Annotated in this window: 53 protein-coding genes and 2 tRNA genes (2 of these 55 running past the window's edge); 13 read left to right on the plus strand and 42 right to left on the minus strand. The window is 65.7% G+C overall.

Features of this window, described 5'->3' with window-relative positions; genetic code table 11:
• The 5 genes from U1E26_01550 to purD all read right to left on the minus strand — a co-directional run.
• Positions 1-1,212: the 5' portion of a TIGR00300 family protein gene (locus U1E26_01550; GenBank protein MDZ4168328.1), read on the minus strand. The gene continues 18 nt to the left of window position 1, outside the view; only the first 1,212 of its 1,230 coding nucleotides appear in the window; its start codon is at positions 1,210-1,212; its stop codon lies beyond the left edge, outside the window.
• 107 nt (positions 1,213-1,319) lie between these two features.
• Complete coding sequence (locus U1E26_01555; protein MDZ4168329.1) at positions 1,320-1,742, minus strand: prepilin-type N-terminal cleavage/methylation domain-containing protein; 423 nt, start codon at positions 1,740-1,742, stop codon at positions 1,320-1,322.
• Positions 1,743-1,846: 104 nt separating this feature from the next.
• The gene (gene purE, locus U1E26_01560) at positions 1,847-2,308 is read right to left on the minus strand and encodes a 5-(carboxyamino)imidazole ribonucleotide mutase (GenBank protein ID MDZ4168330.1); all 462 of its coding nucleotides are present in this window, start codon (positions 2,306-2,308) and stop codon (positions 1,847-1,849) included.
• 65 nt (positions 2,309-2,373) lie between these two features.
• Positions 2,374-3,741, minus strand: a complete 1,368-nt coding sequence (locus tag U1E26_01565; protein ID MDZ4168331.1) for a coproporphyrinogen III oxidase family protein — start codon at positions 3,739-3,741, stop codon at positions 2,374-2,376.
• Positions 3,742-3,749: 8 nt separating this feature from the next.
• A complete protein-coding gene (gene purD / locus U1E26_01570; protein ID MDZ4168332.1) occupies positions 3,750-5,036 on the minus strand; it encodes a phosphoribosylamine--glycine ligase in 1,287 nt (428 codons plus the stop codon).
• Positions 5,037-5,154: 118 nt separating this feature from the next.
• Here purD and U1E26_01575 point away from each other — a divergent pair, with 118 nt between their 5' ends.
• The gene (locus U1E26_01575) at positions 5,155-6,534 is read left to right on the plus strand and encodes an HD domain-containing protein (protein MDZ4168333.1); all 1,380 of its coding nucleotides are present in this window, start codon (positions 5,155-5,157) and stop codon (positions 6,532-6,534) included.
• Here U1E26_01575 and U1E26_01580 read toward each other — a convergent pair.
• The 6 genes from U1E26_01580 to U1E26_01605 form a co-directional block, all read right to left on the minus strand.
• Complete coding sequence (locus U1E26_01580) at positions 6,531-6,797, minus strand: type II toxin-antitoxin system RelE/ParE family toxin (protein ID MDZ4168334.1); 267 nt, start codon at positions 6,795-6,797, stop codon at positions 6,531-6,533. The genes U1E26_01575 and U1E26_01580 overlap by 4 nt on opposite strands.
• 3 nt (positions 6,798-6,800) lie before the next feature.
• A complete protein-coding gene (locus U1E26_01585) occupies positions 6,801-7,076 on the minus strand; it encodes a type II toxin-antitoxin system Phd/YefM family antitoxin (GenBank protein MDZ4168335.1) in 276 nt (91 codons plus the stop codon).
• An 81-nt stretch (positions 7,077-7,157) separates the two neighbouring features.
• Positions 7,158-7,388, minus strand: coding sequence for a hypothetical protein (locus tag U1E26_01590; protein ID MDZ4168336.1), 231 nt, complete (start codon positions 7,386-7,388; stop codon positions 7,158-7,160).
• Between the two features lie 13 nt (positions 7,389-7,401).
• Complete coding sequence (locus U1E26_01595; protein ID MDZ4168337.1) at positions 7,402-8,199, minus strand: hypothetical protein; 798 nt, start codon at positions 8,197-8,199, stop codon at positions 7,402-7,404.
• Positions 8,200-8,340: 141 nt separating this feature from the next.
• On the minus strand, positions 8,341-8,925 hold the full coding sequence (locus U1E26_01600) for a hypothetical protein (GenBank protein MDZ4168338.1): 585 nt from the start codon (positions 8,923-8,925) through the stop codon (positions 8,341-8,343).
• 30 nt (positions 8,926-8,955) lie between these two features.
• Entirely contained in the window at positions 8,956-10,245 is a 1,290-nt protein-coding gene (locus U1E26_01605; GenBank protein ID MDZ4168339.1) for an adenylosuccinate synthase, read from the minus strand.
• A 203-nt stretch (positions 10,246-10,448) separates the two neighbouring features.
• On the opposite strand from U1E26_01605, the gene U1E26_01610 reads away from it, so the two are divergent.
• Together U1E26_01610 and U1E26_01615 are read left to right on the plus strand one after the other, a co-directional pair.
• Complete coding sequence (locus U1E26_01610; GenBank protein MDZ4168340.1) at positions 10,449-10,856, plus strand: bacteriohemerythrin; 408 nt, start codon at positions 10,449-10,451, stop codon at positions 10,854-10,856.
• The gene (locus tag U1E26_01615; GenBank protein MDZ4168341.1) at positions 10,843-12,096 is read left to right on the plus strand and encodes a CapA family protein; all 1,254 of its coding nucleotides are present in this window, start codon (positions 10,843-10,845) and stop codon (positions 12,094-12,096) included. Before U1E26_01610 ends, U1E26_01615 begins: the two co-directional genes overlap by 14 nt.
• A gap of 48 nt (positions 12,097-12,144) precedes the next feature.
• Here U1E26_01615 and U1E26_01620 read toward each other — a convergent pair whose 3' ends face one another.
• The 16 genes from U1E26_01620 to U1E26_01695 form a co-directional block, all read right to left on the minus strand.
• Positions 12,145-13,161: an arsenic resistance protein gene (locus tag U1E26_01620; protein MDZ4168342.1), complete on the minus strand. Its 1,017-nt coding sequence runs from the start codon at positions 13,159-13,161 to the stop codon at positions 12,145-12,147.
• 115 nt (positions 13,162-13,276) lie between these two features.
• Positions 13,277-14,656 carry an FAD-binding protein gene (locus U1E26_01625; GenBank protein MDZ4168343.1) on the minus strand — a complete coding sequence of 460 codons (1,380 nt, stop codon included), beginning with the start codon at positions 14,654-14,656 and terminating at the stop codon, positions 13,277-13,279.
• Positions 14,657-14,691: 35 nt separating this feature from the next.
• Positions 14,692-16,062: a replicative DNA helicase gene (gene dnaB / locus U1E26_01630; GenBank protein ID MDZ4168344.1), complete on the minus strand. Its 1,371-nt coding sequence runs from the start codon at positions 16,060-16,062 to the stop codon at positions 14,692-14,694.
• Positions 16,063-16,306: 244 nt separating this feature from the next.
• A complete protein-coding gene (rplI, locus tag U1E26_01635; protein ID MDZ4168345.1) occupies positions 16,307-16,930 on the minus strand; it encodes a 50S ribosomal protein L9 in 624 nt (207 codons plus the stop codon).
• Positions 16,931-16,956: 26 nt separating this feature from the next.
• Positions 16,957-17,214 carry a 30S ribosomal protein S18 gene (gene rpsR / locus U1E26_01640; protein ID MDZ4168346.1) on the minus strand — a complete coding sequence of 86 codons (258 nt, stop codon included), beginning with the start codon at positions 17,212-17,214 and terminating at the stop codon, positions 16,957-16,959.
• A 71-nt stretch (positions 17,215-17,285) separates the two neighbouring features.
• Complete coding sequence (gene ssb, locus U1E26_01645; GenBank protein MDZ4168347.1) at positions 17,286-17,705, minus strand: single-stranded DNA-binding protein; 420 nt, start codon at positions 17,703-17,705, stop codon at positions 17,286-17,288.
• 68 nt (positions 17,706-17,773) lie between these two features.
• Positions 17,774-18,067 carry a 30S ribosomal protein S6 gene (rpsF, locus tag U1E26_01650; protein ID MDZ4168348.1) on the minus strand — a complete coding sequence of 98 codons (294 nt, stop codon included), beginning with the start codon at positions 18,065-18,067 and terminating at the stop codon, positions 17,774-17,776.
• 4 nt (positions 18,068-18,071) lie between these two features.
• Positions 18,072-19,316, minus strand: coding sequence for a M23 family metallopeptidase (locus tag U1E26_01655; protein ID MDZ4168349.1), 1,245 nt, complete (start codon positions 19,314-19,316; stop codon positions 18,072-18,074).
• A 144-nt stretch (positions 19,317-19,460) separates the two neighbouring features.
• Positions 19,461-19,535 (minus strand) — tRNA-Gly (locus tag U1E26_01660).
• A gap of 76 nt (positions 19,536-19,611) precedes the next feature.
• Positions 19,612-20,115 carry a hypothetical protein gene (locus U1E26_01665; protein ID MDZ4168350.1) on the minus strand — a complete coding sequence of 168 codons (504 nt, stop codon included), beginning with the start codon at positions 20,113-20,115 and terminating at the stop codon, positions 19,612-19,614.
• Positions 20,112-20,363, minus strand: a complete 252-nt coding sequence (locus U1E26_01670) for a hypothetical protein (GenBank protein MDZ4168351.1) — start codon at positions 20,361-20,363, stop codon at positions 20,112-20,114. The genes U1E26_01665 and U1E26_01670 overlap by 4 nt, the downstream gene beginning before the upstream one ends.
• Positions 20,360-20,749: a hypothetical protein gene (locus U1E26_01675; GenBank protein MDZ4168352.1), complete on the minus strand. Its 390-nt coding sequence runs from the start codon at positions 20,747-20,749 to the stop codon at positions 20,360-20,362. The genes U1E26_01670 and U1E26_01675 overlap by 4 nt, the downstream gene beginning before the upstream one ends.
• Positions 20,750-20,882: 133 nt before the next feature.
• Positions 20,883-21,497: a septal ring lytic transglycosylase RlpA family protein gene (locus U1E26_01680; GenBank protein ID MDZ4168353.1), complete on the minus strand. Its 615-nt coding sequence runs from the start codon at positions 21,495-21,497 to the stop codon at positions 20,883-20,885.
• 438 nt (positions 21,498-21,935) lie between these two features.
• The gene (locus U1E26_01685; GenBank protein ID MDZ4168354.1) at positions 21,936-24,692 is read right to left on the minus strand and encodes a UPF0182 family protein; all 2,757 of its coding nucleotides are present in this window, start codon (positions 24,690-24,692) and stop codon (positions 21,936-21,938) included.
• Between the two features lie 22 nt (positions 24,693-24,714).
• Positions 24,715-26,244 carry an HD-GYP domain-containing protein gene (locus U1E26_01690; GenBank protein MDZ4168355.1) on the minus strand — a complete coding sequence of 510 codons (1,530 nt, stop codon included), beginning with the start codon at positions 26,242-26,244 and terminating at the stop codon, positions 24,715-24,717.
• Positions 26,237-28,393, minus strand: a complete 2,157-nt coding sequence (locus U1E26_01695) for a HEAT repeat domain-containing protein (GenBank protein ID MDZ4168356.1) — start codon at positions 28,391-28,393, stop codon at positions 26,237-26,239. Before U1E26_01695 ends, U1E26_01690 begins: the two co-directional genes overlap by 8 nt.
• Before the next feature lie 145 nt (positions 28,394-28,538).
• Here U1E26_01695 and U1E26_01700 point away from each other — a divergent pair, with 145 nt between their 5' ends.
• Positions 28,539-29,234, plus strand: a complete 696-nt coding sequence (locus U1E26_01700; protein MDZ4168357.1) for a Maf family protein — start codon at positions 28,539-28,541, stop codon at positions 29,232-29,234.
• Positions 29,235-29,246: 12 nt separating this feature from the next.
• Here the strand turns inward: U1E26_01700 and U1E26_01705 are convergent, their stop codons facing one another.
• Genes U1E26_01705 through U1E26_01725 form a run of 5 tightly spaced genes read right to left on the minus strand, consistent with a single transcriptional unit; the run spans position 29,247 to position 34,072 of the window.
• Positions 29,247-30,035, minus strand: coding sequence for a class I SAM-dependent methyltransferase (locus U1E26_01705; protein MDZ4168358.1), 789 nt, complete (start codon positions 30,033-30,035; stop codon positions 29,247-29,249).
• A 4-nt stretch (positions 30,036-30,039) separates the two neighbouring features.
• Positions 30,040-31,002, minus strand: coding sequence for an amidohydrolase family protein (locus U1E26_01710; protein ID MDZ4168359.1), 963 nt, complete (start codon positions 31,000-31,002; stop codon positions 30,040-30,042).
• Positions 30,999-31,556, minus strand: coding sequence for a PspC domain-containing protein (locus tag U1E26_01715; protein ID MDZ4168360.1), 558 nt, complete (start codon positions 31,554-31,556; stop codon positions 30,999-31,001). Before U1E26_01715 ends, U1E26_01710 begins: the two co-directional genes overlap by 4 nt.
• 12 nt (positions 31,557-31,568) lie before the next feature.
• Positions 31,569-32,762 carry a DUF5668 domain-containing protein gene (locus U1E26_01720; protein ID MDZ4168361.1) on the minus strand — a complete coding sequence of 398 codons (1,194 nt, stop codon included), beginning with the start codon at positions 32,760-32,762 and terminating at the stop codon, positions 31,569-31,571.
• The gene (locus tag U1E26_01725; GenBank protein MDZ4168362.1) at positions 32,759-34,072 is read right to left on the minus strand and encodes a hemolysin family protein; all 1,314 of its coding nucleotides are present in this window, start codon (positions 34,070-34,072) and stop codon (positions 32,759-32,761) included. The genes U1E26_01720 and U1E26_01725 overlap by 4 nt, the downstream gene beginning before the upstream one ends.
• Before the next feature lie 143 nt (positions 34,073-34,215).
• Between U1E26_01725 and U1E26_01730 the strand changes: the two genes are divergently transcribed.
• Positions 34,216-36,195, plus strand: coding sequence for a hypothetical protein (locus U1E26_01730; GenBank protein ID MDZ4168363.1), 1,980 nt, complete (start codon positions 34,216-34,218; stop codon positions 36,193-36,195).
• Positions 36,192-37,505, plus strand: coding sequence for an HD domain-containing protein (locus U1E26_01735; protein MDZ4168364.1), 1,314 nt, complete (start codon positions 36,192-36,194; stop codon positions 37,503-37,505). The genes U1E26_01730 and U1E26_01735 overlap by 4 nt, the downstream gene beginning before the upstream one ends.
• Before the next feature lie 19 nt (positions 37,506-37,524).
• Here U1E26_01735 and U1E26_01740 read toward each other — a convergent pair whose 3' ends face one another.
• From U1E26_01740 to U1E26_01750, 3 genes are all read right to left on the minus strand, one after another.
• A complete protein-coding gene (locus U1E26_01740) occupies positions 37,525-37,899 on the minus strand; it encodes a hypothetical protein (GenBank protein ID MDZ4168365.1) in 375 nt (124 codons plus the stop codon).
• A gap of 260 nt (positions 37,900-38,159) precedes the next feature.
• Positions 38,160-38,489: a hypothetical protein gene (locus tag U1E26_01745; protein ID MDZ4168366.1), complete on the minus strand. Its 330-nt coding sequence runs from the start codon at positions 38,487-38,489 to the stop codon at positions 38,160-38,162.
• Positions 38,490-38,633: 144 nt separating this feature from the next.
• The gene (locus U1E26_01750; protein ID MDZ4168367.1) at positions 38,634-39,344 is read right to left on the minus strand and encodes an FAD-dependent oxidoreductase; all 711 of its coding nucleotides are present in this window, start codon (positions 39,342-39,344) and stop codon (positions 38,634-38,636) included.
• A 53-nt stretch (positions 39,345-39,397) separates the two neighbouring features.
• Here U1E26_01750 and U1E26_01755 point away from each other — a divergent pair, with 53 nt between their 5' ends.
• The gene (locus U1E26_01755; protein MDZ4168368.1) at positions 39,398-40,093 is read left to right on the plus strand and encodes a molybdopterin-dependent oxidoreductase; all 696 of its coding nucleotides are present in this window, start codon (positions 39,398-39,400) and stop codon (positions 40,091-40,093) included.
• Here U1E26_01755 and U1E26_01760 read toward each other — a convergent pair.
• Positions 40,090-40,758, minus strand: coding sequence for a hemolysin III family protein (locus U1E26_01760; protein ID MDZ4168369.1), 669 nt, complete (start codon positions 40,756-40,758; stop codon positions 40,090-40,092). The two genes, U1E26_01755 and U1E26_01760, sit on opposite strands and share 4 nt — an antisense overlap.
• A gap of 114 nt (positions 40,759-40,872) precedes the next feature.
• On the opposite strand from U1E26_01760, the gene U1E26_01765 reads away from it, so the two are divergent.
• Both U1E26_01765 and U1E26_01770 read left to right on the plus strand, forming a co-directional pair.
• The gene (locus U1E26_01765; GenBank protein MDZ4168370.1) at positions 40,873-41,016 is read left to right on the plus strand and encodes an acylphosphatase; all 144 of its coding nucleotides are present in this window, start codon (positions 40,873-40,875) and stop codon (positions 41,014-41,016) included.
• Between the two features lie 83 nt (positions 41,017-41,099).
• The gene (locus tag U1E26_01770; GenBank protein MDZ4168371.1) at positions 41,100-41,945 is read left to right on the plus strand and encodes an alpha/beta hydrolase; all 846 of its coding nucleotides are present in this window, start codon (positions 41,100-41,102) and stop codon (positions 41,943-41,945) included.
• Here the strand turns inward: U1E26_01770 and U1E26_01775 are convergent.
• The 3 genes from U1E26_01775 to U1E26_01785 form a co-directional block, all read right to left on the minus strand.
• Positions 41,942-42,841, minus strand: a complete 900-nt coding sequence (locus U1E26_01775) for a DMT family transporter (protein MDZ4168372.1) — start codon at positions 42,839-42,841, stop codon at positions 41,942-41,944. The two genes, U1E26_01770 and U1E26_01775, sit on opposite strands and share 4 nt — an antisense overlap.
• A 59-nt stretch (positions 42,842-42,900) precedes the next feature.
• On the minus strand, positions 42,901-43,791 hold the full coding sequence (locus U1E26_01780) for a hypothetical protein (protein ID MDZ4168373.1): 891 nt from the start codon (positions 43,789-43,791) through the stop codon (positions 42,901-42,903).
• 163 nt (positions 43,792-43,954) lie between these two features.
• A tRNA-Ala gene (locus tag U1E26_01785) sits at positions 43,955-44,030 on the minus strand.
• Positions 44,031-44,263: 233 nt separating this feature from the next.
• Between U1E26_01785 and U1E26_01790 the strand changes: the two genes are divergently transcribed.
• Entirely contained in the window at positions 44,264-44,602 is a 339-nt protein-coding gene (locus tag U1E26_01790) for a P-II family nitrogen regulator (protein ID MDZ4168374.1), read from the plus strand.
• Positions 44,603-45,181: 579 nt separating this feature from the next.
• Here the strand turns inward: U1E26_01790 and U1E26_01795 are convergent.
• A complete protein-coding gene (locus tag U1E26_01795) occupies positions 45,182-45,406 on the minus strand; it encodes a thioredoxin family protein (GenBank protein MDZ4168375.1) in 225 nt (74 codons plus the stop codon).
• A gap of 15 nt (positions 45,407-45,421) precedes the next feature.
• Entirely contained in the window at positions 45,422-45,889 is a 468-nt protein-coding gene (locus U1E26_01800; protein MDZ4168376.1) for a rhodanese-like domain-containing protein, read from the minus strand.
• A 162-nt stretch (positions 45,890-46,051) separates the two neighbouring features.
• Here U1E26_01800 and U1E26_01805 point away from each other — a divergent pair, with 162 nt between their 5' ends.
• Positions 46,052-54,877, plus strand: coding sequence for a glucoamylase family protein (locus U1E26_01805; protein MDZ4168377.1), 8,826 nt, complete (start codon positions 46,052-46,054; stop codon positions 54,875-54,877).
• A gap of 4 nt (positions 54,878-54,881) precedes the next feature.
• Here the strand turns inward: U1E26_01805 and U1E26_01810 are convergent, their stop codons facing one another.
• Positions 54,882-55,709, minus strand: a complete 828-nt coding sequence (locus U1E26_01810; protein ID MDZ4168378.1) for an SDR family oxidoreductase — start codon at positions 55,707-55,709, stop codon at positions 54,882-54,884.
• A 93-nt stretch (positions 55,710-55,802) separates the two neighbouring features.
• Here U1E26_01810 and U1E26_01815 point away from each other — a divergent pair, with 93 nt between their 5' ends.
• A complete protein-coding gene (locus U1E26_01815; protein ID MDZ4168379.1) occupies positions 55,803-57,221 on the plus strand; it encodes an FAD-dependent oxidoreductase in 1,419 nt (472 codons plus the stop codon).
• Positions 57,218-57,671, plus strand: the 5' portion of a protein-coding gene (locus U1E26_01820; protein ID MDZ4168380.1) for a DUF1365 domain-containing protein. 311 nt of this gene lie beyond the right edge of the window; 454 of the gene's 765 nt are visible here — the first part of the coding sequence; its start codon is at positions 57,218-57,220; its stop codon lies beyond the right edge, outside the window. The genes U1E26_01815 and U1E26_01820 overlap by 4 nt, the downstream gene beginning before the upstream one ends.

The following is a 57,671-nucleotide window of genomic DNA, read 5'->3' on the forward strand; positions in this document are numbered from 1 at the left end:
CTCGAGCACCAGCTGCTCGAGAAAGAGTCCGACGTCGGTCACGACCCCTATGGTCTGCCACGAGCCGCGGTCGGCAAGCTTGGTCACCACCGCCGGGTTGATGTCGACGCACACCGTGGTCACAGCCGCAGGCAGCATGTTGCCGGTGGCGATGGAGTGCAGCATCGTCGAGAGCATGAGGCATGATCCGGCCCGCTGCGCGTAGCGACGCATCTCGCGCTGCGCCGTCATGGCGTCGGTGATGACATCGGGAAGCGGCCCATCGTCGCGAATGGAGCCCGCAAGCACAAACGGCGTTCCGGTCTTCACGAGCGTGTACATCAACCCACTTGTGATGTCGCCTGCCTCCACGGCAGCAGCAATCGAGCCGCGACCGCGGACCGTGTTGATGGCGCGCAGGTGGTGCTGGTGACCGCCGTGCAGGGGCGTGCCCTCCGTGAGCGACACTCCGAGCGAGGTGCCGAACATCGCAGACTCGATATCGTGCACGGCTATCGCGTTCCCGCCGAACAGCACGCTCACGTACCCCAGCTCAACGAGGCGCGCCAGATGCTCGGCTGCTCCCGTGTGAACGACGGCCGGGCCGACCACGGCGATCGTCTCGAGCCCCGCCTCACGCGTGTCGCGAAGCATTCGGGCGACCTCGGCCACGACCTGCGCCTTCGGCTTCTCAGACGAGACCGCGCTCGCCATGAACTCGAAGGCCTGGCTCGAACGAGGCCGCTCCTGCGGATGCACGCGGATGCCGTTGTGGCCGATCACGTAGAGCTCACCCGCGCACACGTCCGCCATGGGGATGGCGTCGGCTACTGCGGACTCGACGTCGATGCGCACGCCCAAGTCCATCTCGGGGTTGGACACGTGCACCCACGCGCCAGCCACGCGCACGTTCGTGTCGAGGTTGGTTGTGGAGTAGAACCCCTCGGGAAAGACGCCATCATAGGGCGCCGCCGCGAACTCCGCATCGCGCGGCTCGCAGGCGACCGCACCGTGCTCGGAGATCGCCACCAGAATCTCGTCGAGCAACACGCGTGTCTCGGCCCGCACGCGAAGCGTGGCCACCGAGGCGTCCTCGTTGGTGCGACCCACCTCAAACGAGAGGGTCTCGAACTCGCCGCCCATCGCGATGATGTGGTCCATCACCTCCGACACGATGCCGGAATCGATGAGGTGGCCCTCGACGCGCACGTCCTCAAACGGGTTGTGATGCATGGAATCCTCCGAAGAATCGATACCGCAAGCGCGGACGCGCCACGAGACAGTATCACCGAGGAGGGGTATGAGCGAAAGCCCGCGGCGAGGCTCCCGTTCGGTCACCGTCAGTTCAAGAACGATCCGTGCGGTCCGACAGTCCCCTGCGTGCACGGCTCGATGGTACCGTTGGCGTCGAACGAGTAGGCGCCCTCGCCTATCGTGGGGTTACCCGAATCGGCAGGGTCGTCACCGGATGGACAACGCGGCGTCGTCCCGATGATGTTCTCTACTCTGATCGGGTGGTTATCGTCGACGATGCCCTCGAGTTCGCTCAATTCAGCACCCGCGTGCACGCCGGGGTAGAGCTGCGCTGCGCGCGTGAGGAGGCTCTGGTTGTGGAAGCAGGTACGTTGCTCCGCCGTCGCGCGCGCTGAGACATATACCGGGAGCGCCAGCAGAAGCAGCACCGCGAGGAGTCCGAGCACGACGAGAATCTCGACCATGGTGAAACCCCGGTCGGCCTTTGATGCGCGGTGCAGTCGGTCCACTCGGGTACCCCCGCCGAAGCGTTTGCTGTCTGGCCAGAAGGATAGGGACGTTAATGCTTGCTGTCCACGCGCTCAGCTGTCCCAGCCCCCCGAGGGACAGGTGCCTACCCCTCGGCCATCGTCCGCTTCAGCTCGATGATGCGATCTCGATACGCGGGCATGGACGTACCGAGCATCTGACAGGCGAGAATAGCCGCGTTCTCGGCACCATTGATGGCCACGCACGCAACCGGCACCCCGGTGGGCATCTGAACCATGGAAAGCAACGAATCGAGCCCTCCCAGATCGCTCGTCTTCATCGGCACCGTGATCACGGGCAACGGAGTGAACGCTGCGACGACTCCCCCAAGGTGGGCGGACTTACCGGCGGCGGCGATGATGACCTTCATCCCGCGATCCGCCGCAGTCGATGCCCAACCGTGGACCTGCTCAGGGTTACGGTGGGCGCTCGCCACGAGCATCTCGAACGGCACGCCCAGTGAATCCAACCGGTCCGCGCACTTCTGCATCACGTCGAGGTCGGACTTCGACCCCATGACTATCCCAACGAGCGGAGTATCGGACATGGCTGCCTCCAACTGTTCTCTGACGTCGTGCGAGCGATGGTTTCAGGCAGGGTAGCAGACCACCGTCACCGCGGCGAGAACTCCGCATCCTCGGTTTGCGCAGCAGCCTGTGCGAGTGGGTGTTGCTCGCCATCCGAACCACACGCCGCCGCACCGTCACCGAACAACAGCTTGCGCTCCTCGCCGCTGAGAGCGGAGCGTGCCTGGTCGCGCACGCTGTTCACCCCGATGAAGAACTCCCGCATCATCGCCACGAGCAGGTAGCGGCCCGTCTGGGTCAGTTCAAGGCGCTCCGCGTTGTCCACGCTGAACGCACCTGCGCCGCGCAGGAAGGCGATCTCGATGGGCAGACCGCGCTCGATGTCGACGCCGAAGTCCGCGACGAACGCCCGTCGGTCCAGGATGAGTCCGAACAGCCCCATCAGCATGCGATACCGCATGAGATCGCGCCGCGCGAAGGTCTTCTTGCGAACAGCAGCGGTGACGCCGGAGCTGATGCGCTCCGCGTACTCCTCCAAGGAGAAGGTGTTCACGTAGAGCGCGCCGTCAAGGAAGCTGAAGGCGCCGGAACCGATGCCGACGTAGTCCTCGTAGTCGACGATGTATTCGTCGATCATCCCGCCCCCGGTGCGAGAGAACGTCCACGCGCTCGCCGGCTCGAAGCGCTCCGCCAGGCCCTCGGCGATCGTGTGGTAGTAACGTCCTTCGCGCGCGTAGTCGACCTTGCCCACCGTACGCCTCAGGGACTCCTCCACCACCGGCGAAGCCATCAGTGGGTAGAACGTGGTCTGGTTGCAGCCCGTGTTCTTGAGGACCTCGAGATCGTTGGCGAGCATCTCCGGCGTCTGGCTCGGGAAGTTGAAGATCATGTCGACGTTCATCGAGTGGAACGTGCCCTCGATCGACTTGAGCCGCTCCACGATCTGCTCGGCCGAGCCGTACTTGTCGTAGCGGTCCATCTGCTTGAGCAGGCCGTCGTCGAAGGACTGCACGCCGACGCTCAGGCGGTCCACCCGGTCAAGGAGCGGGTCCATCCACTGCGGGTAGAGGTGGTTAGGGTTCGTCTCGCTCGACACCTCACGAATCGTGAAGAGCTCCTTGGCGAGGTCGATCGTCTTGGCCAGTTCGCCGACGTCGACCGTCGGGGTGCCGCCGCCCACGTACATCGCACCGAAGTCGTAGCCCAGATCGGCGACCATGCGCATCTCGTCGCGCAGGTGGGCGAAGTAGGCCGTGGCCCGCTCGGCGTGATACGGGAAGCGGTTGAACGAACAGTACGGGCAGAGCCGCTCGCAGAACGGGACGTGCACGTACAAGAGGCATTCACGCCCTGCAATCGGTGCAGGCAGGGAGGTCAGCGCCGTCTCTTCGAGCCGCAGGTAACTCCCGCTTGCGCGGCGCATGACGTTGGTGAGGAGACGCTCAGACAGCACAGCGTCGCCTAGTCTCGCTCGCGCAACGCGCGCAGCCCGATGTCGCTTCGGCAAAACGCGCCCGGGAAGGAGATTCGTCGGGCGGCCTCGTAGGCCCGCTCGCGCGCCAGCGAGAAGTCGGAGGCGACGGCGGTGACATTGAGCACGCGCCCACCGGCCGATAGGAGCTGCATATCGTCGTCGATCTTCGTCCCGGCGTGGTAGACCAAGACACCCTCGACCTGCTCCGCCTGCTCGATGCCGGTGATCGGCTTGTCGGTCTCGTAGAAGTCCGGATACCCCTGGCTCGCGAGCACGACCGAGACCGCCACTTCATCGCGCCACTTCAGTGTGACCTCGTCGAGCCGGCCCTCGGCACACGCCAGTAGAACCTCGGCAAGGTCGGTTCTGAGCCGCGGCAGCACCACTTGCGTCTCGGGGTCCCCGAACCGTGCGTTGAACTCGAGCAGCTTCGGTCCCTCGTCGGTCAGGATGAAGCCGCCGTACAGGACGCCTCGGTAGTCGATGCCCTCGTCAGCGAGCGCGTCGGCTGAGGCCTGCATGATGTCGATCATCGCCTCGTACTCAGTGTCCGTCACCAACGGTACCGGCGAGTAGACACCCATGCCGCCCGTGTTGGGGCCCGTGTCCCCATCGCCCACGCGCTTGTGGTCCTGCGCCGGAGCCATCGGCAGCATCGTGCGGCCGCTGACGAATGCGAGCAGCGAACACTCGGGACCGGACAGGAACTCCTCCACGAGTACCTGGTGGCCGGCGTCGCCGAAGCGCCCTTCAAGACACTCCTCCACGGCGGTGAGCGCCGACTGAAGATCGGTCGCCACCGTGACGCCCTTGCCTGCGGCCAGTCCGTCGGCCTTGATGACGATAGGAACACCCCACTCGCGAACTGCGTCGAGTGCGGCCGCGCGGTCGAGGGCGTCGAAGGTGCGGGAGCGGCCGGTAGGCAGCCCGTGGCGCTCCATGAGTTCCTTCGCGAAGGTCTTGCTGCCCTCGAGGCGCGCACCGGACGCTCCGGGACCAAAGACGGGGATGCCCACCGAGCGCACTTCATCGGCGACCCCTGCCACGAGCGGCGCTTCAGGCCCGATCACAACGAGATCCACGGCGTTCTCTATGGCGAACGAGGCGACAGCAGCCGGATCGTCCACCGAAAGCGGCGTGTTGATGGCGTCAGGCTCGAGTGCGGTGCCGCCGTTGCCGGGCGCGACGAGGATGCGCTCGACGAGCGGGGATGCGGCCAGCGAACGCACGATGGCGTGCTCGCGACCGCCGGAACCGATGACGAGGATGCGCATGCCCATTGCAGGAGCCCTTCACGTGGGACGCTGTCGGCAATCCGGAAACGGCGCTCGCCGTTCACCTTCGGATTGTAGCGAAGCGACGCGGCAAGCGCGCGGCGGGTACCATCGCATCATGAGCCGCGTCGTCGACATCGCACTACCTACTGACGCTGAGGCGCTCCTCGATGCGCTCGTGAGCCGGGGTCATTTCGCCGCCGTCGTGGGCGGCGCGGTTCGAGACGCGCTGCTCGAGCGGATCGTCGGCGACCTGGACGTCGTGACGGCGGCGACCCCCGATGGGGTGCGTGAGTCCTGCGAGGGCACCACCTGGTGCCAACGCACGTACGCCGTCGGCGAGCGCTACGGCACGATCGGCGTCGTGCTTGCCGACGGAACGGTCGTCGAGGTCTCGCAGCTTCGGGGCGCGGATTTCGCCGAGGACGCGAGCCGGCGCGATTTCACCATCAACGCGCTGGGTGCCGCGTGGCCGGGGCTCGCACTGCTCGACGCCGTGGGTGGCCTCGCGGATCTCGACGCCGGAATCCTGAGAGCGCCCGGGGAGCCATCGGAGCGGTTCGCCGAAGACCCGCTGCGCGTCTTGCGAGCGGCGCGCTTCGTCGCCGACCTCGGGTTCGTGCTGGACCCCGCGACTGAGGCGGCGGCGGCCGCTACGGCCCCGCTGCTAGCCGACGTATCGGCGGAGCGCGTTCGCGACGAGCTTACGGCGCTGCTCCTTGGCGAGCAGGTCGGCGAAGGGCTCAGCGTGGCGCTGCGCACGGGCGCGCTGGCCGAGGTGCTGCCGGAGGTCGCTGCCCTCGACGGTGTGACACAGCCGACCTTCCACGACCTCGACGTCTTCGCGCACACCGTGCAGACGGTCGACAGCACCCCCGCGATCTTCCGGCTGCGCTGGGCCGCGCTGCTCCACGACGTCGGCAAGGGGCCGTGTCGCACGGTAGAGCCCGATGGGCGGATCCGCTTCTTCCGCCATGCGAAGATCGGCGCCGAGATGACGGCGCGCATCTGCGAGCGCCTGCGCTTCTCGAAGGCGCAGTCGCGTGCCGTGACACACCTTGTCGCCGAGCACATGCGCCTCGGAGACCTCGTGATCGACAACCCCCGCGCAGTTGACCGCGCGGTGCGGCGCTTGGACCTGTGGGCTTCGAGCAGCGCCGACGCGGTACGGCTCGCGAGTGCCGAGGACGCGGTCGATCTCACGATGGCCGACTTCGCGGCGACCGCCCACCGAGCCGACGCCCCCGCCGTGCGCACACGCCTAGACGCGGCGGTCCGTGCCTCACGCGGACGCGGAACGCGCACCCGACCCGGCTCCGTGCTTGGCGGCACAGAACTCATGCGCGAGCTTGGGCTGCCCGAGGGCCCGTGCGTCGGCGACGCGCAGCGCGCGATCGAGGAGGCGGTGGCACACGGCGAGCTGCGAGCCGACGACCGACCCGGAGCCCTGCGCGTGGCGCGCTCCGCGGTGGCTCGCGGACGCGAGGGGCGCACCTAGCGAGTCCGATAGACGTCCGCACGGTGGTCGATGCGCGTCACACGGATGATCGCGTCGTGCTCGATGCGGAAGACCACTCGGTACGGTCCGCGCTTGGCCACACGGTATCCCGCAAGGTCCTGCTCGAGCTCCTTGCTCAGGCGCAGGGGATTCTCCAGCAACGGCCCCGTGATGAGCTCAACAATCGCTGCGGCAGCGAACTCCGGAATCCGGGCGAGCACCCGATCGGCCGCGGCAGCGACCTTGAGCTCGTAGGCGGCCACCGGCTAGCCCTTCGGCAAGTACTTGGCGCGCAACTCGGCAGCGGTGAAGTACTCGCCCCGGTCGATTTCGGCGTCCGCTGCCCGAATCTCCTCAAGCGCGCCGGGCGTGGACAGGATGTCGAGAGTCTCCTCGAGGCTCTCGAGATCGTCCGGGCTCATGATGATCGCGGCGGGCTTGCCGTGACGCGTGATGATGACACGCTGCTGCTGACTCTCGACAAGATCGACGATCTCGGAGAGGTGGGCTTTGACGTCGGCGAGCGAGCGTGTCTCAGACATGACCAGAATTCTAGTCATATCGAGTGAGGTGGTCAACCGCCGTCACCGTATCGGCGGCCACCACCGCCTCGACTCCTGGTACTACAACCCGCTACGCGTGCGTATCTCGAGCAACGCGCCATCGATCAGTGCGCTCGAAGCGAACGCCGACAACGAGGACTTGATCTCACCCGCCACGGTGTCGTAGTCGTCGTTGCTGAAGTCCTCAGCGCGCTTGCCGAGCTTCATCGCCGTCGAGCGCATGCATATCTCCGCTGCCGGTTTGCCCACCAGCGGCGCGAGAACGTCGACGCTGTTGCTGTAGATGCTCATCTCGCTCGCCCCCTTAGGCCTTCGGCTTCTGGATATCAACGGCCAACGAAGCACCGGTCGCCACGATCGTGAATCCGAACCACCAACCTGCGTCGATGATGCTTCCGCTTTGGTAGGTACCGTTCCAGACAGTCACGTTGTAGGCGACGTCGGAGATTGCCACCAGAACGTACCCACCCACCGCGCACCACCACGGCCAGGCGATTCGCCCGCCCGCCAGCTTGCCTGCCGTGATCGCCAGCGCCACGCCGGGAAGCAGAATCAACCAGATGTCGCCGAGCGGATAGAACATGGAGATAGCCTTGGCGAGCTGGTCCATCGACGTGTCGGCGAGGATTGGTGAGAACACCGTGAAGTAGAGTCCGATCGTTGCCAGAACGCACAGCGCCCCCGATATCAGCAGTGCCGGTTTCAGGTCGAACAGCGCCTTGAACGAGAGGAGGGCCGTCAGCACTCCGACGGCAGCAAACGGATACATGGACAGGTAGAAGACGTCGGCGAGACTCGGGAACGGAACCTCGACAGCGAGAACCGCTTCGTAGTAGGTCCAGACGATTTGGCCCAGCTGGAACGATGCCACGCCCGCCGCAAGCCAGGCCCACTGTTTGCCGACGGGCTCGTTGAGTCCGAGCTGGAGCACGGCCCACACCATCACGAGCACGGCGAACACTCCCGTGATCACACTCGGAGCGTTGCTAAGCCACGCGCTCGCGCCTTCCCCCGCGGCGACGATCGCAGCGTACAAGGCGACCGAGATGGCCACCCCGACACCGAACACGAGCCACGTGCGCACCGAGACTACCTTGCCCATGTGCCCTCCCCCCACGTTGAAGCCGCCGAAGTGCGACTCCCCTTCCTTTATCGGGCTCGTACCCGAAACCATGAGCACGAATGCGGGGCGCCGCAGGCGTGCCGCGCCGGGCGCTGCAGAGTCGCGTGCGACGCGCTGTACCTACCCGGCCACCGCCGCGAACAGCATCCACGCCCCCACGAGGCCGACGATCGCGCCTGCGATCACGCAGGCCCAATACGTCGCCCGGTAGCCGGCATCGTGGTACGGACGCCATCCCGTGGTCACCGGAACGGGTCGCAGCACCGCCTCTCCGCGAAGTGCCAGCAGAATCGGAGCGAGCCCCATCGGCACGAACACGACCGCGCATATGATCCAGCCCCAGGCGACACCCCCGTCCCCCGGCGGGCTCAGTCCCATCACCGCGAACTGGTAGCCCAGTGAGACGAAGAGCCCCACCCAGACCGGAAGCAACAGGTTGAATCCGCCGGCGCGCAGCGAGAACAGCAACGACAGCCCGCCGAACAGGAACCCGCCCAGAATGGACACCGGGACGAGTCCCGCCCAGAGCGGGGCGGGGAACGCGATGACGTACGGACCGCCGGCCGCGACGAAGCCGCCAATGCTCATGATCGCCCGCGCAGCGAAGTTCAGAAACGTCACGGCGAAGGCCAGGGCCGCCGAACAGACCGCCAGGCCGACCAGCAAGCCTACGGTACGAGCCGTCCATGCACCCCGTTCGGTCACTGGCGCCCCTTCGGGTCTCAGAGCACCTCGCTACGCCCGCGGCTCCCAGCGGCGCATGATCGTCTGCTCGCGGCTCGGACCGACCGCGATCATCGAGACCGGAACGTCCGCCAGCTCCTCGAGGTAGAGAACGTAGTCGCGCGCCTCCTTGGGCAGCTCCTCGAAGGTGCGACAGTGCGTGATATCGCTCTTCCAGCCGGGCAGCTCCTCGTAGATGGGCTTGGCGTGGTGGAAGACCGTCTGGTGGCACGGCAGGTTGTTGTACCGATGCCCTTCGTACTCGTAAGCGACGCACACCTTGATGGTGTCGAGCTGCGAGAGCACGTCGAGCTTCGTGATGATGAGGTCGGTGAGACCCGAGATCTGCACCGTGTAGCGCACGATCACCGCGTCGTACCAGCCGGCGCGGCGCTCGCGGCCCGTCGTGGTGCCGAATTCGTGGCCCACATCGATAAGGTGGCGGCCGGTCTCGTCGTCGAGTTCTGTCGGGAACGGGCCTGAACCGACGCGCGTGATGTAGGCCTTCGCGATGCCGAGGACGCGATCGATGCGGCGGGGCCCCACGCCGGCGCCCGTGCACGCGCCACCCGCCGTCGGCGACGACGAGGTCACAAACGGGTACGTGCCGTGATCGAGGTCGAGCAGTGTGCCCTGCGCTCCCTCGAACAGCACCCACTGATCGGCGTCGAGGGCCTTGTTGACCACGAACGACGTGTCGGCGATGTGCGGCTTGATGCGCTCGGCGTAGGGCAGGTACTCCTCGGCGATCTGCTCGACCGTGTAGGTGGGCAGGCCATGGAGCTTCTCGAGAAGGTCGTTCTTCTCGTGCAGCGCCGCCTCGACCTTCTTGCGGAAGATGTGCTCGTCCTGCAGGTCTTGGACGCGCAGTCCCATCCTGCTCGCCTTGTCCATGTACGCCGGTCCGATGCCTCGACGCGTCGTGCCGATCTCCAGCTTGCCCAGCCGGCGCTCGGACGCTCCATCCAGGTCCTTGTGGTACGGCATGATGATGTGAGCGTTGCAGCTGATGAGCAGCCGGTGCGTGGAGAGATCGTCGGCCTCGAGCCGGTCCATCTCCTCGAGCAGGACCTTCGGGTCGATGACGCACCCGTTGCCGATGACCGGCGTGATGTGCGGGTACATGATCCCGCTGGGAATGAGGTGCAGCTTCAGGGTGCGCCCGCCGTGAATGACGGTGTGCCCCGCGTTGTTCCCGCCCTGGAAGCGGACGACGTAGTCGAAGTCGTCTGCGATGAGGTCGGTGATCTTGCCCTTACCTTCGTCGCCCCACTGGGCGCCGACGAGGACGATTCCGGCCATATGATGACTCCCGTGCTCTCTGAATCGGCTCCGCGGACACTGATAGCCGCTCCCGAGCCGTGCGCTGCCTGCTCCCGAAGGCGCGCGTGCGCTCCACTAGGGTGAAGCGAACCGGAGCGTAGTATGCTCTACGCGCGCACGGAGCGCCAGCGCACAGAAGGCAAATCACGACGGCGAGCACGACAGAGGGGGCGTTGAAGGCTATGGGGCGATGGACTCCGGCGCTTCTGACCGGCAACTCGGTGGTCGACGCCGAGCACCGGGAACTCATCGCACTGGTCGACCGACTGGAGCTGACGGGTAACGGGCCCGACGGAACCGGCATAGCCGAGGCGCTCGACGAGCTCACGGACTACGTCCACGTCCACTTCCAGATGGAAGAGAAGCTCATGCGGCGCGAGGGGTACCCTGCCGACGCGTTTGAGGCGCACATCGCCGAGCATGAGACGCTTCGCCGCAAGACCGAGGAGTTCGCGCGGGAGTACGAGGATGGGAAGCTCGATTCAGTGGACCCGGTCGTGGAGTTCCTCTACGAGTGGTTCTCGCACCACATAGCCCAGGTCGATACCGCCATGGCTGAGCACGTACGCGCGAACCATGCGCGATCGTAGGGGTCGGACCAACGGCAGGTCGCAGATCGGGGCGTATCGACGAGCGCGCCGTCGGCGGCTCACCGTGCTCAGCGTGGTCGCCCTCGTCGTCATCGCCGCGCTGGGCGCAGGGGTCGTACTCGGCTCCGACTACGTGCGCGGCCTCGGGGACGCACAGCCGCTCCCGCCGTCTTCGGCTAACGCCACATCCGCGCCAGCCACCCAGCCCGTCGGCAGCTCACAGGCTGCAACGGCTTCGGCCGAGGCCTCGGTCGCCTCGGCGTCTGCCCCCTCGCCAGACACCACACGCATCATCGAGATCGGCTGGGTCGGCGACCTCACCCCCGGCTCGAAGTACGGCAACCCGCCTGAGGACGGTCGCGCGCTGTTCGAGTACACGCGTGAGTACCTGACCGAGCCCGACATCATGATGGCGAATCTCGAGGGCACCTTCGGTACGGGTGGACCCTCGAAGTGCGACGGCCGAGACTCCTCTGTGTGCTACGCCTTCCAGGCTCCTCCGAAGAACGCAGAGTCCCTGGCGTGGGCAGGCATCGACGTGGTCAACCTCGCGAACAACCACACGCGCGACTACCTTGCCGAAGGTCTCGCCTCGACGCGCGAGGCGCTCAAGGCCCATGAGATCGCGTACACGGGACTTGTCGACACCGTTGCGATCGAAGAGGTCGACGGCGTGCGAGTCGCGATCCTCGGGTTCTCGCCGTACTCGTGGAGTCCTGATATCGGCAACCTCACGGCCGCAAAAGAGCTGGTCCGCGCGGCCGGGAAGGACGCCGACATCGTGGTCGTGCTGATGCACGCCGGTGCCGAAGGCGCAGACAAGACGCGCACACCGAAGGGGGCCGAGACCGCCTACGGCGAGTTCCGCGGTGACTCGCGGGCCTTCTCGCATGCGGTCATCGACGCCGGTGCCGACCTCGTGCTGGGCTCGGGTCCACACGTGGTGCGCGGCATGGAGGAGTACAAGGGCCGGCTGGTGGCGTACTCGCTGGGCAACTTCGCAGGCTGGAAGAACTTCTCGCGCGCCGGGCGGCTTGCGCTTTCCGGCCTGCTGACCGTGCGTCTGGATGAGGACGGGCGGGTCGTTGACGGAAGATGGCGCTCACTTCGGATCGCCGAGCCCGGGGTACCGAAGCCGGATTCCGACCACACTTCGGCCAAGCTCGTGCAGAGCCTGTCCGAGCAGGACTTCGAGACGCCGGTACAACTCGAGAAGGACGGCACCTTCACCTTCGAGTAGTGGCCGGAAGAGTACGCACACAGCGCCGTGCACCCGCGAACTCCGCGCCTACCGCGCCGCGCTCGCCACGCCCTCGACGATGGGCGCTGGGGCAGGACCGAAGAGTCGCACGGTGGCCTTCACATACCAGGCGGCCGCCTGCACCTGCACCACATAGGCGATCGCCAGAACGAGCGCCGCTTCAGGACCGAAGCTGGCGATGGCGATACCCAGTGCGATGGAGAGGTTTCGCATCACGGTGCCGTAGACGAGTGCGATCGCGTCACCGCGCGGCAGCAACGCCCGTCCCACCACCGTCGACAAGGCAAAATTGACCGCGTAGAACAGCGACAGCGGCACGGCGATGACCAGTAGCAGTTCGGGGCGGCTGACGATCATCTGCGCCTTGAGCCCGATGGCCAGAAACACGATGGCAAGCACGCCGATCGTCGAGATACCGGGCAGCACCGGCAGGACGGCGCTCTTGAATCGCTCGGCTCCCATGCGCCGCATGAGCACGAAGCGTGTGATCTGCCCCGCCAGCATCGGCACGCCGACGACAAGCAGCACCGTTCGGATCACCGCGAACAGGTGGACCGGCACGATGGCACCGGCCATCACCTTCAAGTAGAACGGCGCCAGCAGCGATGCGGCCACCAACCCGATCACCGTCATCTTCACGGCTGCGCCGACGTTGCCCTTGGCAAACCCGGTCCAACTGATCGTCATTCCGCTTGTGGGGAAGAGCCCCGCGAGCACCATGCCGACGTAGAGCGCCGGCTCCTCAGCGAAGAAGACGTGCGCGAGGCCCCACGCGATGAGCGGCAGGACGATGAAGTCGAGCCCCATCGCAAGCCCGACCGCCTTCGCATCCTTGCCCGCCGCGAGTTCGCTCAGCCGGAAGTTCACGAGCATCGGGAAGACCATGAGCATGGTCAGCGGAAGCACCAGTACCGACAGCGGCGTCAGGTCGAAGACCAGCCCGGCGACCAAGCCGAGCACCAGGGCGACGGGGATCAACACCACGAGATGCTTGGAGAGATTCGCGAGGACCGCCGTGGGACCGGTGGATGGAGACTCGGGCATGGGTCACACTCCAGAAACGACGTGCGGGGACTCCGGAAACGGAGCATGGGCGGGCAGTCCGTATACCCGTAGGGGTATTCTAGGCGGGGAGGCGATTCCGTGCAACCCTCTGCCGCTAGGCTGCTCCCGAGGCGATCGCTCGTGCCGCTATGACGCCGCTTGCCCCTGCCTGGACCAATCCGCGCGTGATGCCGGCTCCGTCACCCACCGCGTACAGCCCCTCGATGCGTGTGCGCAGCGTGCTGTCGACTTCAAGCCGCGACGAGTAGAACTTGACCTCGACGCCGTACATGAGCGTGCTCGGACCGGCAATACCGGGAACGAGTGCATCGAGCGCCTCCAGGAACTCGATGATGTCTGTCAGATGCCGGTAGGGCAGCACCGCAGACAGGTCCCCCGGTGTCGCGCCGTGCAAGGTGGGCTCAGCGAGTCCCTGGGCGATGCGCTCGGGCGTCGAGCGTCTGCCGGCCTTCAGGTCGCTGTAACGCTGAACAAGGATGCCGTCGCCGAGCAGGTTGGCAAGACGCGCAATCGAGCGCCCGTACGCGAGCGGATCGTTGAAGGGCTCGGTGAAGCGCTGGCTGACAAGGACGGCGAAGTTGGTGTAGCCGGTCTTGGACTCGGCGAAGCTGTGGCCGTTGACCGTCACGACGTCGCCATAGCTCTCGGTCGTGACCTCCCCGTAGGGGTTCATGCAAAACGTGCGCACCGTGTCGCCGAACGTCTTCGTGTGGTAGATGAGTTTCGCCTCGTAGAGGGGCGTGGTGAGGCGCTCCATCACCGGCGCCGGGCACTCGACACGCACACCGATATCGACCGCATTGTTCGCGAGCGGAATCCTCAGCGCCTGGGCCTGCTGAGCGAGCCAATCGGCGCCCTCACGCCCCGGTGCGGCGATGACAGCGTCAGCTCGCACGGTGCTGCCATCGGAAAGCTCGACGCCGATGACGCGCCCTTCCTCGGCAAGAATCCGGACCGCCGCCACCTCCGTCCGGATCTCTACGCCCACCTGCTCGAGGTGCTCCCTCATGGCGTCGAGCACCTTGGGGGATCGCTCGGTACCCAAGTGCCGGATTCGCATGGGGATGAGCTTCATGCCGGCAAGCGTCGCCTCGTGCTGGAGCGCGGTCGCGGTCTCGGCATCCGGCCCGTGGACCTCTTCAACGGCGCCGAACTCGAGCCACAGCCCATCCGCGTAGGACAGCAACTCCTCGAGCGCCGGCTTCTCAACGTAGTCCGGCAGCCAGCCGCCGACCTCCGTGGTCAAGGTGAGTTTGCCATCGGAGAACGCGCCGGCCCCTCCCCACCCGGTCATGATGTCGCACGTCCTGCAGCCCACGCACGCCGTCTCGCGCGCCGGGCACCGCCGCTTGGAGATCGCATGACCCTTCTCGACGATGAGCACCCGGTCGACTCCTCTGCGGGTGAGCTCCAGAGCCGCGAAGATGCCGGCCGGGCCAGCTCCAACGATGATGACTTGAGTGGCGTCTGACACGCGTGATCTCCTTGCGCTGCGACGCGCGCTGCGCCCTACAGCTCGCGCGCGGGATTCGTGAACTTGGTGTACTGCTCGATGAAGACCAGGTCGGCGGTGCCGAGCGGGCCGTTGCGGTGCTTCGCCACGATGATCTCGGCTGTGCCCAGATCGGGTCGGCCTTCTTCCGGCTCTGCACCTTGCTGGGTCACTCGATCGATGAACATGACGACGTCGGCGTCCTGCTCGATAGCTCCGGACTCACGCAGGTCGGACAGCTGCGGACGCTTGCCTGCCCGCTTCTCGACCTCACGAGAGAGCTGCGAGAGCGCAAGCACGGGGACCTTGAGCTCTTTGGCGAGGATCTTGAGTCCCCGCGATATCTCCGCGATCTCCACTTGCCGGTTCTCGGAGCGCCGGCCCTGCGGCTGCATCAGCTGCAAGTAGTCGACGATGATGAAGCCGTCGGGTCGGTCGCGCAGCTGCCTGCGGGCCTTTGCCCTCACCTCAAGAATCGAGATTGCCGGGGTGTCGTCCACCCAGATGTTGAGCTCGTGCAGGCGAGACATGGAGTGGTGCAGCTTCGGCCAATCCTCGTCTCGCACACGCCCGGTGCGGATATCTTGCAGGCTCACGCGCGCCTCCGAGCCCACGACGCGCTGCACCAGCTGCTCCGCCGACATCTCGAGGGAGAAGACCGCGACCGACGCGCCGCCCTTTGCGGCCTCGACCGCTAAGTTGAGGGCGAAAGCGGTCTTGCCGACCGAGGGGCGTGCGGCGAGGATGATCAGGTCCCCGGGATGGAAGCCGGACAGGATGTCATCGAGACGCGTGTAGCCGGTCCGCACGCCCGTGACGTGGACGTCCTTCTTGGAAAGCTCCTCGATCGTGTGCATCGAGCTCAGTAGCAGCTTCTGGATGTCCTGGAAGTTGCTCGAGACCCGCTTGTTCGTCACCTCAAAGATCAGCTGCTCGGCCTTCTCAACCACGCTCGCCTCTTCATCAGGCGCGTCGTAACCGAGCGCGACCACCCTGGTGCCGGCATCGATGAGCTGCCGCAGCATGGAGTTCCTGCGAACGATCTCGGCGTAGCGGTGCCAGTTGGCCGTCGTCGGCACTGCGTCGGACAGATCGAGCAGGTACGGCTTGCCGCCCGAGGGCTCAAGTTCACCCTTCACGTCGAGCCGGTCGGCCACTGAGACGTGGTCGACGGGGGACGAGCGTGCGTACAGCTCGTACATCGCCTCGAAGATACGCCCGTGAGCAAGCCGGTGGAAATCCTCACGCTTGAGCATCCCCAGGGCGCCTTCAAGCGCCTCCGAGGACAGGAGCATCGAGCCAAGCACCGCCTGTTCGGCCTCTACGTTGTGGGGCGGGATGCGCTCGGCACGGCGCACACCGTCATCGGCTCTGTCGCCGTCAGCCATACTCCCCGTCCCTCCCTTTCGGCCTCGTGAGCGATGCGATGATAGCGCGCCGGCCTGACACTGCAGGGAGGCCTGAGGATCTTCCACAGGCCCTGGTGGATAGTTCGCCCCTGCTCACCAGCGAGAATCTGACTTGTCCCCCGAATCCACAGAATCATGGAGCAAGCCTCAGGCACGCCCACGCGACGGGGGCCGCCTCGTGATCATCACGACGACGGCCCCCGAACCACTGGTGCTTGGACTACTACTTGACCGAGTCGACCTCGGAGTCGGCGTCCTGCGCCTCGTCCTCAGCTTCGGCCTCCTCGAACTCAGCCGGGGCCTCGACGGCCTCGCCCATGTCGGCGTCAGCCTCGTCGCCCTCAGTTGCGTCCGTCATCTCGACAGACTTGACCTCGGGTGCGACGGCCTCGGCGACGGCGCCCTCGGCGACCACGTCAACCGTGACCTGCGCCTTGACCTCGCGATAGATCGAGATGTCGACGACGTGCGGACCCATGTCCTTGATGTGACCATGAGTCTCGATCTTGCGACGGTCGATATCGACGCCGAGCTGCTCGAGGATGGCCTCATGCACCATCGGAGCCGTCACGGAGCCGAACAGTCGACCTTCCTCGCCCACCTTCGCGGCGATGGTCACGGTCTTGCCGTCGAGCGCGGCTGCGAGTGAACCAGCGTCGCCGAGACGCTGATCCTCACGCTTGCCGATGTTGTGCAAACGCTGCTGAAGCTGCTTCACGTTGCCCGGCGTCGCCTCGATGGCGATCTTGCGGGGAAGCAGGTAGTTGACCGCGAATCCGCGAGCGACATCGATGACGTCGCCCTCTCCTCCACGGCCCTTCAGCTCCTGCATCAGGATGACCTTCATGACTTCTCCTTCAGGCGACCGCTGGTTTAACGGCCCTTGCCGATGCGACCACTGACGACGGGAACGGTGTAGGGCAGCAGGGCCATCTCACGGGCACGCTTGATGGCCGTCGACAGCCTGTGCTGGTGCTGAGCGCAGTTGCCCGATACGCGGCGGGGCTTGATCTTGCCGCGGTCGGTCACGAACTTGCGCAGCATCTGCGAATCTTTGTAGTCGATGTACTCCGAGTGATCTTTGCAGAACTGGCAGTACTTACGACGGGGCTTGCGACCGTAATCGGTCATGTTCACTGACCTCCTTCCGCGATTCTCTTCGCGGGACTCGTGATGGTGCCCTCACGGGCAGGGTGGTTCGTCTAGAACGGAATATCGTCTTCGAGGGTCTCGGACGGGCCGGCCGTGGGGGCCGCCGGGGGCGTGTAGCCACCAGCTGCTCCGCCTTCACTGCGCGACGACATGAACTCGATATCATCAGCGATGATCTCGACCTTGCTGCGCTTGTCGCCTTCCTTGGTTTCCCACTGACTCCAGCGCAGCTTGCCCTCGACGGCGACCTTCGAGCCCTTTGAGAGGAACCGCGAGAGCGACTCTCCGCGCGAGCCGAATACGGTCACGTCGAAGAAGTTGGGAACGTCCTCCCACTCGCCCGACTGCGCGTTCTTGCGACGATCGTTGACGGCGATGCCCATCTTCAACACGGACATGCCGCTGGGCGTCGCACGCAGCTCGGGATCGCGTGTGAGGTTGCCTGATATGACGACTCGGTTGATGCTCATCTTGAAACCACCTTCGTACGTACACGGATACGGACACCTGTCCGGGCCGTGCTTCGGGCCAGCGGGGACTATTCCTTGTCCTCGCGACGCACGAGCATATAACGGACCACGGAATCGGTGATGTGCAGCACGCGGTCCAGCTCGGCGATAGCGGCCGGCGCGGTGTGGAAGTCGATGAGGGTGTAATCACCCTCGGTGAGTTTGTCGAGCTCAAAGGCGAGCTTGCGCTTGCCCCACGGATCGACGTTGTCCACCACGCCCCCGTCTGCTGTGATCACGTTCTGGACCTTGTCCAGGACGGCAGCACGGGACTCCTCGTCGAGGGAGGGGTTAAGCAGAAGCAACAGTTCGTAAGCCTTCACTTTGTCACCTCCTCTGGGCTAAGCGGCCCCGGGACTGTGAAGGCAGAAGCCCGGAGCAGGATGTGAGCCCGCAGAGTGTATCACCGGCCCGCAGGTGCTGCAACATACTCCCAAACCGGTCTGACACGGGCTGACTGAATAGGATATGGCGCTCGAACGCGCTACGAGAGAGCAAGTAGGTGACGCCCAGCAGGGTCGCGACCAGTAGCCCGAGCCCTCCCCAAGTGACCGCTGCGGACAACGTCCGAGTCGTTGGAGTCGACGGGACCGGCGTTGATTCGCTCCCGTGCGAGCCCTTCGCGGGACGCACGCCCTGGGTGAGGGCACTCCGCAATCCGCGCCCCGATGGCCGCCCGTCTGCTGAGGAGACGAGGCTGTCGCGCACGATAGCAGTGGTCTCGCGGACGGAGGTCCCCAACCGCGCGAGAAGAGACGAGCCACCACTCGACCGCACACCGAGACCGGAACCGTAGCCACCTACGGCCACCACGGCTGGCGAGATGGCGGCCGCATCGGCCACGTAGGCCGGTAGCGGGACCGTCACGCCCTCCGGAACCATCACAGAGACATCATCCGAACCCCGCACCGGGCTCACCCCGGGCTCGGTCACGCGACCTACTTCCGGTGAGAGCGACGGCGCTGCAGGCGCGGTCGTGGGTGCGGGCCCGGACTCCGCTTGCGCGACCGGTACGTCCACGATCGGCTCAACCGCCGGCACAAAGCCCGAGATCACCCCCGGCTGGGAGACGCTCTCCGCCGGCACCGCCGGGCGCTCGGTCGGAGGCGCAACGCCAGCCAACAAGCTTCCGGGATCCAGGTAGACGCCCTGACGGCGCAGGCTGACGTGCAGATGCGTCTGCAGTGAGGACGGGTCTCCGGTGCTGGCGAGTCGTCCGATGGAGTCCCCCTGCGCCACGCGCTGGCCCTTCTCCACATCGATTCGCTCGAGCGGAGACAGGCTGATCACGTCGTCGCCGCAGCGGACACTGACAACGAGCACCGAACCGCCCGCCTGACCCGGTACTCGACCGGCGAACGAGACTTCGCCTGCCACCGGAGAAACAACGGGGTCCCCAGCGGAAGCCGCAACGTCAACTCCGCGGTGCAGGGCGCTGCCGTCCTCGGACCCGTAGCTCTCGCCGAAGCCGAGCAAGACCTGAACGCCGAAAGCGACCGAGACCTGCTGCCCCCCAAGGACCGCAGCCATCAGGCCGACCAAGGCGACCGCTCGCGCATATGAACGCACCATCGATGACACCCCACCTCACATGGCGGGGAGCGGAGAGTTTGGGGGCTTCACGAACACATGTTCGCCACTGTTGAGCGAATTCCTGCTCTGTCATGAAGAATGGCCGGCCACCAAGAGGCGGTGCCGACCATCTGGAGTATCTGCTGGAGCGGGTGACCGGACTCGAACCGGCAACTTTCAGCTTGGGAAGCTGACGCTCTACCATTGAACTACACCCGCACGCCGATGCAGTGTAAACCAGTGTTCGCCGGACGGGCAACGAGCGCGGAGCGTCGATCAAGCCAGCCGCGGCGACTCAACCCCCGGTGCGTGACCGCACCTTCAGCAATCGAGCGACGATCGCCGACACATCAGGCGGCGGCGCAGGCGGCGCCCCGGACGCATCCGCCATCAACCACTCCACCACACCGACGGCCTCACGGAGCGCACCCAGCGCGACCAAGTCGTCGTCGAACTCCAGTCGCACCCGGAACACCCCGCGCCCGTCGTGCGCAAAATCCCACTCGGTCGCGCCATGCAGTGAGCGTGGTGAGCCCGACAGCGCCATGAGTTCGCTGGCGACGTGCTCAAGCAGATGTGGCGTCTCCGTGTCCTCGAACTCCCGAAGCGCGTCGAGCCCCGCGTCGTTCTCGCAGGTATGCCGCGCCAGGCCAGGCAGCAGTTGGAGCGCGCGCGCGGCAACGCCCGATACCGCCGAGGTCCGCATACGCCCTTCGTCCACGACGCGCACCGTCGCCTCAAGCTCCGCGGGTCCGACTTCGACGCACTCGACGGCAAGTAGGCCAGCGCTCGTGCTCACTCGGGATACGTCGGCACCCTACGCGCGCCGCTGCGCGACCCGAGCATGAACGCGACACCGATGACCAGAACCGCAACTCCCGCGACGATCAGCACCTGCTTGGTCGCATCGGCCGAGAGTACCCGGTCCACCGCATCCTTGGCGTCGCTCACGGCGAGATCCTTGATCGTCTCGGCGCGGTGCTTCAGATCACCAAGCGTCAACCGTTCGGCGGGCACTGCGGCGATATCCTTCTGGGTGTTTGTCACTGCAGTCTCCTTGTCTTGGCGTAGGACAGGCCGACTGCGCCCAGAATCAGTACGCCACCCACGATCAACAGCGCAGCGGGCCAACCGACGGCGCCGGCAAGCAGCAGAAGTAGCGCCACTGCGATGAAGGCGATCCCGAGAAACAGCACTTGAGCGGCAGCGATGGCGAATGCGACCACCTGGCCGGCCACCTGCGCCGGAACGACCAGCTTGTCGTGAACAACGTCGCCCGTCTCTTGGCGCACGTAATCGACGAACATCTGGATGAAGTCGGCGACCGCATCGGCGACGCTGGCGCGCGGGGCCGCCGAACCGATCGGCGGCTCTGGCGCCTGCTCAGGCTCAGCGGCGGGAGGAACTACGTCGTTGTTTGGGTCGGGATTCACGATCGCTCCCTCATCGTGGTCAGTACCTGTCTGAACCTAAGGTACCCCATCGAGGCACACGCCATTCCCCTGCATACAGATGTGGCGCCGGTCTCCCGGCGCCACATCGAACCGTATGAGGAGCAACTTCGGACTACCGCTTGTTGATGATGCGGTACTGGACCTGACCGACGCCGTCAAAGCCCACAGCGCGAGCCGTGCCCGGCCCGAGGTCGAAATCCCGTCCTCGAATGAACGGGCCGCGGTCGTTCACGATCGCGATCACCAGACGGTTCTTGTACTTGAACTGAATGCGCGTGCCGAACTTCAACGTCTTGTGCGCGACGTTCATGCTCGAGCGCGTGAGAGTCGTGCCGTTGGCGGTGGTACGACCGTAGAAGCCAGGGCCGTACCACGAGGCCGTCGCACCCCGCCACGGACCCGCCCACGGCTTGGACGCCTTCTTCACGGTCCGAATCACCTTCTTCGGGATCGCCCGCTTCTTGGCGGAGACGAGCAGCTTCTGCGGAGTAGCTGTGGTCGACACGGCCACCACAGCCCCGAACTTGGCCTGGGCGCTGACCGGTCCGGTCAACAGCTGTGTCGAGTCGGGCTCGACACCAAGGGTGTTGACCGGTTCGGCGATCGACGCGAACGCCAGGGGGGCCGGACCGGTCAGGATGACCGCCGCGGCGATCACGAGTGCGGCGGTACCGATGACCGCAGCGGCCAACGCTATCGTACGGGGCAAACTAGTGCGTGAACTCAAGGGTTTCCTCCGAGTCCGGGGACATGACGGACGACGGCCCGGAGGCGAGAGTGGACACGGAAATGCCCGGACAGCAGGTGGCGATGGGGATGAGTAGCTGCCTCGCATCCGGCACGCGCGGCCCTCCATCGAGGGACCGTCGTCAGTGCCAGAGAAGCGCTATGCTCTTGGCGTTGGACCTTTGTACAGCAGCTCGGTCGAACTGCGCTCGCCGATGTTCAACACGTGTGGCGAGCCTCGTTTGGCCGATCCGATCGGGCTTACGCGCTTCGGTTCCGACATCCGCTTCGCAGGTCCACGACCGTCCCGATCTCATACGGCCGAACGCATGCGGAAGTCGCTTTCAAAACTCCAGTGCGGGCGTAACCCTACCACGAACGTTGCCAAGCCGACAACAACCCCTGCGAACAGGCGTTCGTCTTCAGTGGCCGTCCGGCCCTAGGGCGTCTGAGTCGTTTCGGCGCCAGCCAACCGCTGAAGCACGCGCCCCAGCTCGGCGATCTTCTCGCCGTACAGCGCCCAGTTGCCCGCTTTCTGCGCGACGAGCGCCTCGCGGTAGAGCGCCTCTGCAGCCGTGACATCGACCGCTGCGGTCCCGGACGCGTCCGGCGATCCGGTGGTCGCGCTGCTTGCCGGCGGCTCAGCACCGAAGATCTTCAGGAGCGCGCCCGCAAGGGTCCGCTCCATCTCCACCTTGTCGGCGTAGACGACCACCACGCGCGTGAGCTCGGGGATCGCCGTCTGCTCGGCCTGCAGGAACAGTGGTTGCACGTAAATGACCGAGTCCTCGATCGGCACGACGATCATGTTGCCGAATATCGCGCTGCTTCCCCGTTGGTTCCACAACGAGAGCTGGGGCGAGATGAGCGAGTCCTGATTGATGCGCGCCGCCACCTGTTCGGGCCCTAAGATCACGCGCTCCTTCGGGAAGAGGAAGACGGTGCGCTCGCCGTAGTTCTCAGGGTCGGAGGAGGCGGCCATCCAGCCGATCATGTTGTCGCGGTTGCGCGGGGTGTACGGCTGCATCAGGTAGAAGTGCTCCTTATCGGCACCCGGCAGCTGCAAGAGCACGAAGAACGGCTCCATCGGCTCGCCCTGACGCTCGCCGGGGATCTCCCACTGGTCTTCCTTGTTGTAGAAGACTCCCGGGTCGGTCATGTGATACGTCCGAAACGCCTCGGCTTGAGCGACGAAGAGCCCCTCGGGGTAGCGGAAATGCTCTTGGATGGCCTCGGGCACCTGGTCTGCGTCGGCGAGAAGCGTCGGAAAGATCGAGCGCCACGCAGCGAGCACCGGGTCTTCGGAATCGAAGGCGTAGAACGTGGTTTCGCCCGTATACGCGTCAACGGTCACCTTCACGGAGTTGCGCAGGTAGGAAACACCACCCACCTTCTCAGAGTACGGATAGCTGTCCGAGGCGGTGTAGGCGTCGATCACCCAGATGATGCGCCCGTCAGCCAGAACCGGATACGGATCATCCTCGTACATCAGCCACGGCGCGAGCGCCTCCAGCCTGGAGTTGAGATCGCGCTTCAGAAGCACGCGGCTGTCCGATTTCAGGTACTCGGAGAAGAGCACCTGGCTTGATCCGAGGCGCAGCGCCCAGGCGATCCGTCGTCCCAGCGAGCCGATCTCCACGCCGGCATCTCCCGTGTATCGGTGCGTGGCGTTCTTCTGGCCATCCGGGTAGTCGAACTCGTCGATTCCGGCGTTGACGACGACGTACTCCGTTGTCTGCTCGCCGAAGTAGATGCGCGGCTCCTTCTGAATCAGGTTAGGCGAGCCCGTCGCGACCTGGCTTGAGAGCTTGGGCGGGATGTCTCCCACGATGAAGTTGGGCAGCCCGCGGCTGTCGTACTCGCTTGACGGGCTCATCACGAGACCGAACCCGTGCGTGTACACGAGGTGGCGGTTGACCCACGTCTGAGCGGTATCGGCAAGCAGCGACGAGTTCATCTCGCGCGCCGACACGAGCAACTGCCTGCGTACCCCGTTGACGAGGTAGCGGTCGACATCGACATCGCCGAACTCGTAGTACGGCCGAATGGTCTGGAGCTGCCGGTAGCTCTGCTTGACGATGGCGGGATCCCACAGGCGTACGTTCGAGAGCGTCTGTGCATTGGCGCGCACGTCCTCGACCGAGAGATCATCGGCTGCAGGGAAGCTCCTGCCTTCGACCTCCGTCAATCCGAATGCGCTGCGCGTCATGGCGATGTTGCGCTCGATGTAGGGCTTCTCCAGTGAGGCCTCGTTCGGCGAGACGACGAGTGCTTGAACGACTGCGGGCCACACACCGCCCAGAAGAATCGCGGCGCCGATCCACACGCCGAGCGCGATCGCCGGCAGACGCCATCCCCGATACCGTATGTTCACCAGCAGCAACACGATCACGGCGATCGAGATCCCGATGAGGATCCGATACGCGGGCAGTTGTGCGGTCACGTCAGTGTAAGACGCACCGACCACTTGGCCGCGCGGCGAGAAGTTCAGGTTGTAGATGTCGATCCAGTAGGCGAATGCCCGGGAGGCGACTAGGGCCGCAAGCAGCACCGAAAGATGCGCCTTGACGTGTGGAGCGAAGCCCTTCAGCCGTGCCCATGGCTGAATCGAGCCGCCAACGACGTGCACCGCAAGCGTGAGGATCGTCGTGAGGATGAGGACGTCGTTGAGCCACGCCTGAGTCAGCTCAAGCGCGGGAAGGGAGAAGACGAAGAAGCCGATGTCGACACCGAACTGCGGATCGGTGGCGCCGAAGCTCACGCCCGATGTGGCGAGGCGGAAGACCTCCCAGCTCTGCGACATGCCCGCACCGTTGAGGAATGCAAGCACCACCGACCCCCACAGGATCATGCGATCCAGCAGTGGGCCGATGCCTGCCCGAAGCCGTTCGATCACGAGTTCGAGCTGAGGCGGCATACCCTCCGGCAGGCTCGTGGGCATGAAACGGGGTGCAAGAGCGCGGGCGACGCGCAGGGAAGTGAACAGAACCGCGAACGTTGCGAGGCCGAATGCGAGACCTACGGCGAGCTGTGCCCAGATCCGGGTCCAGAAGACCTGCTCCTGACCGAGTTCGGCGTACCAGAGGTAGTCCGTCCACACGCCCGCCGCCCACGCAAGGAGCGGCAGACCGACGAAGACGAAGAAGAGTCCGACTGACACCAGTACGGTGATCCACCGGGAGCGTGAAGCAGCCATGTGATTCCTTTCGGCGAACTCGCTAGAGGTACGCCTCGACATCGATATTGAGCAGGCGTGGGTCGATGCAGCCGCGAACGCTGATCTCCGTTGAAATCGCGAGATCGACGTCCATCGGGTCGATCATCTCTCCGTCCTCGGACGCTATGACGCGAACGACGGGCCTCACCGGATCGGAATCGCTCGGAGCGATGACGATGCCCACCTGCCCGTGGGACAAACGAACGACAGACCCGACCGGGTAGACGCCCATGAGCTTGATGAACAGCCGGACGAGCACGGGATCGAGAGCACTGCCCGCGCCCTTGGCCAGTAGCGACATCGCCTCGTCCTGCACCCGAGCGGCCGAGTAGCTTCTCTGAGACGTCATCGCGTCGTAGCTGTCCGCCACCGCCACGATGCGGCTCGAAAGATGCTGTGGCCGGATCGGGGTTCTCTGCGGGTACCCGGTGCCGTCGAAGCGCATGTGATGCTCGAGGATCACCACGACCGCGGACTTGTCCACGCCAGGCAACATCGAGACCATCTGCGCACCGCGCACCGGGTGCTCGCGCACGTTGGACCATTCGTCGGGCGTGAGGACCCCGGGCTTGTTGAGGATCTCCAGATCGACCGAGAGCTTCCCGAGGTCATGCAGCAGGGCCCCTGCGCCCAACGAAGACAGGAATCGATAGTCCTGAGTGACCATCGAGCCAAGAGCAAGGGAGAGAATCGCGACGTTCGCTGAGTGGTAGAACGTGTACTCGTCGTAGTTCTTCAGCCCCGTGAGCTGCAGCATCGCGTACCGGTTCGAAATGACGTTGTCCACGAGGCTGCGAACCACGCCCTTCACCTTCGACGCCGGCATGTGGCGATTCACCCGCATGAGTCGATCGACCTCGCGCAGCAGTGAGACGGCTCCCGAGTAGGCAGCGCGCGCATCCTCATCCGTGGCAGCACCGCTGCGATCGGTGCGCTCCACCGCCTTGACCGTGCCGATCACGACACGGGAGGGTTGGAGCGCCGATATCGCCGCCTCGATGCCTCCCATCTCAGCGATCTCGGCCGAGTCTGCGGCAATCACCGTCATCGACTCAGATAGCTCGCTGGGGGCGAAACCGCGACGGAAGACGATCGAACCCACGCCTATCGAGGTCAGGTCACGCACCAGCTGGTCGAAGGCGACGCTCTCCTCCGTCAGCAGTTGTTCGCCCAGAAGGATCTCCCCGTCGAAGAAGGAGAGTTGCACGTCGACGCCCTCGTCATGGTAGCCGGCGATAGCGTGCGCGAGCAGGTCGATGCCCTCGACCACCGCAGGGTGGTCCAAGGGATAGAAGCGCTTGGCGCGACGAATGGCATACAAGCGCGCGATGAGTTCACGCACGCGGCCGACCTGCTTCGCGGAGTAGTGAGCTGCCGCCCCGACATCAGCATCGACCGCGCCCGGGCTCTCGGCCTCCGCCTTCTCGCGCGGCGTGAACTCCTCCACGGGCGCTTCAGTCTGTGCTTCTTCAGCCGAGAGGTACTCGCCTTGATCGGGACTCTCCACGATCTCGTCGTTCTGATCACTCATGCAGCACCCCCTTGGCCTTGATGGCGCTGATCGCCGACTCCGATGCCGCTCGAATCTCGCGCGCCTTTCCGGCACCGAGTATCGAACGTTTGCCGGCAAGCGATTCCAGTGTGGGGAGCGCTTCGATGGCGCCGCGTCTCCCGAGCGCCTCGATCGCCTCGACCCGGGGGCCGGAGTCCCGGTTACCGCGACCTTCGCCACGAGCCACCCGCTCCAGGGCCGGCACGGCCGTGGCGATATCAGAAGCACCGAGATAGCGGGCCGCAAGCTGCACGTTCTGCGCGTCGTTGTCATCAAGGACGCCCACGAGCATCTCTTGAGCGATTCGATCGTTGATTCCCGAGAGCGCGCGAAGCACCTCGCGCCTCACGCGAGGCTCCGGATGTCTGACCGTTCTCTCCAGATACGGGAGCACCGCTGATGAGTGGGTGGAGCCGAGGATGCTCACCACGTTGCGCACCACGTACCAACGCTGATCTCCCACGTGAGAGCCCAGCTCCTGGACGTAGTTCATGGCTTCGGCCGACAGCAGTTCGACAATCGCCTTGCGGACAAGCATCTCCTGCTCGTCAGCCAGTTGCTCGAGAAGAGGCTCGATAGCGAGCGGCCCAAGCGCGTCAAGCAGCCTTCGCGCAGCTTCGTGCTCGGGTGTGCCGGGCGCATACAGACGAAGCGCATGAGCGATGGATCTGATGTCGCCGGGTTTGGTGAACCGCCCTATCGCCTTGCGCAGGCGCATGCGCTGTGCGGAGTCGAGCTCCTCGTTCTGGGAGGCGGCGGTGAGCGCGTCGGCTGCGTCGGCGGCGATTTCAATCTCGCCCCGCTCAACGAGCAGGTCCAAAGAGTCCTCGAGCAGGGACATCGTCGACGCGAAGGGGACCTCGCGAGAGTCCATCGCCACGAGCGAGACAAGCGCCATGATGACGTCGCCGTCGGTGATGCCGCTCCTGGCTTCCGTCCTAATCTCGACAAGTCCCCGATCGTCCTCCTCCGATCCCGTGCGCTGAGGTGTGGGCGCCATATCCATGAGCTTCAAGATGGCGTCCGCGGGCTTGGGGCCGCTTCCTACCGCACTGGTCGACTCGCGAACCGTCAGCCGGCTAGGCGCTGCGAGCTCCAGCACTTCGGAGATGGCGGCGTCACAGAACCCTGCTTCACGCATCGCTGCCCCGGCTGACGCAGCGACCTCCTGACGATCGGCAAGCGAGATCAGTGAAAGGGTGCGTATCGCTCGCGCAAGTCCCTCGCGCGAGGCCTCGGTCTCGTCGAGGTCGCCGACCAGCGCCCGGCAGACGCTGTCGATGTCCATCTGCCGGATGACCGCCGCCAGCGCCTCGTTGGTTCGCGCCTCGGGCAGCATCTCGTCTACAAGCAGCGATCGACGCAGAGCGGGGTCAAGCTCCTGGAACGCCTCCCCTAGCGACCGAAGGAGCTGCGCACGCGCAGACCCGGTCCCCACTTCGTAGGCGATCTCTGCCAGCTCGGCGAACCGTTCCGCCGTACCCATGAGGTCGGGTGTGGTGCCCGATCCCGCGTGGGTCTCGGTCAGGTACTTGGCGACGGCGGTCTTGTCGCCCAAGAAACGCGCCACGGTCAACTGATCGCGGGATCGGCCTCCGTAGGCAGAAGCAAGAATCTCGTCGATGTCGGCGCGTGACGAAGCGGCGCCGTTGACTTGCCCAGGTGCATCCCCCACATCAACGATGGTCACGTGCGCCTCGGTGACGGTGATCGTTCCGACTCCCGCCTCCCACAGTCGTGATTCGAACCCTCCGCCCTCGCTGATCGTATCGGGGTCCAGCGCGAGCACCTCGAGGAAAGCAACGATGTCTTTGGCGGTCGTCCCTGCATGGAACCGAACATCCGCCAGATGACGGTTGTAGAGCGCCAGCGCAAACGTCATGTACGCAGACTGGCCCGGAAACAGCTCGGCGTCACCGTAGAAGAGGCCCTGCTTCGTGACGATGAGTCGCACTTCCGGTCGTTCTGCCAGCGCTTCAGAGAGCACCTGCGCGGCGGACGAGGCTGTCTCGAGCGGGATGTGGCTGGTGGGCGGGTACAGCGCGTACGCCTTCTCGGCGACAACCAGGGCCTTGAGCAGGCCCTCGATGATGGGCGGGGCCTGTGGTCCGCCGCGACGTGCCGCCACCCCTCGACCTCCTTCACCAGCACCGGTGCCCCCACGACAACGCGTTCACCCTCCGGTGGCACTAGCAAGCATTATAGGTCAGCAGCGCCCCACGTGACCGCCGGGCGACGAATCTGACGTGCTCACGGGAGACCGCCCCGCTAGAATGGCGGTCATGATCCATCGCGAACCCCTCTCCCGCATCGTGCTTGCGTCGCAGTCTCCGCGCCGGAGGCGTCTGCTGGCCTGGCTCGAGCTGCCCTTCGAGGCGGACGCCGTCGACACGCCCGAGGACCTCGACACCCCCCTTGCGGCCGACCCCGGTGCGCTTGCTTCGCACCTGGCCGCCGAGAAGGCGTGTGTCGCGCGCGAGGAGGGGCTGGGCGCTGACGGGCTCATCCTGGCCTTCGATACCCTCGTCGTTCACGAGGGGGCCGTTCTGGGCAAACCGCGCGACGAGCGTGACGCGTGGCGCATGCTCAAGTCCCTGTCCGGCCGAACCCACGAGGTCGTGACCGGATGCGCGCTGCTCGGCCCGCACGACCCTGAGCCTCGGGTGTTCTCGGTCAAGACGCAGGTGCAGATGAAGGAACTGACCGACTGTCGTATCGAGGCATGGATGGCGATGGGCACCTACCTTGGATGCGCCGGCGCCTACAACATCGAAGCCCAGGTCGCCTCAGTTGCCGGTGACGAGTGTTTCCAGAATGTCGCCGGGTTGCCACTGTGTCACCTGTTCGTCGCAGTGCGAGAGGAGTTCGCGAACGGCCGCATCATCAGCGAGCCCGCTCCCCCCGTGTGCGCGTGCGACTCCGCGCTGCAGCGGACGTGCGTTCTGGGTCCGCGGACCATCGACGGCTGACAGCCCGTCTGCCTAGCGCTGCGCGACCACGATCACGCTCTCGTCGGCATCGGTGAGCGCATGGCGGTCGTGCCCTCCGAACACCTCGACGCGGCCGAACCCGGCGCACCGCAGCTCCGATCGGAGCGTCTGCGTGGTGATCGCCGTGTGCACGGAGCGCCGGCTTGAGAGCGACCAGCCGCCGCTTGCGTCCCTCTCGATGGTCACGAAGTCGAAATCGAGCTCCTCGTCGCCCTCGGGGTAGTCCACCAGCCGCACGAACACCTTGGTCGACCCGGAGGCGGTGTCGACCACCTTTGGCGGCACCACCCGCTGTCTACTCGCAAGCAGCCGCTCATGGTTGAGCAGGTGCACCACAAGGATGCCTCCCGGAACAAGCACGCTGGCGAAGTCGGCGAGCGCCTCTGTCAGCCCGTCCCTCCCCGCGACGTGAGGGAGCGCGTTCCCGGTGCAGATGACCGCGTCGACAGAACCAAGTCCCCGCCGGTGAAGCTCGCCGAAACCCCCCTCGACGATGCGGAGCGAGCCACCACCCGAAGCGATCTCAGTGGCGAAGCGCTCCTCATTCAACCGTGCGGCCGCGAGCATCGAGTCATCCGGGTCGACGGCGATCACCTCAAGCCCCCAGCTTGCGAAGAGGATGGAATGCCGCGCGCTGCCCGCGCCGACATCGACGACGCGGCTGACCCCCTCGCGCTCGAACAGCTCCCGAAAGAACGGTCCCTCGACTCCTAGTCTCTTCTCCCAGTTCACGAACTCGTCGTAGTCGCTGGTCGGCGCGCCCTTGGCTTCGTCGTGCACGTCGTCACCCGCCTTCGGTCATGAGCAGCGGCTCGTCGAGTCGGAAGATGCGTGTGGCGTTGCCCCGCATCACGAGGTCGAGGTCGTGCTCGGACAGCCCCATCTCTTCGAGGGTACGCTGCTGTATGCGCCGGATCCACGTGCGGTAGGGCGCCGTGGTGTTGGAGTCCGTACCGAACAGCACCCGCTCCGGGCCCAAGGCCGTCAAGCACCGCTCGAACACGTCTGCCAGCGTCATCGCCGGCACGTGATAGTCGAGCCAGTTGTTGGTGCCGCTCGAGTCGACGCACACGTTTGCGCACTGGTAGGAGGCTCGCAGAACGCTGTCGAGCCATCCCGCGCCGAAATGCGCGATCACGAAGGTGATCTTGGGGAAATCGCGCGCCACCGGCGACAGGTCGATCGGATCGGCGAACCGAAGGTCGGCGCCCGGGTCGACCGAGACGCCATAGTGCACGGTGATCGCCGCTCCCAACTCCTGGGCACGCTCGAAAAACGGCCGGCACGCCGGATCGGACAGGCGGAAGCACCGGTTCACCGGCAGCAGCTTCACGCCGCGAAAGCCAGCTGCCATCTCTCGCTCCAGCAGCTCGGGGGCGTCTGGTTCGCGCGGATCGAGATTGCACAGTGCGTGGACGTGCCCCTTGGCTTCGAGCAGAAAGTCGCGGGTCCACTGGTTGTCGGGCGCGACCGATACGACGAGCGCCTTTGCGACGTCGGCCGCGTGCAGCCGTTCGACGTACCAGCACGCAGCCTCGGCCGGCGTCATGTCGGGCAGCACCTGATCGCCACGTCGGCCGAACCGGCGCTCCTTGACCGCCGTGCGAAACCGCTGCATCTGTTCGGGTGGCAGGGTCTGAAGCCACTCTTCCAGCAGCCCCACGGTGAACAGATGGACGTGCGCGTCGATCACGTCACCCGGAAGCGTCGCGTTCGCGACCTCGAGCCCGGCCTCCGAACCGCTCACCGGACGGGAGGGACCGGCGGTGCGGGGGGCGCAGGGGGTGGTGCCTGCACCGTTTCGGTGGAACCGGTCGGATGCTGGACCCAGGTAGGCGCTTGGGGCTGACCGGCCTGCGGCCATTGGGGCGGCTCCACGCCGGGCCGCGGCTCTTCAGGAACAAGCACCATCGCCACCAAGTAGAGCAGTACCGCGATCCAGAACCCCGTCATCACCGCGAACACGACGTAGATGATGCGCAACCACGTGGGATCGATGCCGAAGTACGCGCCCAACCCGCCCAGAACCCCGGCCACCATCCGCTCCGAGCGCGAGCGCAGGAGCCTGCGCCCTGACGCGTCTCCCAGGATCGCTCCTCCTCGCTTGGCCGAAACCAGCAGCAAGACCCCGATTCCGACAAGGATCAGCGGCCAGGCGACCTTGGCGGCAAAACGAAACGCCTCGCGAATCATCGTCCACCACGGACCGCCCACTTGGTTTAAGAAGAGCATGACACCGAGCGCGATGAGTGCGACCGCGCCAAAGATCTGCCATTCACTTCTACGGTCGTGCTCCGTCATTGCGACTGCCTCCTAGTACGTGTCGATGGTGATGGAACCGATGCCCGATTTCACGGCCACCAGCCAAACGGGTCGACCGGCCTGCCGAGCGTCTTCGTAGCCGGGGGTTTCCCAGATACCGCCCCCGAGACTCTCGAAGTCGCCGCTCACCGTGCGACCCGACAGCCCGCTCGAGATCTCGATGCGGGCTTCGGCTCCATCAGGGAGCTCCAGCCTCACAGCCGAGATTCCGGCTCGAACGTCGGCGCGGGCCTCATCCGCGCCCGCCGGGGCGTCTCCAAGCCTCACATCGCACTCAGCGACTCCCGGACGAAGATCCAGTGACGAGAGCGGCACATCCGAAAGATCGGCGTCGAGAACGGACACCCCGGTGTTGATCCTCATGTCCCACAGAACCTTGTCGGACACCCAGATATCGAAGTCTGCGGCCTGCCCGCCCGGCCACACCATGGCCCTGTCGGACCCTCCGAGCCGAACTCCGACCTCCGCCGGTTCGGCCGCTCGGTTCACATCGACCTGCGGCGCGCCGAACGGACTACGGCCCTTGACGGCCACCAGATTGTCACCGGAGCCCATCCGCACCCGGGCCACCCCCGCATCCAGCGTCAGCTGCGCCTCCTCGACCCCGGAGACCGGCTCGGAATACGAGAACGCTGCGCCGGTGTCCGATGTCGCGTTGAACCACCACCCGGCTGCGCTTGCTCCCCCGGCGTAGGTGACGACCGAGAAGACGAGCGCACCGATGACAAGCAGTGACCCGATGACCTTCGGCCAGCTCACCCTCAAAGACTTGGCGAGGATCTCAAGACCCAAAGAGATGAGCAGCACCGGCCAGAACTGCAGTATGCGGCCCCACACACCCCAGCCCACGACGCCACTCGTGATCGCGAAGAAGACCCCTCCGAACGCGACGGTGACGAACCCGTCGAACATGCGCGCCACGCTCCAGCCATCCCGCCCGGGCGTGAACGCCTGAACCAGGCCCGCGATGATGATGACCAGCGGCCACAGGGTCCACCACGCAAGGCCGGGGATGAACTGCCCGGCCAAGAACAGACTGCCGATGACGATGAGCACGATGCCGGCCGTATAGCGCCCGGTCGGTCCGGCCGCCGGGGGCTCAGGAGGAGGAGCTTGCGTGGTCGGCCCGGAAGGAGGCGTGGGCGGCGAGGGCGGTGCGTGCATCACCTGCTGTTCATCGGTCATGATGCTCCTTTGGCTCGACCCTCCTGCGCGGCGAGAACCCGTATGCGAGCGATTCTGCGCCTCCTCATCGCTTGTACCCTGAATTCGAAGCCCGCTTTCGCATGCTGCTCCCCGGGGGTCGGGATGTGCCCGAGTTCGGCAAGGAGCCAGCCGGCCACGGTGTCGTATTCGCCGGACTCGTCCACGGGGAGCCCGAGCCCGATCGCGTCCTCAAGCGGCAGACGCCCGTCAACCACCCACTCGCCTTCTCCCACGGAGGTGATGTAGCGACGGTCGCGGTCGAACTCATCGGCGATCTCGCCCACCACTTCTTCGACGATGTCTTCCACGGTCACGAGCCCTGCGGTGCCGCCGTACTCATCGACGACTATCGCAACCTGATTCCGGTGAGTCTGCATCTCGTTGAGCAGAGGCAAGATGCCTTTGGTCTCGGGAACGAAGAAGGGATCCCGGACGTGGTTCGTTATGGGGTCGTCTGCCGCGCCCTCTGACAGCGGGGCGACAAGATCCTTGAGCAAGGCCACGCCCACGATCCGGTCGCGGTCATCGTGGAACACCGGCACGCGCGAGAAGCCGCTGCCGCGCATAACCATCGCCGCATCGCGCACGGTCGTCGTATCCTCCACCAGCACCATGTCCACGCGAGGCACCATGATCTCGCGCGCGACGGTGTCGCCGAGCTCGAATATCTCGTGGATCATCCGCTTCTCTTCGTCCAGCAGCGACCCCTGCTCGGTGACGAGCAGCTTGATCTCCTCTTCCGAAACCCCCGGACGTCCCCCCTCGAGACGCACTCCGATGAGTCGAGCCACCACATCGGTGGAGATGGTCAGGAACCAGACCAACGGCGAGAAAGCAGCCGCCACCCATGACACGGGCCGCGCGACCACGACGGCAACCCCCTCGGCACGCTGCAGACCGAGGCGCTTGGGGACGAGCTCCCCGAAGATCAGTGTCACGTAGCTCACGATCAACGTGACGAAGAGGACGGAGAGCGGTGAGGCAAGCGACGCGAGCCACCCTACCCCCAGAGATTCGAGCCAGGATTGGACCGGCGCCGCCAAAGACACGGCAGCGGCTGCTGAAGCGAGAAAGCCCATGAGGGTGATGCCTACCTGAATGGTGGCGAGCAATCTCGTGGGGTCGTCAGTGAGTGTCACTGCCGCCTTCGCACCGCGCGACCCCTCGTCGGCACGCTTCTTCAGCGACGCGCGACGAACACTGATGAGCGCTATCTCAGCAGCAGCGAAATAGCCGTTGACGGCAACCAAGACGCCTATCAGAAGAATCTGCACCGCCACGGAATCCATGCCGAACAGGTTACCAGTTATCCACCTACGGATTGACCACTGATGAGCGTCGCGCAGATTAATCCTCACGGCCCGTCAGCCCGATACTACAATGGCGAGCAGGCCGACTCATGAGACACTGCCGCGGGGGGAGGAGTGCCAGCGTGCTCGAAGGGGACGAAACCAAGGAGCTGAATACCGCGCTGAGGGCGCTTGCGACAGCGGGAAGATCCCTGCGGCTCTATCCGCCGTCAAGCCCCATCCCGCTGCAGTCGATCGACGCTGCGAGCGAGGCGCTCAACGGCTTCTTCGCCGAGGGGCACCAACTCCTGAGTCTTGCCGTCAGCAGGGACGGATTCGTGTGGCGCGCAACCCCGGTAGGCGCTGCCGCACTTGGTACGTCAGACCTCGTGAGCGAACTGCGAGACCATGGGGTGGCCGAGTTCACCATCACTCCGGGCTTTGAGGCCTCCGACCTCATGGGCTTCCTCGGACTGTCCGGCCAAAGCCCCGAGCAGGTTCTCGCGGAGGGCGGGTTCAGTCAGGCTCTGGCCAGCGGCGGAATCACCGCCATCACGGTGAGCGAGGTCCAGCTCACCGTCGTTGAGCAGGTGATGCCCGGCGAAGACGAGGATATCGAGGACTTCCTGCGCGAACTCGCCCAGGATCCCCAGAAACTGGCTGCGTGGTTCGCCGCAGCCTCGTCAGGCGATCCCAAAGCCTTCGAAGAGGGACTGATGGAGCTCGTGCGCGTCTCGGGCCCGAGCGGGTTTCCCAAGATGCTCGAGTCTCTCTCAAGCGCATTTCTCGCTCAGGATCCCGAGGCAAAGGATGCGCTGCTCGGACTTGCGATGGACCCGGGGCCGTCACGTGACCTCACGGCAGGCATGTTCACGTTCTTGGGCAGCGGTGATATCGCCGGTTCGATTCTCGGTGGCGACTTCGGCCGCAACATGCTGTCACTGTCCAGCGCGCTCACTCGCCTGCCCCTTGAGAGGGTGACGGCGCAGGTTCGAGCCGAGGTGCAGGAGATGCTTCCCGGCACCGGACACTCCACCAAGGAATCGGTGTTTCTCGACCATATGATCGAGGTACGAGAACTCGATGAACCCGAAGACGCGCTGGTCGATTCCGACCAGACCTACCGTGCGGTTCTCGAAGCGGCCGATCTGCCCGATGACCTCATCGAGCGCGCCCGCACCGCAGTGGTGCAGTCCGAAGGCGCGCTCTCCGCAGCAAGTGTCCGAACGATGCTCACCCTCCTTGACCAGCAGAAGGACTACGAGCTGCTCTGCTCAAGCATCGAGGCCATCGCCGGAATCGTGCCGCGCCTGGTAGAGCAAGGCGAACTGGACTTGGCCGCTTCGGTGCTCGGAGACCTGACGGCCCGCGCGATGATGCCTTCGCCCGGGCCCGACCTCACGGAGCGCATCGACGAGGCCGTCGCCGAGGCCGTCGGCCCACGAACCATGCAGGCCCTGATGCGCGCCGTGGTCGCGGATCGAACGCTCCTGCCCCTGGCGCGCGCCCTGGTGCGCCACGCGGGGGAAGACGGGCGACATGCGCTCATCACTGAAGCCGTGACCTTGAAGTCTGAGGGAATCGAGGTGGCCGAGGAGCTCGTCGGTCGTCGTGTCGTCGACGAACTGGCGTACGCGGCACCCACGGCGACCTGGTTCCAACTCGCACCGATCACCGCACGGCTGGCGCGCGAGTCCGACCCTCGCTCGCAGTCTGTCATCGACTCGCTCATGCGTCGCGACGAGCAGTCCCGCAGAGAGGTCGTGGCCGGCCTGGCCGCCTCGCCGGGGCCGGTGGCAACGCGCGGGCTGACAGTCGCGCTCAACGACAGCTCTCTTGAAGTGGCCGCGTCGGCGGCCCGCGCGCTGGGGCACAGCAGCGATCCGGCAGCCGCCGGGATTCTTGCGGAACGGCTCAGCCGGGCCGACGTCGACAATGCGGACTATCTGCTCGCGCGCGAACTCATTGCGGGGCTTGCCCGCGCCCCGGGAGCTGAAGCCGACGCGGCCCTCGAACAGCTGGCGAACCGCAAGGCCCGCATCAAGCGCGGGCGCTTCGCCGAGGTTCAGGACCTGGTGCGGCAGGCGCAACTCTACCGTGTGCAAGGCGGTGCGACACCGTGAGCGCCGCCGACGTCATCTCCGCCCTCTCCAGCGCCCGCAAGGCGATCCAGCTCTACCCGGCGACGCACCCGGCCCACGGCGAGGCCCTTCACGCGCTGGTCGACTCGGTCGCTCAACTCACCGCGGTGACGCCCTTCGTTCTCAACCTCCACGACGGCCGCCTGTATCACGACAGCATCGTCATCACCGACGACGTACACGGAGCACGCGCGGTCGCCGAGGCGTTCGAGGCACGTACGATCGAATCGCTCAGCTTCAACCCCGACTTCAACAGCCAGGATGCCAGCGGCCTCACCGAGGTTCTCTCCCTGCGTCCCTCGCCTTCGCTCGACGTCGATGCCGAGCTTGCGGCACGCGGCGTCAGCGGGGTCACCGTTTCCGTCCTCGAAGACGAAGAGGATCCGGATCGAGAGGAACACGACCGCCAGCGCCAAGCCGACCGTGCCCTGTACCAGCGAGTCCTCTCGGTCCTTCAGCGCCTGCACGATCAGTTCGCGGGGGTCGGTGTCGGCGACATGGGCGAGACCGTGACCGTCGTCGCAGGGGTGATCGATCGCCTGCTCGCAGATCCTTCCGCGGTCCTCGGACTGGCCACCATCCGGGGCGACAGCGACAAGAACCTCTTCCACGCTCTCAACGTGATGATCTACTCACTGGCACTCGGCCAGCGCCTTGGGCTACCTGAGGAGGGACTCCAGTCTCTCGGGCTGTCGGCGCTTCTCCACGACGTGGGCAAGTCAGCCTTTGACGCACAGGACCCGTCACAAACCGAGGCGATGCGAGGAATGCACCCGAAGGTGGGTGCCGAGATCCTTCAAAGAGTCGGACTCGAAGACCCGGGGCCGATGCTCGTTGCCTACGAGCACCACATGTCAAGCGACGGCGGCGGGTGGCCCGAGCGTGAAGCAGGATATGTCGCGCACCCTTACAGCCGAATGGTCGCGATAGCCAACCGCTATGAGAACCTGGTGTCCGGCACGACCGCGCACGAATCGCTCACCCCCGATCGGGCGATCGTCCAGGTGCTGCGCGAAGCGGGAACCATGCTCGATCCGTTCTTCGCCCGGCTGCTTGCAAATGCGTTGGGCGTGTTCCCGGTCGGCTGCCTGGTGAGGCTTTCCGACCATCGCGTCGGGGTGGTGGCACGACCCGGAGACGATCCCCTGGCGCCGGTGGTGCGCATCGCATACGACGAGCGCGGCTCAGAGATCGACGATCCTGCAGAGGTGGACCTGGCCGACGGGGACGTACGCATCGTCGAGGTCATCGAACCGCAGGCGCTCAACGTCGAAGTCGCCGAGAAGCTGTAGTCCTCGAAACGGGCCCGTCTCAGGATTCGGCGGGCTCTGTCCCGATCCTGTGCAAGACCAGTGCGATCAGCGCCAGTCGTCGTCCGCGGTCCTGGCACGACTCGACGAACTCACCGACCTGGCTCTTGAGCTCTCCGCTCGGGCGATAGCGGATGAGCCCGCCGGCACATTGCAGCACGCGCCCCTCAACCAACAGATCGACCTCGGGCTCGATCTCATCGACCCGCCGACCAAGGCGCGACGCCAGCCCTTCGGCGTCGAGGACCGCTTCGGGGTTCCGGTGAAAGAACACGAGGATATCCCACGTGAGCAACGAACTCACGTAGCGCTCCACAAACTGGATGACGCTGGGCCCGAGCACGCCCTCGACGTCGTACGTTCTGATACTGGCCACCCCTCAAAGCAGAGCCCTCGACCGACCGCTGAAGCAGTCCCCCGTGTCCTAGGTATCGGCACGCTGCGGGGTTCAGTCTACTTCAAGGTAGTGTGACGCGAAACAAACGCGCTGAGCGGTCCCCTTGCCGCGCCGAACGGTACAGTCTCCGGTCGAACGGCATGATGAACGGCTCTTCGTCCCCGAGCGAATCGATGGCCCCTTGGCACGACGCTCGACGTCATCGATGGAGCCCACCGGCCGAAACCCGATTGTCTCAGCTAGAGCGAGCAGATGTTCTGCATCCGGGCCGCAAGGTAGTACAGCACGGCCGCCAGGACAAGCGGCAGCACGAAGAACACGATCATGAGCGACCAGACACCGGTCTCCCATCCGGAGACGAACCCCCAGATGATCACGCCGACCGATGCCGCCGCAGCAAGAACGGCCGCGAGGTTCTCGTAGAACAGCCCGATCACGAACAGAAGCATGATCGCACCCGCGTACGCCAGCGCCAGCCCCAGGGCTTCCGTGAACGGCGCGCCCTCGTACGCCCACTTCGCGCCCCAGGCCGAGAATCCCCAGAACAGCGCTCCAATGATCACGAACACTCGGGCCATGATCCGCTGAAAATTCATCTGCTCAAGATTACAAGTCCGGGCAAGCAATTCCATAACCGGCTCCTTCTCCTTGGCGGCCCCCCATAAGGCCGCTCCCGCCACCCTACTCAGGATTCCTCGTCTCGCATATACCCCTCATCCCGAGGTACCAACAGCGCCGAAGCGCTCGATGATTCGCCGCGGCTCAGACACGGCGAGCTCATCGAGCACCGCCTCCATGGCCATCACCATCATCGGCGGACCGGTCACGACGAAGGTCCGTTTCGCGCCCTCGCCACCGTTGCGCTTCACCCTCTCCGCAGTGATCAGCCCCCTCTCGCCCCGCCATTCAGGGGACGGATGCTCGCACACCACGACGATACGAACACCCGCTTCGGCAAGCCCGCGAAGGTCGTCAAGGAACGGCGTGCACGCGTCGTCGCGGACTCCAAACATCACAAGCGCATCGGCGAAGGTGCGGCCCTCAGCGGCGGCGGACCGCAGCAGAGACCGGACGGGAGTGACCCCGACCCCGCCCGTCAGAAACGTCACCTCAGAGACATGGGCGGGAATCGCCAGCCTGCCGCCCGGTGCCGAGACCTCCGCGCGGTCACCGACCCGAAGGGCCAACAGCGCCTGCTTGAAGGCGGTTTCCGAGACACGCGTAGCCATGCGAATCTCCGCGTCAGACGGCGCCGAAGCATGAGAGAAGGTGCGTGCTTGCTCTCCCTCGTCGGTGTCGAGGAACAGCCGGAACCACTGACCTGCCGCAAACGAATAGGTCGGTGGTGCCTCGAACGAGAGCTCGAGCACGTCGCCGCCACACATTCGCACCGCTGTCACCGTCGTCTCGAAACGCACGGCCACCTCATCGTCCCTTCATGATGATACCGTGGGAACATACCACTCGGAGGTGTCATATGACCCCGATTCGCGTTCGGTTCACCGCTCTCCTGCTCTGTGCGGCGCTGCTTGCCCTCGCTGGGTGCGGTGTGCGCTCGCCCGAGGCCACTGATGGTGCCACGGGCAACCCGCTGGACTTAGAGAGCGTCGAGGTCCGCGGGTATCGCGGAGAGAAGCTCGGCTCAGCGGCCGACTTCCGCGAGAACTCGATCAAGGGCCCCCAAGACGTCGACATCAACACCTACCGCCTCGAGGTCGCGGGGAAGGTGGCCTCTCCGACAGCGCTCAGCTACGACGAGGTCCTCGACGGCGAATCGTACGAGAAGGTCGTCACGCTCTACTGCGTCGAAGGTTGGTCGGTGAGGATCCTTTGGGAGGGCGTGCTCCTGACCGACCTGCTCAAGCAAGCGGGCTACGACCCCGAGGCGTCGACCGTCATCTTTCGCTGCGCTGACGGCTACACGACATCTCTGCCCCTCTCGGTCATCGAGGACCGCCGCATCCTGCTCGCGTACAAGATGAACGGCATCCCGTTGCCCAAGGAGCGCGGCTTCCCCTTCCAGGTCGTTGCCGAGGACCGCTGGGGCTACAAGTGGGCGAAGTGGGTCACCGGCATCGAGGTGAGCGACGACGCAGACTATGAGGGCTACTGGGAGAGCCGTGGCTACGACAACGAAGCCGAGCTGCCCGAAAAGGACCGATCGAAGCCCTAGCGCATGACGAACAGCAGCACCGACAGGAAGTGACACACGCTGCCCGCGACAACCCACAGGTGCCAGACCGCGTGCATGTACTTCACCTGCTTGAGCACGTAGAAGATCGTGCCCACCGTGTAGCAGAGTCCGCCCGCAACGAGCAGCCACACGCCCGCGGGAGCGAGGTTGGCCGTCAGCGCCTCGATGGAGCCAATCACCATCCAGCCCATCCCCAGGTACACGACCGCCGAAAGCCAGCGGGGTCGGTACGCCCAGAACGCCTCCAGAGCGATGCCGATCAAGGCGAGGCTCCAGATGATCCAGAAGAGCCTCCATCCGCCATCCTCGCGGACCGTCACCAGACAGTACGGCGTGTAGGTTCCGGCGATCAGCACGTAGATCGCACAATGGTCGAGGATCTTGAAGACGTGCTTGACCTTAGGCTGCGGGAAGCTGTGGTAGAGCGTCGATGCCGTGTACGCCAACACGAGCGAGATCCCGTACACGATGGCGCTCGCCAGCCGGTACGGGTCTCCCGAGAGGACGGCGAAAGCGACCAGCAAGACAAGTGCGGCGACAGACAATCCGATGCCGAGGCCGTGAATGACACTGTTGGCGATCTCCTCGCCGAGTGTGTAGTCGCGACGGCTCGGTCCGGAGACGTTGGCTGATTCGGTGTTCACGGTCGGTTTGTTCCCAATCTTTGACTACGGGTACAGGAAGCGTACCACCCGATCGGGGACTACTGACGGTAGCGCGGCGACGGGTCGCACCGACCACGGACAGGAGGTACTCACATGGACGACCCGGTGCGGGTCCTCGTCACCGTCACCGGCCGCGTCCAAGGGGTCTCGTTCCGTGAGTCCACGCGACGCGAGGCCGAGAAGGCGAGCGTCCAGGAAGAGCCACCGGCCGGCCTGCAAGGGTTCTCGATTCTGTAGGTCGGCGCTGCGCGAAAGCGGCTGGGCGCGTACCATGAGACAGAGTCCGGTATCGCACGCGCGCCAGAGACTGCGAGAGACCGATGCGCCATGTCGAAGGGTCATTCACCGGGGCCGGAGGCCTCGGACTCCACATCCAGCAGTGGCTGCCCGACGCCGAGCCGAAGGCGGCGTTCGTGCTCATTCACGGCATCGGCGAGCACAGCGGCCGCTACCCCAACCTTGTAGAACCGCTCGCCCGAAACGGCTACGCGGTGTGGAGCTTCGACCAACGTGGGCACGGTCGATCCGAAGGCAGGCGCTGCCACGTGGACAGCTGGTCGCAGTACCTCGATGACCTCGACGCCTTCCTCGATCTGGTCGCGTCAGAGCTCCCCGACGCGCCGCAGGTGATCTACGGCCACAGCATGGGCTCGTTGATCGCTTTGGACTATCTGCTGGAGCGCGAACGCGCTCTTGCGGGGGCGATCATCAGCGGCGTTGCGCTCGAGCCCGCAGGGGTGAGCAAGCCGTATCTCATCGCGGCCGCCAAGACCCTGTCTCGGCTCGCTCCCCATGTGACCGCCGACCTCAAGATCGATGCTGCTGACCTCAGCCGTGATCCGATTGCGGTAGCGACCACGCGTGCCGACCCGATGATGATGTCGCGAGCGACTATGCGCTGGGGAGCGGAGGGGCTTGCGGCCGTAGACCGCATCAAGGCGAAGATGTCGTCCGTGGACCTACCCCTGCTGATTCTGCACGGGGAATCCGACCGCCTGAACATGTCGAGCGCCGCTCAGGCCCTGTACGACTCTGTGGGATGCGAGGACAAGCGGATCCACATCTACGAAGGTGCCTACCACGAGCCACACAACGACTACGGCCACGAGCAGCTGGTCTCGGACGTAGTCGAATGGCTCGACCGCGTCACCGCCCCAGCCGCCTAGCTGACGCGTTTCGCCTGCGCCGAACCCGGCTGGCCCTTCATCTGCACCAGCGCCACGCCCGCGATCGCCACCGTGCCACCTAGGGCCGTCATGAGCGACGGCACCTCGCCGAGCCAGAGCCAGGCGATGAGAGCCGCGTTGACCGGCTGGAAGTTCAAGAACACCGCCAGCCGGCTTGCCGGCATCTTGGCAAGCGCCAGATTCCACAGGACGTAGCTGACAGCGCCCGGGAATATCCCGAGGAAGATCGCCGCAATCGTCGCCGAAGCGGTCGCCTCGGGAATCTGTGTGATGAGCCCCGGAGTGAAGAACAGAAGCGGCACGGTACCCGCCCAGATGGCGTACGTCGTGAACTCCAGCCCCGAGTAGTGTCGAAGCGGCGGCTTGGACACGATCATGTAGAGCGAGGCGGCTATCGCCGCAATCAGGATGAGCAGCGCGTTGGGATCGAATGCGAGCGACTCGCCCTGACCGAACGAGATCAGCGCCACGCCCGCGAACGAGGCGAGAATGCCGGCCCAGCCCCATCGACCGAGCTTCTCGCTCAAGAAGCGCCGGGACAGCAGGGCGGTGAACACCGGGCTCGACGAGATGAGCAGCGCCGCGGCGGCGGCCTGAACGGTCTGCTCGCCGAAGTTCAGCGCGGTGTGATAGACGCTGATACCGACGAACCCGGCCAACACGATGACCGGTAGGTCACGCCGATCCGGCAGGCGCATCCGCGTCACAAGGGCCCACAAGCCCACGCAGACAGAGGCCGTGCCGAAACGAAGCAGCGCGAGCTGCCCGGGGCCGTAACTCTCTAGCCCGGCACGGATTCCGGCGAACGCCGCCGCCCACAACAGCAGGGCGATCGCGATCATGACGTAGGTCTTCGGTTCGATACGGGGGGTCATGCCGCCCATCGTAGACGATGCCGAACGCAGGCACCTATCCGAAACGGCGATCCGAACCGCTACCTGACGGTGACTGTCGTGATCGGCGAGGCACCGGCGGCGGCGGACACACTGCTCGGCGAATACCAGCGATAGCGCGCCTTGCCCGCCTTGGTGATCCGTACGCTGTAGCTCGCCGTGCCGGCCGCAGACGTCGTGCGGGTTGCGACGGTCTTCCACGTGCGTCCGTCGGTGCTGCGCTGCAACACCACCTGCTTGCCGGCCAGTGGCACGCTACCGGTGAAGGGCGCCGTCTCGGGCGTCGCCCTGACCGTGACCGCAGCACGATAGGTCACCACGCCGCGCACGCGCCTCAGTGTCAGCGCCGACCTGGCGGGGGTGCGTACCAGTGTCTGGGTGCGCTTCACCGTGAAGCTCGCGGCGCCGGTGGACTCGTTGCCCGCGTTGTCGAGCGCCGTCCAGGACAGCACATGCGCCCCGGGTGCGCTGACCGTCACCGAACCCCCTGTCGGCGCAACACCGCTCAGCTGTGCTCCGTTGAGTCTCCACGCGGCGAAACCAACACCCGAGTGTGCGTCCGACAGACCGAACCTCACGACCGCTGGTCCACGGTACTCGGCGAGCGGCACGGTCGTCAGCGTGGGGGCTCCGCGATCGATGCGCACGTAGCGAGTCTGCTCGAGCTCGGTGTTGGGCGTCTCTGCACTGTCCTGTGACCAGAAGCGGACGGTGGTAGTGCCTTCAGCTGAGACATCGAAGGGTGCCATATAGGTGATGACCGGCCCCCCGCCGATACGGTAGTACGTGACGACGGGCGAGCTCGACGCCTCGAAGGCCGACAGCGAGAGCGTCACGGGGCCCGCATCAGCGTGCCAGCCCCACTCCAGCCCGTGAATCGTGGTGAGCGGGGGCGTGCGATCCACGGTGGTTCCGGACCCACAGTCCGGCACGACAGGTCCTCAAGCGGCGCCGGCGGGCACGGTCTGGCCCACGAGGAGCGTCAGCGCCATCACAAGGACCACGGTTCGGATTCGTGAGCGTTTCATGGCGCGCCCTGTCCCTTCGTAGAAGTGAGGGCGGGCGAGCTTTCGCTGCCCGCCCTCACGTATCGCCTGGTGGAGACGAAGGGGCTCGAACCCTCGGCCTCAGGCTTGCAAAGCCCGTGCTCTCCCAGCTGAGCTACGTCCCCGTGCGCGGGAGATTATAGCAGGATAGACGCGACGAGAGCAGGCATCTCACGGTCGTCATCCGCCTTCACGCGCACGTCGCTCAAAGTTCATGAACTCGAAACACCCCCTCGCCATCGGCGAAACAGGGAGCTGGTTCGATATGCCCGCAGGTCAAGTGAGCCTGTGACCGCTCGACCGGACATCGTCTCGCGATGAAAACGACCACCGCCTGTGTGGTCTCAAGGGACTCACTATGAAGCGCATTGAAGCCACGATCCGGCCGGAGCGTCTCCAGGACGTGAAGACCGCGCTTGCGGACCTCGGGGTCAGGGGCATGACCGTGTACGAAGCGCGCGGCCATGGCATCCAAGGCGGCGTGACCCAGCAGTGGCGCGGAGAAGAGTACGTGGTCGATCTGCTTCCCAAGGTCACGGTGGTGGTGGTGGTCAACGAGCATGAGGTAGCCGATTGCCTCGATGTCATCGCGCGAGCGGCGCGTACGGGTCGCATCGGAGACGGCAAGATCTTCGTGACCGGGGTCGAGCAAGCGATGCGCATCCGGACCGGCGAGACCGGAAGCGAAGCTTTGTAGCACCGACACGAGGGAGGGCGCCGCCTCCAGGGGAGCACGAAAGAAGAAGGCGGACCCTATCGTACGGATCCGCCCTCTCTCTTTGTCCGGGCCTTCAAGGCCTCGGGCTGAACACGTGACGGGGATGGCCTTCGCTGCGCCTGTGCGGCCCCTCACTAGGGCTATTCTCGGGAACTATCGGGCGAATCTTCGCTAGCGCCCTCATTCCCTTCAGGCTATCAGGCTTATGCCGGGCACCTTCGGCAAACGTCGGCACTGCAGGTGACTCGAAACACTCACTTCTGTTGCGCCCGATTCACGGGCACCTCTCACACGCAAACGATTCTTCGACTTACGCTTACTCAAACGACGCTGCCGCAGGGCTTGAATCTGCCATCCCGGTCGTGTGTTCGACTTCCAACGTCGAATCCAATTCGGGCGGGTCTCCTTTCGCAAGCCCATCGTGACCACGGGGTCACCCCCGCTCGCTATCAGTATTCCCCTTAGAAGCGTCTATTCCTCACACAACAGACGAACGGCGCCCTTTGAGCGCCGTTCGGATAGCATCATGCGATGAAAGGAGCCTGCGGGGTCTCGGCGTTACTGCAGCCCGTCGAGTGCCTCGGCCAGCTTCGCCTCCGGAGCGCTTCCCACGATCTGGCCCGCTTGCACGCCGTCCGCGTTCACGAAGATGAAAGTGGGTACACCGGTGACACCCAGCGAGTTCGCGAGTTGATTGGCGTTGGCGTCCGACTCGACGTTGAGCCGCCGGAACTCCACCTTGTCGCCGTACTTCGCCTCTAGCCCATCGACCACGGGCTTCATCTCGATGCAGGCGGGTCAACTGTCGGTGAAGAACTCGACCATCACGGGCTTGCCGCTTGTGGCGATGCGCTGGCTGTCCGCACCTTCAGCTGCATCGCCGGTCTCAAGGGGGTCGGGCCATGACGCGACACCGGCGCTCAGATGCGCGATGCTCGTGAATCCCAAGGCCCGCATGATGTCGACGGCGCTGACCGACCGATCGCCCGTGGCGCAGTAGACGAGGTAGGTTGCGTTCCTGTCCCAACTTGCGGCCTGTTGCTCCAACTGGTCCAGCGGAACGTTGATGGAGCCCGCGATGCGCCCGAGCTGAAACTCTCCGGGCGTGCGGACGTCGACGATCTGCGCGCCCTTCGCGATGACTGCCTTGGCTTCCTGCGCGTCAACGTTCTCTATGCCGCCCGCGGCGGGCCTGAAAAGATTCCAGCCGACGATTACCGCAGCGATCACTCCCACCACTATCCACACCATCGTCTTAGGTTTCATCCATACTCCTCGTTGTCCGAATCTGCGCCGCTCAGTATACCCCCATGGGTATCCTGCTAGCAAGCGTGGCTCTTACGTCCCCCACTCGGGGATAATCTCACGTACCATCGCAACCATACTGCAACGCGCGCGCCACCCTGCGCGCGCACCTGAGGGGGCCCGTTGCACGGCGAGGCTGAATCGGCTACCGAGATCCCGCGCGTCGTAGCGCAGGAGGACTTCCCGCTGCGCGCGGAGCTGCTCTCAACCGAGCGGCTGGCGGACGAAGCGCGCGGCGTTGCGGCGACCCAGCGCTGGACAACCGCCGACAAGCCCCGCACCACACCGCTCATCGCACTCATGGCCAACGCCGCTCGCTCGCTCGCGTCGGACAACTCCGAGTTGAACCTCGCGGTCCGCCAGGGCCTCGCGGCTCCACCGGCTGGCGAGTGGCTCCTCGACAACTACTACCTCATCGAGGAGCAGGTGCTCCTGGTCCACGAGGACCTGCCGGCACGGTACGGCGTCGAACTGCCACGCTTGGCATCGGGCGAGCACGCCGAGATGCCCCGGATCTATGACGCGCTGCTCACGCTCATCGCCCATACCGACTCCCGCCTAGACGAGGATCGCCTTCTGGCGTTCGTCGACGGCTACCAGGATGTAGCACCCCTTTCCATCGGCGAAGTGTGGGCCGTGCCGATCGTCCTGCGCATCGGAATCGTGGAGAACCTCAGACGTCTGTCTCGCGCTGTCGTGCTGTCTGAGCGCGAGGAGCGAGATGCTGACGCCTGGGCGGAAAGACTGCTTCTCACCGGCCAAGATGACCCGTCGCAGCTGCCGGCGCTCCTGGCCGAGCTCGATGTCGCCTCCTCGGGGCGTACTGCGCCGTTCTACGTGAGACTCTCCCACCGCCTGAGCGACCTGGCGCCCGGCGCCGGCACCGTCAACACGTGGCTCGAACATCGACTCCTCTCGGAAGGGATATCCCTCGACGAGGCGGCAACCGAAGCCCAGCAGCTCCAAGCCGCCAACCAGGTCTCCATCGCCAATGCCATCACGGCCATCCGGTTCCTCGATGCCTACGGGTGGCGGGAGTTCTTCGAGCGCGTGAGCCTCGTGGAGGCGACCCTGCGCCACGACCCCTCTCACACCTACTCCGCAATGGGTTTCGAGAGCCGCGACCGGTATCGACACGCTCTTGAGGCGATGGCCCACCGATGTGACCGCACCGAGATCGAGCTGGCAGAGGAGGTCGTGTCGCTCTGCCGTGGCGCCTTGGTCGCCGATCCGGCTGACGAGGTGCGCGGCCACGTCGGCTGGTGGCTGATAGCAGGCGGCCGTCCCGAGCTCGAGCGACGGGTGGGTTATCGTCAGCGGAAGCGCGAGATGCTCTACCGCGGACCGTTGCGCAATCGCGGGCTGTTCTACGGCGGCACGCTCCTCGTGATGGAGGCCGTCTTGCTGGCAGTGACCGCGCTGCTCGCGTTCGGTGCAGGGGCCGAGTTGTGGCAAGCGACCGTTGTGGTGCTTCTGGCGGTGATTCCCCTCTCGGAGGTCGCCGTCGCTCTGATGAACCGGCTGGCCTCCCTCGTCTTCCCGGCACGATTGCTGCCCAAGCTCGACCACCGCGAGCCCGTCGGCGAAGATGCCCGTACCCTCGTGATCGTGCCGGCGCTGCTCTCCTCGCCTGCAGCGGCACGAAGCGTCATCGCCAACCTTGAAGTCGCCTACCTCGCGAACCGTGACGAGAATGTGGCGTTCGGCGTCCTCGGAGATCTGAAGGGGGCCTCAGAAGCCACGACCCCCGGTGACCACGCCGTCATCGAGGCGGCCGTTCAAGGCGTGTCCGAACTCAACGAGCGCTACGGGGCCGAGCACGGCGTGCGTCCGTTCCACCTGCTCGTCAGGGCACGAAGCTTCAACGAGCCCGAGGGAACGTGGATGGGATGGGAGCGCAAGCGCGGTGCGCTCGTGGAGCTGGTGCGCGAGATGCGCGGCGACCCCAAGACCTCCTTCTGCGTGAGGCTCGGAGACGCCGACTTCCGGCGTTCGTGCGTGTACGCGATCACCCTGGACGCCGACACCCTGCTTCCTCGAGATGACGCGCGCAAGCTCATCGGCACCATCGCCCACCCGTTGAATCGAGCGCGGCTCGAACACGGGGAACGGCGCGTGCGGCGTGGCTACGGGCTCGTACAGCCACGCGTCAGCATGACCATCAGCGGAGCTGCGCGGAGCCGCTACGCGGCCCTCAACTCGGGCGTGCCCGGACTGGACCCCTACGCGAACGCCATTTCCGATACCTACCAAGACGTATTCGGTGAGGGGTCGTTCACCGGCAAGGGTATCTTCGAGATCGATGTGTTCCACGGGCTGCTTGAGGGCCTGTTCCCGGACAACACCCTACTCAGCCACGACCTGGTCGAGGGATCGTTCGTACGAACCGCTCTGGCGAGCGACGTGGAGGTGCTCGACGAGTACCCTCCCAACTACCTGGCTGCGGCATCCCGGCTGCATCGCTGGATTCGTGGCGACTGGCAGACCCTGCCGTTCCTCGCGCCCCGCCTTCGCGTTGCGGATGGCTCGGTGATCGACAACCCCCTCTCCGGCCTCCATAAGTGGAAGATCCTCGACAACCTGCGCCGGTCGGTCGTGCCGTTCGCCACCCTGCTTCTCGTGATCGTCGGCTGGGGACTTGTGCCCGAAGCCGCTCTCTGGTGGCCGCTCGCAGGTTTGCTCGCGGTCCTGTTCCCGGCGCTCTTCTCGTTCGTCGATGCGGTGGTCACGCGCCCGCGCACGCTCCCCCTGTCTGCTTCCTTGCCCGGAGTGGCGCGGGACCTCCGTTCGAACACCGTGCGGCAGTTGTTCGCGTTCTCGACGCTGCCTCACCAAGCCTACCTGGCCACCGATGCTGCCGTGCGCTCTGTCTGGCGGCTCTTCGTCTCGCATCAGCACCTGCTGGAATGGGAGACCGCCGCCGATGCGCAGGCTCGCGCAGGCACCACCCCACGGGCGTTCGTCCGGACGATGGCGCCCGCAGCGGTCATCGTATGCTTGGGGATTGTTGCGGTTGCGGCGCTGGTGCCGACGCGGTTTCTGACCGCACTTCCCGTGGCGTTGCTCTGGCTTGCCTCCCCCTTCGCGGCGTGGTGGCTATCGCAAGACACCCCTCCTGCGGCACCCGATGCTCTCAGTGAGCGCGAGACCTTGGCGCTGCGCCGAATCGCCCGCAAGACGTGGCGGTTCTTCGATGCGTTCGTCGTGGCCGACGGCCACCACCTCGCACCCGACAACTTCCAAGAATCCCCCGGCGGCGTCGTGGCATGGCGCACCTCACCCACGAACATGGGTCTGCAGCTGATCACCTACCTCGGGGCATACGACCTGGGGTACCTCACCCTGAACGGGATGGTCGAACGGGTCGCTGCCGTCCTGGCTTCGATGGCAGGCTTGGACCGCTTTCGCGGGCATTTCTATAACTGGTACGACATCCGCACCCTCGAACCGTTGCACCCCGCGTACGTGTCGACGGTGGACTCCGGCAACCTCGCCGGTCACCTGCTCGTACTGCGCGTGGGACTGCTCGAGGCGAGCGAGGCGCCGCTTGTCGGTCCCCAGGTGCTATCCGGGGCTCGTGACGCGGTCCGCCTCGCTCTTGAGGACTTCGTCGCCGCTCAGGACCGGCTCGGTCCGGAGAGCGCGTCTCACGGCTGCCGGGAGGCGCTCGATGCCCTCGAGCGCGCTCTCTCCCTGACGGAGCCTCCGGCCGACCTCGGCGGGTGGAGCGCACTCCTGGTTCGCCTGACGGCTCTCGCTGATGAGGCCGTCGCCTGCGCGGCAGCGCTCTCCGAGCCGGGGCCGGACGCCTTCCCCGGCCCCCACGAAACATCAGAACTCGCGGCGGACAGCCCCCCGGTGCCCTCGACCCCGCTGCAACGACTCCGCGCCTCAGTCGCGGATGCTTCTCGGGCCGTGCACCGCCCGCTGGAACTCGTGCTCGAACTCGCTCCGTGGGCCCGACGTCTGTCCGAAGTGCCCGGGACGGTGCGCTCCGATGCCGACCTCCAGCCGCTGCTCGTGCACGTTCCGAGTCTGACAGGGCTGGCCGAAGGCCTCGGCGCGGTGCTGGCCGCCCTTGATGAGCACGCTGCGGGTGAGGATCGTGCGGTGGCGGCGTGGAGTAGCGCGGTGGCGGCGGGAATCCGGGAGGTGCGCCCGACGGCGGTCCAGCTCCTCGCACGGTTGCGCCTGAGCTCCGACATCGCGCGCGAGATGTGGGAACACACGGACTTCGGCATGCTCTACGACCCGCATCGGCAGCTCTTCTCCATCGGCTACAACCTCTCTGAGGGTCGCCTCGACGGCAGCTACTACGATCTTGTGGCGAGCGAGTGCCGGCTGGCGAGCTTCCTCGCCATCGCAAAGGGCGACGTGCCTCAGGAGCACTGGTTCCGCTTGGGGCGCTCGCTCACGAAGACGGCTCAGGGCCGCGCGCTCGTGAGTTGGTCGGCCTCGATGTTCGAGTACCTCATGCCGCTGCTCGTCATGCGCGACTGGCCCGGAACGCTGCTGTCCGAGACGTACCGCGTAGTGGTGGATCGCCAGATCGCGTATGGCTCCGACCGAGGTGTCCCCTGGGGCGTCTCGGAGAGCGCTTTCAACGCCAAGGATGTGAACCTCACCTACCAGTATCAGGCGTTCGGGGTCCCGGGGCTCGGGCTGAAGCGTGGGCTGTCCGACGACATCGTCATCGCCCCGTACGCCTCGGTGCTGGCACTACCGGTGGCTCCTGCGGCGGTCACCGCGAACCTGGCGGCTATCCGCGAAGCGGGCGGAGAAGGCGCCTACGGCCTCTACGAAGCGCTCGACTACACCCCCGGTCGTGTTCCCGCCGGCCAGACGCGCGCGGTCGTTCGCGCGTACTTCGCCCACCACCAGGGGATGAGTTTCGTCGCGCTCACGAACACGCTCGCCGGGGCGTGCATGCAGACCCGTTTCCACGGCGACCCGCTCGTCGTCTCCGCCGAGCTGCTGCTGCAGGAACGGGTGCCCCGCAACGCACTGGTCGTGGAGCCCCACGTCGAAGAGGTCCGCGAAGTGCGGTCCGTGCGCGAACTGCCGCCGCCGGTCACGCGCACTTACCCGGCAGCACCCACCGCCGTGCCCGCCACGCACTTCTTGTCCAACGGCCGCTATTCGGTGATGGTCACCAACGCGGGCGGAGGCTACTCGCGCTGCAACGACCTTGCGATAAACCGCTACCGGGAAGACGTGACGCGTGACTGTTGGGGCACGTTCTTCTACGTGCGAGACGCCGAATCGGGCCACGTCTTCTCCGCGCCGCGCAACCCCGTACCGACCGCGCCGGACTTCTACCACGTCACGTTCGCGCCCGACAAGGCTGAGTACCACCGGACCGACGGCGACCTCGAGACGCACATCGAAGTGGCCGTGTCGCCGGAGGATGACGTCGAGGTGCGTCGACTGGCTATCACCAACCGCGGACGAACGCCGCGCTCCCTTGAGATCACGTCGTACTTCGAGATAGCGTTCGCCGCGCAGGGGGCCGATCAGGCGCACAAGTCATTCTCGAACCTCTTCGTGGAGACCGAAGCGCTCCCTTCGACGCACGCGCTGCTGTTCACCCGCAGGCCTCGCTCATCCACCGAGGAGCGGCTGTGGGGCCTGCACCTCGTGGCCTGCGACACCGGTGCGTGCGAGTGGTCGTTCGAGACCGACCGGGCAGCATTCCTCGGACGCCTTCGCGCACAGGATTCACCCGCAGCCGTCTTTGAGGGTGGTCCGCTCTCCGGCTCGGCCGGCGCGGTGCTCGATCCGTGCTGCGCCCTACGCCAGTCAGTGAAGGTGCCTCCCGGCGAGACGGTCCGTCTCGTCTTCGCCACCGGGGTCGCTTCCACGCGCGAAGCGGCGGTGCGTCTCACCGAGAAGTATCACGACACCCATACGTGCCAGCGAGCCATCGACCTTGCGTGGACCGCGAGCCAGCTGGAGCTTCGGGACCTCGGCATCTCTCCGCGCGAGGCGGTCACCCTCGAGCGGCTCGCCTCGCGGCTGCTGCTTACCGACCCCTACTCGAAGCTCAAGATCAAGACGCCGTGCGAGAACGGACTGCGCATCGACGGGCTGTGGTCGATCGGCATCTCGGGCGATAACCCCATCCTGCTCGTGCGCGTCGAGGAGCTCGAGCACGCGCCGCTCGTTCGCCAGGCCCTGCTGGCGCACCAGTACTGGCGCCACAAGGGGCTTGTGGCCGATCTGGTCGTACTCAACACCCGCCCGACGGGCTACGCCGACGAGCTTGACGATCGCCTGAGGCTGCTCGTGCGCACGGGCCACGCACTCCAGATGCTGGACAAGCCCGGCGGGGTGTTCCTGCGACGCTGTGACCAGATGCATCCTGACGTGCTGAACCTGCTGCTGTCCGTGGCGCGTGCGACACTCGACGGCGACGCCGGCACCATCGAACTCCAGCTCAACCGGCGCGGCACCTACCCGGAGATGCCCGACAGCTTCATCCGCTCGCGTGATCCGGAAGAGCACCCCGCATCCGCGCTCGAGCGTCCGATTCTGACTCACGACAACGGCATCGGCGGCTTCGATCCTAAGACCGGCGAGTACGTGATCGTGCTCGAGGGAGAGCAGACGACGCCCGCCCCCTGGATCAACGTGCTCGCCAACCCCACCTTCGGCGCCACGGTGTCAGAGGCAGGCGCGGGCTGCACGTGGGCGCTCAACAGCCACGAGAACCGCATCACCACCTGGAACAACGATCCCGTCACCGACGGGTCCGGAGAGTCTCTCTACATCCGTGATGAGGAGACCGGCGAGTTCTGGAGCCCCACGCCCCTACCCGTGCGGACGCCAGGACCCTACGTGATACGTCACGGCCAGGGCGCCACCCGCTTCGAGCACACGACGCAGGGGATCCGGCACGAGCTTGACTGGTTCGTCTCCGCCGACGACCCGGTACGAGTGTGCCGCCTCACGCTCACCAACGAGGGTGTTCGCCGCAGGCATCTGAGTGTCACGCAGCTGGTCGAGTGGGTGCTCGGCGACTCGCGGTCCAAGGCCCAGCAGCTTGTCGTCACCTGGTTCGATGCCGAGGCTGACATCCTCACGGCACACAACCACTTCAACTTCGACTTCCCCGGGAGATGCGCGTTTCTCGCCTGCGACCGCGAGCTGCACTCGTGGACCGCCAGCCGCAGCGAGTTCATCGGTCGAAACGGACGGGCGAGCGACCCCGCCGCCCTGCACCGCACGCATCTTGGCGGCACCTCGGGACGGTACCACGACAACTGCGGCGCGCTGATGACGCGCGTCGCCCTCGAGCCGGGCGAATCGGCCGAGGTCTCCTTCCTGCTCGGGCAGACGAACACCCTCGAGGAGTGTCGCGAACTGGTGGCACGGCTCAGGCGAAGCGGGGCCGTCACCTCCGAGCTCGCACGCGCCCGATCCTTCTGGTCAGAGTTGCTCGGCACCGTCGAAGTCGACACGCCCGACGACCGTCTCGACCTTCTCGTCAACGGCCGGCTTCTCTATCAGGTGACCGCCTGCCGCCTGTGGGGTCGAACGGCGACGTATCAGTCCAGCGGGGCGTTCGGTTTCAGAGACCAGCTCCAAGACGTGATGGCGCTCCTGCTTGTGCGACCCGATCTCGTGCGTACTCAGATCCTCGAGGCCAGCCGCCATCAGTTCCCCGAAGGTGACGTCCAGCACTGGTGGCAACCGTACTCGGGGCGCGGCGTCCGCACCCGCATCAGCGACGATCGACACTGGCTGCCACTTGTGGTCGCGGAGTACCTCGACGCCACCGGCGACTACGGCGTACTCGACGAGAAGACCGCATTTCTGGACGCCCAACTACTTGCGCCGGACGCGGAGGACGCCTACCAGCAGCCGGCCGTGAGCGAGCAGGCGGTCAGCGTATACGAGCACTGCATCCGAGCGCTCGAGGCCGGACGTCCGACCGGTGCACACGGGCTGCCCCTCATGGGCGGTGGCGATTGGAACGACGGCATGAACCGCGTGGGCCACGAGGGCCGCGGCGAGAGCGTCTGGCTCGCTTGGTTCCTCGGCCACGTGCTCATGCGCTTCGCCCCGGTGTGCGAGCACCGCGGCGAGATCGGGCGCGCCACCGAGTATCAGCAGTGGGCCACGACGCTTGCAGCGTCGGTCGAGGAGACGTCATGGGATGGGGCGTGGTACCGCCGCGCGTACTTCGATGACGGGACCCCGCTCGGCTCACGTGACAGCGAGGAGTGCCGCATCGACGCGATCGCACAAGCGTGGGCGACGATCTCGGGTCTCGGCGATCCCGAGCGGTCGGCCACGGCTCTGGACAGCGTCGAAGAGAAGCTCGTGCGGCGCGAGGATGGGCTGATCGCCCTGTTGACGCCCCCGTTCGACCGTATGGCTCACGACCCGGGATACATCAAGGGCTACGTACCCGGCGTGCGCGAGAACGGGGGCCAGTACACGCACGCCGCGGTGTGGGTTGCGCTGGCCCACCTGCTGAGGGGCGACGGCGACGAGGGAGCGGCTCTGCTCGACCTCATCAACCCCATCCGCCACGCCTCCGATGCGGCGGGCGTCGAGCGCTACAAGGTGGAGCCCTACGTCATCGCCGCCGACGTGTACGCTGTCGCGCCCCACACGGGCCGAGGCGGCTGGACCTGGTACACCGGTTCGGCTTCGTGGTTCTACCGCGTCGCGCTCAACACGCTGCTCGGATTCCGCGTCCGAAGCATCGAGGGATCGCCCCACCTGTCGGTAGACCCGTGCATCCCCAAGCACTGGCCGCGCTACACCATGGCGTACCGCTTCGGGTCGACGACGTATGCGATCACGGTGGAGAACCCGCGCGGCGTCAACCGGGGAGTGGCGCACGTCTCACTGGACGGGGTGCGGTCCGATGCTCTCACGGTTCCGCTGACAGACGACGGTCGGCGTCACGAGGTCTTGGTCACCCTGCTCGGCGGGTGATGGCTCACGTCTTCTGGGCGCCGCCCATCCAGCGGCGGTGGAAGAAGCGCATGAACGCACGGTCGCCGAAGAATCGCCGCCCGGCAAGAATCGGCCGTGCATATGCCGCGACCGGGTAGCGCAACCTGTCGCTGTCGTCGGTGACCGCACGAAACACCTCATCGGCCGCGGCCTCAGGCGTCGTACGGTCGGTTATCGACGACTCGAAAGCCCGCATCGACTTCACGGACGGTCGGTATGCTTGAGATCCGGGCAGCCCTTCGTCTGAATCGGGCAGGACCTTGCCCCAGATCGCCGTCTGCACGAACCCCGGCTCGATCACCTTCACGCGTATCCCGAACGGCTTCAGTTCGTGCCACAGCCCCTCGCTGGCCCCTTCAAGCGCCCACTTCGTGGAGTTGTACCCGGCGAAGAACGGAAACACGATTCGCCCGCCCAGAGACGTCACGTTGGCGATCGTGCCGCTCCGACGCTGCCGCATCGCGGGCAACAACGCCCGTATCAGCTCCAGCTGTCCGAAGACGTTGACCTGATACAGCATCTTCAACTCCTCGGCCGCTATCTCCTCAAGCGGGCCGAACTGCAAGACGCCCGCATTGTTGAGCACCACGTCCGGACACCCGACCTGCTCGATCACCCTTGCCGCAAGCGCGGACGCGGAGCCCTCGCGCTCCAAGTCAAGCGCCTCGACGTACGAGCACCCCTCCAGGCCGTCAGGGTAGCGCGACGGATCCCGGACCGTACCGACCACTGTCCAGCCGGCCTGCGCGAATCGCGCCGCACACGCCTTGCCGATTCCGGTCGACACTCCGGTGATGAGAATGGTGGCCACAACGCCCTCCGACCTCAGGTTAGGGAAAGATGAATAGCGCTAGGATGTATATGTCCATTAGCCGCCCTACACCACGAGCAGGGGGATTGGTCGATGCGCATCGCAGTGATCGGGTCAGGTATCGGAGGTATGTCGGCCGCGTGGCTGCTGTCCCCGGCAAACGACGTGGATGTCTACGAGGTCTCCGATCGTCTGGGCGGGCACACCCACACCCTGGACGTGACGGCGGGCGGGCTCACGTTCCCGGTGGATACCGGATTCATGGTCTTCAACCGACGTACCTACCCCAACCTCACGCGCTTCTTCGAGCACCTCGGCGTCGATGCCGCCGACGCCGACATGAGCTTCTCGGTCTCCTTGGCCGACGAGGACATCGAGTGGAGCGGAACCAGTCTCGATACCGTGTTCGCTCAGCGCAAGAACGTCACGAACCCGCGTTTCTTGCAGATGCTGGCCGACGTGCTGCGCCTGTCTCGAAACGCCGACCGGCTCATGTCCGACCCCACGGTCGCCGATCTCTCGCTGGGTGAGCTGATGGAGCGCGAGGGGTACAGCAAGGCATTCACCGACTGGTACCTCATCCCGATGGGCGCCGCGATCTGGTCCACACCTCCCGGTGACATGGTGGACTACCCCGCCCTCACCTTCCTGCATTTCTGCGACAACCACGGCCTGCTGCACATCCTGGGCAAGCCGGCGTGGCTGTCGGTGAAGGGTGGTGCCAAGCGCTATCTTGACGCTGTCGGCGGCACGCTCTCCGGCGAGGTGTTCACCGGCGAAGGAGCTGAGCGGGTGGAGCGCACCGCTACCGGGGTGCGGGTTCACACCGCGAACCGAGTCGAGTCCTACGACCAGGTCGTGTTCGCCTGCCATCCTCCCCAGACCCGCGAGATCCTCGGCGAGGCGATGAGTGACGCCGAGCGCGCTGTGCTCTCGGCCTTCGAGTACTGGCCCAACGACGTGGTCGTGCACAGCGATGAGTCTTTCCTGCCGCGCTCCAAGCGCGCGTGGGCATCGTGGAACTGGTACTCCGAGGGCAGCGAGATCGACAAGGCGCTGCTGCGCCTCACCTACCGCATCAACACCCTGCAGTCCCTGCCTGAGGGAGCGCCTTCCGTCCTCGAGACGCTCAACCGTGACCACGAGCCTGCAGAGGGCACGTTGTTGGCCCATTTGAGCTTCGACCACCCGATGTACTCCCGCGAGGCCGTGGCGGCACAAGCGGCACTGCCCCGCATCCAGGGCGCAGACCGCGTGTGGTTCGCCGGGGCGTGGACGCGCTACGGCTTCCATGAAGACGGCATCCTGTCAGGCGTCCGTGTCGCCGAGGCGCTGGGGGCGACCCTGCCGTGGGGCGACCAGCTCGACCCGACGCGCACGATGACGCTTGCCGGCGCGCCGGTGCCGTTGCTCGGCCAGACGCGCAAGATCCCGCGCAGCGAGTTGCCACCCGAGGTGGCCGGCGTGCCCGAACAGCGTCCGGCTCAGCGTCCGGGGAGCGTCACGGAGTGAACAGCCGCCTCTACCAGGGAACGGTCACGCACGTCCGCACGACTCCCGTGCAAAGGCGGTTCTCCTACGGCCTCTACTACGTCTACGTCGACCTCGCGGAGCTCGACGAGCTCGATGGTTCGCTCGCTCGGTTCGGACACAATCGGCGAGCAACGGTGAGCGTGTGGGACGTCGACCACGGTCCCCGGGACGGCTCTGCACTCCGGCCCTGGATCGACGCGGTGCTCGCCCAAGCCGGTATCGACCTGGACGGTGGCCGGGTGTGCCTGCTGACCTTTCCCCGCGTGCTGGGCTTCCGGTTCTACCCCGTATCGTTCTGGTACTGCTTCAGCGCAGACGGCCAGCCCCGAGCGGTTCTTGCCGAGGTTCAGAACACGTATCGCGACCACCACAACTACCTGCTGCACAACAACGGCGGCGTCTACGACTGGCAGGCACAGCCCACGCACG

It is taken from the genome of Coriobacteriia bacterium (assembly GCA_034370385.1).
Lineage (GTDB): Bacteria > Actinomycetota > Coriobacteriia > Anaerosomatales > PHET01 > JAXMKZ01.

Excerpts from the sequence above, each read along its gene's own strand:
- U1E26_01585 (MDZ4168335.1), bottom strand. The coding sequence starts at position 7,076 with ATGTCTGAGACACGCTCGCTCGCCGACGTCAAAGCCCACCTCTCCGAG.
- U1E26_01770 (MDZ4168371.1), top strand. The coding sequence starts at position 41,100 with ATGCGCCATGTCGAAGGGTCATTCACCGGGGCCGGAGGCCTCGGACTC.
- U1E26_01575 (MDZ4168333.1), top strand. The coding sequence starts at position 5,155 with ATGAGCCGCGTCGTCGACATCGCACTACCTACTGACGCTGAGGCGCTC.
- rplI (MDZ4168345.1), bottom strand. The coding sequence starts at position 16,930 with ATGAAGGTCATCCTGATGCAGGAGCTGAAGGGCCGTGGAGGAGAGGGC.
- U1E26_01800 (MDZ4168376.1), bottom strand. The coding sequence starts at position 45,889 with ATGAAACCTAAGACGATGGTGTGGATAGTGGTGGGAGTGATCGCTGCG.
- U1E26_01610 (MDZ4168340.1), top strand. The coding sequence starts at position 10,449 with ATGGGGCGATGGACTCCGGCGCTTCTGACCGGCAACTCGGTGGTCGAC.
- U1E26_01725 (MDZ4168362.1), bottom strand. The coding sequence starts at position 34,072 with ATGGATTCCGTGGCGGTGCAGATTCTTCTGATAGGCGTCTTGGTTGCC.
- U1E26_01715 (MDZ4168360.1), bottom strand. The coding sequence starts at position 31,556 with ATGACGGAGCACGACCGTAGAAGTGAATGGCAGATCTTTGGCGCGGTC.
- U1E26_01755 (MDZ4168368.1), top strand. The coding sequence starts at position 39,398 with ATGACCCCGATTCGCGTTCGGTTCACCGCTCTCCTGCTCTGTGCGGCG.
- U1E26_01605 (MDZ4168339.1), bottom strand. The coding sequence starts at position 10,245 with ATGGCCGGAATCGTCCTCGTCGGCGCCCAGTGGGGCGACGAAGGTAAG.
- U1E26_01615 (MDZ4168341.1), top strand. The coding sequence starts at position 10,843 with ATGCGCGATCGTAGGGGTCGGACCAACGGCAGGTCGCAGATCGGGGCG.
- purD (MDZ4168332.1), bottom strand. The coding sequence starts at position 5,036 with ATGCGCATCCTCGTCATCGGTTCCGGCGGTCGCGAGCACGCCATCGTG.
- U1E26_01620 (MDZ4168342.1), bottom strand. The coding sequence starts at position 13,161 with ATGCCCGAGTCTCCATCCACCGGTCCCACGGCGGTCCTCGCGAATCTC.
- U1E26_01590 (MDZ4168336.1), bottom strand. The coding sequence starts at position 7,388 with ATGAGCATCTACAGCAACAGCGTCGACGTTCTCGCGCCGCTGGTGGGC.
- dnaB (MDZ4168344.1), bottom strand. The coding sequence starts at position 16,062 with ATGGCTGACGGCGACAGAGCCGATGACGGTGTGCGCCGTGCCGAGCGC.
- U1E26_01700 (MDZ4168357.1), top strand. The coding sequence starts at position 28,539 with ATGGCGGTCATGATCCATCGCGAACCCCTCTCCCGCATCGTGCTTGCG.
- U1E26_01775 (MDZ4168372.1), bottom strand. The coding sequence starts at position 42,841 with ATGACCCCCCGTATCGAACCGAAGACCTACGTCATGATCGCGATCGCC.
- rpsR (MDZ4168346.1), bottom strand. The coding sequence starts at position 17,214 with ATGACCGATTACGGTCGCAAGCCCCGTCGTAAGTACTGCCAGTTCTGC.
- U1E26_01765 (MDZ4168370.1), top strand. The coding sequence starts at position 40,873 with ATGGACGACCCGGTGCGGGTCCTCGTCACCGTCACCGGCCGCGTCCAA.
- U1E26_01685 (MDZ4168354.1), bottom strand. The coding sequence starts at position 24,692 with ATGGCTGCTTCACGCTCCCGGTGGATCACCGTACTGGTGTCAGTCGGA.
- U1E26_01720 (MDZ4168361.1), bottom strand. The coding sequence starts at position 32,762 with ATGACCGATGAACAGCAGGTGATGCACGCACCGCCCTCGCCGCCCACG.
- U1E26_01690 (MDZ4168355.1), bottom strand. The coding sequence starts at position 26,244 with ATGAGTGATCAGAACGACGAGATCGTGGAGAGTCCCGATCAAGGCGAG.
- U1E26_01595 (MDZ4168337.1), bottom strand. The coding sequence starts at position 8,199 with ATGGGCAAGGTAGTCTCGGTGCGCACGTGGCTCGTGTTCGGTGTCGGG.
- ssb (MDZ4168347.1), bottom strand. The coding sequence starts at position 17,705 with ATGAGCATCAACCGAGTCGTCATATCAGGCAACCTCACACGCGATCCC.
- U1E26_01815 (MDZ4168379.1), top strand. The coding sequence starts at position 55,803 with ATGCGCATCGCAGTGATCGGGTCAGGTATCGGAGGTATGTCGGCCGCG.
- U1E26_01795 (MDZ4168375.1), bottom strand. The coding sequence starts at position 45,406 with ATGAAGCCCGTGGTCGATGGGCTAGAGGCGAAGTACGGCGACAAGGTG.
- U1E26_01790 (MDZ4168374.1), top strand. The coding sequence starts at position 44,264 with ATGAAGCGCATTGAAGCCACGATCCGGCCGGAGCGTCTCCAGGACGTG.
- U1E26_01655 (MDZ4168349.1), bottom strand. The coding sequence starts at position 19,316 with ATGGTGCGTTCATATGCGCGAGCGGTCGCCTTGGTCGGCCTGATGGCT.
- purE (MDZ4168330.1), bottom strand. The coding sequence starts at position 2,308 with ATGTCCGATACTCCGCTCGTTGGGATAGTCATGGGGTCGAAGTCCGAC.